This is a genomic window from Butyrivibrio sp. AC2005 (assembly GCF_000424145.1).
In the GTDB taxonomy this organism is placed as follows: Bacteria; Bacillota; Clostridia; order Lachnospirales; family Lachnospiraceae; genus Butyrivibrio.
In genome coordinates, this window is record NZ_KE384138.1 from 84135 (window position 1) to 134113 (window position 49979).

At 40.9% G+C, this 49979-nt stretch carries 49 protein-coding genes (1 of these 49 only partly in view); 10 read left to right on the top strand and 39 right to left on the bottom strand.

Translation table 11 applies throughout. The annotated features are described in order from the left end of the window. The 5 genes from G602_RS0120410 to G602_RS0120430 all read right to left on the bottom strand — a co-directional run. On the bottom strand, positions 1-272 hold the 5' portion of the coding sequence (locus G602_RS0120410) for a polysaccharide deacetylase family protein (protein WP_026660674.1). Its footprint begins 424 nt before the window's first position; only the first 272 of its 696 coding nucleotides appear in the window; the start codon lies at positions 270-272; its stop codon lies off the left edge, out of view. A gap of 8 nt (positions 273-280) precedes the next feature. Then, positions 281-730 (bottom strand): GNAT family N-acetyltransferase, encoded by a 450-nt coding sequence (locus G602_RS27735; protein ID WP_044933030.1) that lies wholly within the window; start codon positions 728-730, stop codon positions 281-283. A 23-nt stretch (positions 731-753) separates the two neighbouring features. Then, entirely contained in the window at positions 754-1557 is an 804-nt protein-coding gene (locus tag G602_RS0120420) for a hypothetical protein (protein ID WP_026660675.1), read from the bottom strand. A 703-nt stretch (positions 1558-2260) separates the two neighbouring features. Beyond that, positions 2261-3577 carry a 23S rRNA (uracil(1939)-C(5))-methyltransferase RlmD gene (rlmD, locus tag G602_RS27740; protein WP_081676102.1) on the bottom strand — a complete coding sequence of 439 codons (1317 nt, stop codon included), beginning with the start codon at positions 3575-3577 and terminating at the stop codon, positions 2261-2263. A gap of 241 nt (positions 3578-3818) precedes the next feature. Next, positions 3819-4139 carry a hypothetical protein gene (locus G602_RS0120430; protein ID WP_026660676.1) on the bottom strand — a complete coding sequence of 107 codons (321 nt, stop codon included), beginning with the start codon at positions 4137-4139 and terminating at the stop codon, positions 3819-3821. A 245-nt stretch (positions 4140-4384) separates the two neighbouring features. On the opposite strand from G602_RS0120430, the gene G602_RS0120435 reads away from it, so the two are divergent. Beyond that, positions 4385-5182, top strand: a complete 798-nt coding sequence (locus G602_RS0120435) for a hypothetical protein (RefSeq protein WP_155830007.1) — start codon at positions 4385-4387, stop codon at positions 5180-5182. Between the two features lie 96 nt (positions 5183-5278). Here G602_RS0120435 and G602_RS27745 read toward each other — a convergent pair whose 3' ends face one another. Together G602_RS27745 and glyA are read right to left on the bottom strand one after the other, a co-directional pair. Then, positions 5279-6571, bottom strand: coding sequence for a glycoside hydrolase family 3 N-terminal domain-containing protein (locus G602_RS27745; protein ID WP_049945371.1), 1293 nt, complete (start codon positions 6569-6571; stop codon positions 5279-5281). A 775-nt stretch (positions 6572-7346) separates the two neighbouring features. Beyond that, positions 7347-8585 (bottom strand): serine hydroxymethyltransferase, encoded by a 1239-nt coding sequence (gene glyA / locus G602_RS0120445; protein WP_026660679.1) that lies wholly within the window; start codon positions 8583-8585, stop codon positions 7347-7349. A gap of 170 nt (positions 8586-8755) precedes the next feature. Here glyA and G602_RS0120450 point away from each other — a divergent pair, with 170 nt between their 5' ends. Both G602_RS0120450 and G602_RS0120455 read left to right on the top strand, forming a co-directional pair. Then, complete coding sequence (locus G602_RS0120450; protein ID WP_026660680.1) at positions 8756-9736, top strand: diacylglycerol/lipid kinase family protein; 981 nt, start codon at positions 8756-8758, stop codon at positions 9734-9736. A 129-nt stretch (positions 9737-9865) separates the two neighbouring features. Then, positions 9866-10582, top strand: a complete 717-nt coding sequence (locus tag G602_RS0120455) for a phosphatase PAP2 family protein (RefSeq protein ID WP_026660681.1) — start codon at positions 9866-9868, stop codon at positions 10580-10582. 77 nt (positions 10583-10659) lie between these two features. Here G602_RS0120455 and G602_RS0120460 read toward each other — a convergent pair whose 3' ends face one another. From G602_RS0120460 to holA, 3 genes are all read right to left on the bottom strand, one after another. Beyond that, the gene (locus G602_RS0120460; RefSeq protein WP_026660682.1) at positions 10660-11685 is read right to left on the bottom strand and encodes a glycosyltransferase family 2 protein; all 1026 of its coding nucleotides are present in this window, start codon (positions 11683-11685) and stop codon (positions 10660-10662) included. 26 nt (positions 11686-11711) lie between these two features. Next, positions 11712-12455, bottom strand: coding sequence for a DUF1653 domain-containing protein (locus G602_RS29415; RefSeq protein WP_049945372.1), 744 nt, complete (start codon positions 12453-12455; stop codon positions 11712-11714). Positions 12456-12522: 67 nt separating this feature from the next. Next, positions 12523-13542, bottom strand: a complete 1020-nt coding sequence (holA, locus tag G602_RS0120470) for a DNA polymerase III subunit delta (protein WP_044933032.1) — start codon at positions 13540-13542, stop codon at positions 12523-12525. A 76-nt stretch (positions 13543-13618) separates the two neighbouring features. Between holA and G602_RS0120475 the strand changes: the two genes are divergently transcribed. After that, positions 13619-14023, top strand: coding sequence for an amino acid-binding protein (locus tag G602_RS0120475; protein WP_026660684.1), 405 nt, complete (start codon positions 13619-13621; stop codon positions 14021-14023). A gap of 94 nt (positions 14024-14117) precedes the next feature. Here G602_RS0120475 and G602_RS0120480 read toward each other — a convergent pair whose 3' ends face one another. From G602_RS0120480 to argC, 12 genes are all read right to left on the bottom strand, one after another. Next, entirely contained in the window at positions 14118-14408 is a 291-nt protein-coding gene (locus G602_RS0120480) for a hypothetical protein (RefSeq protein ID WP_026660686.1), read from the bottom strand. Between the two features lie 147 nt (positions 14409-14555). Then, complete coding sequence (locus G602_RS0120485; protein WP_026660687.1) at positions 14556-16766, bottom strand: DNA internalization-related competence protein ComEC/Rec2; 2211 nt, start codon at positions 16764-16766, stop codon at positions 14556-14558. A gap of 35 nt (positions 16767-16801) precedes the next feature. Next, on the bottom strand, positions 16802-17740 hold the full coding sequence (locus tag G602_RS0120490; RefSeq protein ID WP_026660688.1) for a GerMN domain-containing protein: 939 nt from the start codon (positions 17738-17740) through the stop codon (positions 16802-16804). Between the two features lie 31 nt (positions 17741-17771). After that, positions 17772-19244: a sensor histidine kinase gene (locus G602_RS0120495; protein ID WP_026660689.1), complete on the bottom strand. Its 1473-nt coding sequence runs from the start codon at positions 19242-19244 to the stop codon at positions 17772-17774. Positions 19245-19259: 15 nt separating this feature from the next. Continuing rightward, complete coding sequence (locus G602_RS0120500) at positions 19260-19940, bottom strand: response regulator transcription factor (protein ID WP_026660690.1); 681 nt, start codon at positions 19938-19940, stop codon at positions 19260-19262. 19 nt (positions 19941-19959) lie between these two features. Further along, positions 19960-20733: a helix-hairpin-helix domain-containing protein gene (locus tag G602_RS29420; protein ID WP_049945373.1), complete on the bottom strand. Its 774-nt coding sequence runs from the start codon at positions 20731-20733 to the stop codon at positions 19960-19962. A gap of 154 nt (positions 20734-20887) precedes the next feature. Then, positions 20888-22420 (bottom strand): sugar ABC transporter substrate-binding protein, encoded by a 1533-nt coding sequence (locus G602_RS27760; protein WP_044933035.1) that lies wholly within the window; start codon positions 22418-22420, stop codon positions 20888-20890. Positions 22421-22437: 17 nt separating this feature from the next. Next, entirely contained in the window at positions 22438-23622 is a 1185-nt protein-coding gene (locus G602_RS0120515) for an aspartate aminotransferase family protein (RefSeq protein WP_044933159.1), read from the bottom strand. Between the two features lie 67 nt (positions 23623-23689). Beyond that, positions 23690-24580, bottom strand: a complete 891-nt coding sequence (gene argB / locus G602_RS0120520) for an acetylglutamate kinase (protein ID WP_026660693.1) — start codon at positions 24578-24580, stop codon at positions 23690-23692. Positions 24581-24620: 40 nt separating this feature from the next. After that, positions 24621-25844, bottom strand: coding sequence for a bifunctional ornithine acetyltransferase/N-acetylglutamate synthase (gene argJ / locus G602_RS0120525; RefSeq protein WP_026660694.1), 1224 nt, complete (start codon positions 25842-25844; stop codon positions 24621-24623). A 21-nt stretch (positions 25845-25865) separates the two neighbouring features. Next, on the bottom strand, positions 25866-26315 hold the full coding sequence (locus G602_RS0120530; protein WP_026660695.1) for a GNAT family N-acetyltransferase: 450 nt from the start codon (positions 26313-26315) through the stop codon (positions 25866-25868). A 60-nt stretch (positions 26316-26375) separates the two neighbouring features. Continuing rightward, the gene (gene argC / locus G602_RS0120535; RefSeq protein ID WP_026660696.1) at positions 26376-27431 is read right to left on the bottom strand and encodes an N-acetyl-gamma-glutamyl-phosphate reductase; all 1056 of its coding nucleotides are present in this window, start codon (positions 27429-27431) and stop codon (positions 26376-26378) included. Between the two features lie 299 nt (positions 27432-27730). On the opposite strand from argC, the gene G602_RS0120540 reads away from it, so the two are divergent. Together G602_RS0120540 and G602_RS27765 are read left to right on the top strand one after the other, a co-directional pair. Continuing rightward, the gene (locus G602_RS0120540) at positions 27731-28954 is read left to right on the top strand and encodes an argininosuccinate synthase (RefSeq protein ID WP_026660697.1); all 1224 of its coding nucleotides are present in this window, start codon (positions 27731-27733) and stop codon (positions 28952-28954) included. Between the two features lie 1121 nt (positions 28955-30075). Then, complete coding sequence (locus tag G602_RS27765; protein ID WP_049945374.1) at positions 30076-30888, top strand: Rpn family recombination-promoting nuclease/putative transposase; 813 nt, start codon at positions 30076-30078, stop codon at positions 30886-30888. 96 nt (positions 30889-30984) lie between these two features. Here G602_RS27765 and G602_RS0120550 read toward each other — a convergent pair whose 3' ends face one another. From G602_RS0120550 to G602_RS0120565, 4 genes are all read right to left on the bottom strand, one after another. Next, positions 30985-31743 (bottom strand): hypothetical protein, encoded by a 759-nt coding sequence (locus G602_RS0120550; RefSeq protein ID WP_026660698.1) that lies wholly within the window; start codon positions 31741-31743, stop codon positions 30985-30987. 40 nt (positions 31744-31783) lie between these two features. Next, positions 31784-32077 (bottom strand): DUF1294 domain-containing protein, encoded by a 294-nt coding sequence (locus G602_RS0120555; RefSeq protein ID WP_026660699.1) that lies wholly within the window; start codon positions 32075-32077, stop codon positions 31784-31786. 65 nt (positions 32078-32142) lie between these two features. Next, complete coding sequence (locus tag G602_RS0120560; protein ID WP_049945375.1) at positions 32143-33249, bottom strand: S66 family peptidase; 1107 nt, start codon at positions 33247-33249, stop codon at positions 32143-32145. Positions 33250-33315: 66 nt separating this feature from the next. After that, complete coding sequence (locus G602_RS0120565) at positions 33316-33798, bottom strand: DUF5721 family protein (RefSeq protein WP_026660702.1); 483 nt, start codon at positions 33796-33798, stop codon at positions 33316-33318. A 228-nt stretch (positions 33799-34026) separates the two neighbouring features. Between G602_RS0120565 and G602_RS0120570 the strand changes: the two genes are divergently transcribed. Continuing rightward, positions 34027-34863: a DegV family protein gene (locus G602_RS0120570; RefSeq protein WP_026660703.1), complete on the top strand. Its 837-nt coding sequence runs from the start codon at positions 34027-34029 to the stop codon at positions 34861-34863. 215 nt (positions 34864-35078) lie between these two features. Here G602_RS0120570 and G602_RS27770 read toward each other — a convergent pair whose 3' ends face one another. The 13 genes from G602_RS27770 to G602_RS0120640 all read right to left on the bottom strand — a co-directional run bounded on the left by G602_RS27770 (position 35079) and on the right by G602_RS0120640 (position 45686). Next, positions 35079-36269 carry a lysozyme inhibitor LprI family protein gene (locus G602_RS27770; RefSeq protein WP_049945376.1) on the bottom strand — a complete coding sequence of 397 codons (1191 nt, stop codon included), beginning with the start codon at positions 36267-36269 and terminating at the stop codon, positions 35079-35081. Between the two features lie 151 nt (positions 36270-36420). Continuing rightward, positions 36421-36777 (bottom strand): Hpt domain-containing protein, encoded by a 357-nt coding sequence (locus tag G602_RS0120580; protein WP_049945377.1) that lies wholly within the window; start codon positions 36775-36777, stop codon positions 36421-36423. 179 nt (positions 36778-36956) lie between these two features. Then, positions 36957-38027, bottom strand: coding sequence for a peptide chain release factor 1 (gene prfA, locus G602_RS0120590; protein ID WP_026660705.1), 1071 nt, complete (start codon positions 38025-38027; stop codon positions 36957-36959). A gap of 146 nt (positions 38028-38173) precedes the next feature. Beyond that, complete coding sequence (gene prmC, locus G602_RS0120595) at positions 38174-39052, bottom strand: peptide chain release factor N(5)-glutamine methyltransferase (protein WP_026660706.1); 879 nt, start codon at positions 39050-39052, stop codon at positions 38174-38176. Between the two features lie 96 nt (positions 39053-39148). Continuing rightward, on the bottom strand, positions 39149-40111 hold the full coding sequence (locus G602_RS0120600; RefSeq protein WP_026660707.1) for a DUF1385 domain-containing protein: 963 nt from the start codon (positions 40109-40111) through the stop codon (positions 39149-39151). Between the two features lie 84 nt (positions 40112-40195). Then, entirely contained in the window at positions 40196-40405 is a 210-nt protein-coding gene (gene rpmE / locus G602_RS0120605) for a 50S ribosomal protein L31 (RefSeq protein WP_026510726.1), read from the bottom strand. A 125-nt stretch (positions 40406-40530) separates the two neighbouring features. Next, positions 40531-41151 carry an RNA polymerase sporulation sigma factor SigH gene (sigH, locus tag G602_RS0120610; RefSeq protein ID WP_026660708.1) on the bottom strand — a complete coding sequence of 207 codons (621 nt, stop codon included), beginning with the start codon at positions 41149-41151 and terminating at the stop codon, positions 40531-40533. A gap of 244 nt (positions 41152-41395) precedes the next feature. Next, positions 41396-42235, bottom strand: a complete 840-nt coding sequence (rlmB, locus tag G602_RS0120615; protein ID WP_081676104.1) for a 23S rRNA (guanosine(2251)-2'-O)-methyltransferase RlmB — start codon at positions 42233-42235, stop codon at positions 41396-41398. A gap of 91 nt (positions 42236-42326) precedes the next feature. Next, on the bottom strand, positions 42327-42797 hold the full coding sequence (locus tag G602_RS0120620) for a Mini-ribonuclease 3 (protein ID WP_081676105.1): 471 nt from the start codon (positions 42795-42797) through the stop codon (positions 42327-42329). 26 nt (positions 42798-42823) lie between these two features. Beyond that, positions 42824-43387 carry a 2-C-methyl-D-erythritol 2,4-cyclodiphosphate synthase gene (gene ispF / locus G602_RS0120625; RefSeq protein ID WP_026660712.1) on the bottom strand — a complete coding sequence of 188 codons (564 nt, stop codon included), beginning with the start codon at positions 43385-43387 and terminating at the stop codon, positions 42824-42826. A gap of 36 nt (positions 43388-43423) precedes the next feature. Beyond that, positions 43424-43729, bottom strand: coding sequence for an AzlD domain-containing protein (locus G602_RS0120630; protein WP_026660714.1), 306 nt, complete (start codon positions 43727-43729; stop codon positions 43424-43426). Continuing rightward, complete coding sequence (locus G602_RS0120635) at positions 43722-44441, bottom strand: AzlC family ABC transporter permease (RefSeq protein ID WP_442855925.1); 720 nt, start codon at positions 44439-44441, stop codon at positions 43722-43724. Before G602_RS0120635 ends, G602_RS0120630 begins: the two co-directional genes overlap by 8 nt. 6 nt (positions 44442-44447) lie before the next feature. Then, a complete protein-coding gene (locus tag G602_RS0120640) occupies positions 44448-45686 on the bottom strand; it encodes an alanyl-tRNA editing protein (RefSeq protein WP_044933037.1) in 1239 nt (412 codons plus the stop codon). A gap of 142 nt (positions 45687-45828) precedes the next feature. Here G602_RS0120640 and G602_RS0120645 point away from each other — a divergent pair, with 142 nt between their 5' ends. From G602_RS0120645 to G602_RS0120655, 3 genes are all read left to right on the top strand, one after another. Further along, positions 45829-47229, top strand: coding sequence for a TrkH family potassium uptake protein (locus G602_RS0120645; protein ID WP_044933039.1), 1401 nt, complete (start codon positions 45829-45831; stop codon positions 47227-47229). 12 nt (positions 47230-47241) lie between these two features. Continuing rightward, complete coding sequence (locus G602_RS0120650; protein ID WP_026660720.1) at positions 47242-47895, top strand: potassium channel family protein; 654 nt, start codon at positions 47242-47244, stop codon at positions 47893-47895. A gap of 140 nt (positions 47896-48035) precedes the next feature. Further along, on the top strand, positions 48036-49757 hold the full coding sequence (locus tag G602_RS0120655) for a methyl-accepting chemotaxis protein (RefSeq protein WP_026660721.1): 1722 nt from the start codon (positions 48036-48038) through the stop codon (positions 49755-49757). Positions 49758-49979 lie beyond the last annotated feature (222 nt).

The following is a 49979-nucleotide window of genomic DNA, read 5'->3' on the forward strand; positions in this document are numbered from 1 at the left end:
TCTTTATACAATTCATGAAGCACGCTCTCACACTTTTCAATTTCTTTAACACCTTCATCAAAGGTAAGCTCTGAAAAGCTTGGGTGCGTATAACTGTGATTACCGATAATAATTCCCTTTTTCACTGCATATAATGCCTCATCATGGTACTGCTCGATATTCTGTCCCCATGCGAACATGATAATCGGTATATTCTTTTCTTCCAGATAATCAACTATTGCAGGCGTATTCCTGGTTGAAAAATCGTCCATTGTAAGTAATGCTCTTATCATCTTGTAAACTAACTCCTTTGTATTCTATAGAATATGAATCCATCCTCTTCCTTCAAAAACTTAAAGCCAAGCTTTTCAAGAATGTGCTGACTTCGCTTATTCTCTATTATCGTATCTGCATTAACAGCATTCATTCCAAGTATTGAAAATGCATACTCTATAGCCAGTTTTTCTGCAGTAGTTCCGTAACCTTTCCCTTTGTATGAATCATTCTGCATGTGGATGCTTAGTGTACATTCCTTTTTATCAAAATCAATCTGCTTGAGCTGGATTTCTCCGATAGGCTTATCCTCGAGCATAATAGCCAGCATTTTACGATCAGGCTTTTGCTTACTGTCAAAGTACTTATCTGCGTATTCTTTTGTATATATAAATGGCTTGAATAATGACATATCCGAATAGATGTTATGATCATTCTCCCATTCCCTGAAAAGTAACTGGCACAGTTCCCTGGTCATGGGTTTTAATTCAATTTTTGTATTTATAATAAAGTAGCACGTATAAGATCTTTAACTGTTTTATCCTTCAAAGCAAAATTTAATGTTTCATAAGTCACTATTAGTCTGTCTCCGGGGATTATTCCATTAGCAATATATGAATCTATTTTCCTGATGGCTTTATCAGCATAATTAGGATCATCCATTCTCCCATCATGTTCCCAGTATACTTCCTTCTCTATCCTTTTACTAAGCAAAGTAAAATCCGGATATACAGTACCATATCCTTTCAACAGCAGTGGGCACTCATATTTATATTCAATTCCCATATCATAAAATATATCTGCCAAAATTTTCTCTGATTTTGACCTTACTCTTTCGCCTTTCTTTGTAAGTATCAGCGGCGTCCCTTCAGCAAATTCCTTCCCCTGATAAGGAATTGCCTTCCACTTCTGCACTCTCCGTTCAAACGGAATTTCAACAGGTTCTACCATGTTTTTTCTTATGTCGCTCAGCGAACTATATATCATAAGTAGTTCATCATCTTTATATTCTTTGCATATTGTCTCCAGTTGCTTAAGCCTTCTATCAACAAGTCTTTTTATTTTCTTGTCATAAGCTTTCTGTGCAAGTGGCTTTACTATATTGCTGTTTTCTCGCCTTATATACTCGCCCTGCCTTTTACACTTCATATTCTTATCCGTACAAAGCATGTATTGCGGTCTCTTTCCACAATTGGTAATTCTGAGAGTACCTTCCGGCGCAATACTGAGCCTGTCATCCACACACTCCTTTATATGTAATAATCTTTTCTGTTCATCTTTTAATAATTTTTCTAATCCTTGCATATAAATAATATAGTATTCCTTTCTTTATCTCATTTTTCTGCCGTATCTTGCTACTCAATAATTTGCGACATTATGTTTTTTATATGAATTTGCAGCCAATTTTGTGTCCACATGTTGGATTTGCTAATTAAAATACTGCCCAAATATGCTTTCCACTGTGTCCACTTCTTGGGGACCATTTTAAGCCATGCTCTTCTACCGCAAGATGCTTTTTTTGAGTTTGCGGCATTTTATTTAACGCTTACTTCTCTGCCACAATATGCTGCTTTTGATTTTGCGGCATTTCATTTTACACTTACTTCTCTACCGCAGCCTGCGTTTTATTATATTGCAGCAGTTTAATTTAAATTTTTTTGACTACTGCATTTCCTCATATTTATCTTTGCAGCAGAAAAACTTTTAATTTTCTAACTGCTGCATATTTCATTTTTCCGATTAACAGCAGTCAGACACGACTGAAAGCTTCACAAAAATACCTTCAACCGCCATAAATAACCATAAAATCTAAATTATTCAATTGTAAAAATGGAGTTCTGCAGTGTCCCAGATACGCTTTCCACTGCTTTTTCAGAATGAAGCAGATTATAACAGCAAGTTCCAAAAAGTGCAACTAAAACATTTCCACTTGAAACATTCTCGCATTCTCGCAAGGCATCAAAAAAGACATCCCGATATCGAAATGTCTTTTGCCAATACTATATTATTACTTCGGGCTTGCTTTCGTCAAAAGGACTACTGTCTCACAGCTTCTTGTAAACGGGAACATATCAACAGGTATGATGCGCTCTGCCTTGTAGCCGTTCTTGGTAATATATTCCAGATCCCTTGCAAGAGAATCCGGGCTGCAGGAAATGTATACAACTCTGTCCGGATTAAGCTTGAACATGGAATCCATAAAAATCTCAGTAGATCCGGAACGTGGCGGATCCATGAAAACAACATCAGCATGATCACCTGCTTCTGCCATCTGGACCATAAACCGGCTGGCATCATTTTCATAGATGTCTATATTCTTAATTTCGTTCATTTTTGCATTGATTCTCGCATCACGTACAGCATCCTTGTTGAGTTCAACGCCGATGACTTCTGCCGCATGCGGACTTGCAATAATTCCGATGGTTCCAACACCACAATAGCAGTCAAGAACAGTCTCTTTTCCGGCAAGGCCTGCAAGTTCAACAGCCTTGGAATAGAGCTTCTCGGTCTGAACAGGATTGACCTGATAAAAAGACTTTGGAGAAATCTTGAACTTCATTCCACAAACAGTATCATAAATAAATCCTGGGCCGTATATTGCCTTCTCCTTATCCCCGAGAATCATGCTCGTATGCTTATCGTTAACGTTAATGACAATTGTAGTAATTTCGGGATGTTCCTTCAGAAGCGCCTTAACAAAATTATTCTTGGAAGGAAGAATAGGCGATGTAAGAACAAGTACCACCATGATCTCTCCGGTGTTATGACCTACTCTTATAAGGACGTGTCTGAAAAGTCCATATCCATTATCCTCGTCATATGTCTTAATCTTGAAGGACTTCAGCATTCCGCGAATGGTTGCGATAATGGCATCTGCCTTCTCGTTCTCAAGATAGCATGCATCAACAGGCACCACATCATGAGTACCTTCTTTATATATTCCCGATACCGGATTCCCTTTTCTGTCGTGGGTAAATACCGCATGAACCTTGCATCTGTAGTGTTCAGGATGCTCCATCTCCATGAATGGTTCAACCTTGCCAAACTTGCCAACAAGCTCTTCTACACGTTTGTGCTTTCTTTTAATCTGCTCCTTGTAAGGGACATCAATCATCTGGCAACCGCCGCACTTCTTGGATACAGGACACTTACTATCGGTCTTCTTAGTAAAAGTTTTTTTACTATCCACTGACTTTTTGGTATTCCCCATGCCATTTTTTGAAGCAGCTGTCTTTTTTACACCTGCCTTTGACTGGCTTATCGTTCTTGTTGTCTTTGCAGGTTTTGATGCATTGTTCTTATTGACTTTATTTTCATTTCTCATTTATTAGCCCTCATCCGTCAGCTTCGCTGACACCTTCTCCCAGAGGGAGAAGGCATAAAAAAACTCATCCTTATCAGGTAATACAAAAATATACTGTCATCCCTATCAGGAGGTAATATCAATATACGCTCTCATCTCTATCAGATAATATAAAAAATACTCTCATCCTTATCAGGAATAAAATCTGCCTCATTAGGCTCAAAGACCTCCGGCAGCTACCGGAGGTCATAATCAGACGTAATTATTTTTTCTTTGGTTTATTATTCTTAGAGCTCTTATTCCTCTTGTCACCAAAATCTCTGATCTTAATATCCTCAAGACCGGAAACAAGCTCTCTTGCACGCTCAACATCCGCTTTGTTTATACGAATGGTACATACAATCTTGTCTTTATCAGAGCCAAAAATTCTCTGTAAAAAGCTCTTATCCTGCCAGTCAATATAATAAGAGATGCGGTTCTGAAGGAAACGCTCCTCTAAAATTCTCTTAGTCTCCTTGCTATATACCCTACAAAAGGAAACTTCATTATTAAAAACCTGATCAGTTTGTATTATTGATGACATAAATCCGTTCAAAGCCTCTCATTCTATCTGAAATCCACTATATTTTACACTAGGCTCCTTATGTTTGTAAATAGTAAAGAAAATCGCAAAAACGCTCAATTTTACACATTCTTTATACTGTTAATTATCTTTTCATTTGAATATTTGCAAAATAGGATGTAAAAATTAATTAGAGGTATTATAGGTACAGCATGGATGCTGTTTTCCAGGGAAATACGTTCCCGAAGATCAAAGGAGTGATTTGTATGGGAATAAATGTAAATATGGACTATTCAACATTGTTTGGTAGTTTGCCTGGAGCAAACTCTTCGAATAACATTATGTCGGGATTATCCGGCATGTTATCCGATTATTCTTCTATCAGAAACGGAAGCTACGGTAAGCTGGTATCAGCATATTATAAAAAAATAGAAAACGAAAATTCTGATTCCACCGACAAGACGGATAAAAGTTCAAAAAACAGAACTGAAACCACAACCGAAAAGTCAAAGGCAGCAGAGAAAAAACAATATTCCGCCATTTCTTCAAATGCCAAGGGTGTTGCTTCTGATGTTGATAAGCTCACAAAAACCGGTGATGATTCAGTTTATTCCAAGTCATGGCAGAATGTAACCGATGAGGACGGCACGGAATCAAAGGTCTATGACTACAACATGGGCAAAATCACAAATGCTGTGTCCGGTTTTGTAAAAGACTATAACAGCCTTGTAGGTTCAGCTTCAGATGTATCGGACGTAACCACAAGCGCCAGAGCTGAATATCTGTCAAAGATTACCAGTTCCTATGAAAATGAACTATCCTCAATAGGAATAAGCGTAAATGATGACGGAAAGCTCTCTTTGAACAAGGATAAGCTTAAAGAAGCAGGTGCGGAAGCAATACAAAATGTATTCACTCAAAAAGCAGGCTATGGCTACAAAATATCCCAGGCAGCAACAAGCCTTGAAACCTCTGCTTCAAGAGCCGCTTCCTCCACATCTACATATTCAAAAACAGGACTTACTAACACAGACTTTTCATCAATAATGGATTCCTTTATTTGATGAAGAGTGAACGTTCGCCGCAAGGCGTACTTAAAAATAGCCGCCGTATTCAGTTTAATTACTGATACGGCGGCATTTGATTTACCATAAGTTATATTAGTTCTCTCCGGTTATCTCATCAACACGGTTAGCATATTTTACTCTGAAAATTCTCTTAAGTGATTCATTGATTCTATCTTCGCTTATTGTTCCATTCTGTACAGCTGCGAGAACTCCGTTATAGCTCTCCATAAAATCAGCAGGAAGGAAAAGCATATCTGCTCCTGCCTGAATAGCTGCTACAGCTGAATCTGCAGGTGAATATCTGTCAGCAAGATCCGATAATGAATCGGTTATTATTATTCCATCATAACCGAGCTGTCCTCTTAAAACATCCTGAATTACTGTAGAACTCAGGCAAGACGGAGTATCATCTCCCGTGATTCCCATTGAAGGTGCAGTACATACCATGATCATGCTGGCTCCTGCATCTATTCCTGCCCTAAACGGTGCAAGTACATCTTCAAGTCCCTCGACATTATTACCGCTGTTTATAGTCTCCGGAAAATACTGAAGACATGCGGATACTCCAAATGACTGTAATCCTTCAACAGTTTTTGAAACCATCTTAGAAACTGTATCTGAATTTGTTCCGAATGAGTTGCCGCCATCTGCAAGGTTAGCATTAACTCCGAGATTCATATTGAATCCGTAGCTGTTTAAATAATTAGCAACTCTTGAAGCGGTATTATAAGCTTCATCAGCATTACCGGAAGCACCGAGCTCTGAAGGTGATGCGACAGCCTCAAGTGAAAGGGCACTGGCAACTACGCTCTTCTCTCCACCCACTTCAGTAGTGGACATAAACATAGGATATTTGCTCATTGAAGATGTAGAGCTGATCAAATCCTTAACCTGACCCTCATCCTTAATATTCTTGGATACGTAGAACAATCCGCCTACTGCATATGTAGACAGTGCATCCTGAGTTGTGGCACCTGCCTTTATAACAGCGTCAGCCCCTGTGAGCTGTTCCGGAGAAATCATGAAAAGTCCGGCAACCTTATCCTCAATAGGCATCTCTGAAATACAGGTATCCACTATATGATCCAGCATAGCATCTGTACTCATAACCTCGGATTCTGTCACATTCTCATCGGGTGAAGCAACTGCAGCCGGCTCAATATCAACCTCCCTGGCCTCAGCAACAGCCTCTTCCACCTGCGCATTATATGCTTTTACAGCATGTACAATCTTACCAACCGTAAAAAATGCGCCGGATATAACTGATACTCCTAAAACGCCTGTAATGGCATATGCGGTGATCTGTGCTTTAATCCTGCGCTGTCTCCTAAGTTCTCTTCGAGTATTTCTCTCAGAGCCAACATTATTATTCATTTTATCTTCCATACATCCTCCCCATGGAAAATCCCCTAAAAAACTTGTATTCATTATAACATACTAATTACACAAGTTCTACTAAAAAGAGAAGATGAAAACACAATATTTTGTGTTTAAAAAAATAATCAAAAAAGCACAGCTCCGCGAGCTGCGCATCCAAAACACTATACAGACAAAGCATAAGGGCGAGTGTTCTTCATCTACTACACTCGCCCTTACGCATGTTCAAATTGTTCGTTGTCCAATGGACTTACCTCCAATTTCTCAACTCTGCCCTTTCCATTAACCTTTGCACTCGTATGCTGTGACGGCTAGTACGACCGCTAGACCTGCGCCACTATGTCATGTACTTAAGCTCGTTGTGTTGGAAATTCACTATTGTTTGTGGTTTTAACTAAATAGTTCGGCGGACTATACCTTCCTTTCCGAAAAAAGTTAATTACTAAGATTTAGAGTAAAAACTTAAGTTCCCTTTGGACCGTACCTCCATTTCTTTCAGCCTGTTCTGCTGAAGTCTTTGAAAGAAGTTCTCTCTTTCTCTTATCTTTAATCGCATTATACACACGTATTTTTTAATTGTCAATACATTTTTTTAATTTTATTTTTGATATTAGATTATTCCGTGTATAAATATTGGTTATCTGATAAAATGTCTAGAAATGCTGTAATATTCACACAATTCAAAATACCGATTTCTATACTCGAAATAAAGTATAAAAAGTATAAAAAAAGCTGACCTAAATTATAAAAAATTAGAGGTCAGCTCTGTCATTATATAAATTTTTTAAATTAGAGGATATTTTGCAGTTAATTCCTTGATAATTGCTCTTGCTTCGTCGTTATTCTCGCCCTTACCCTTGATGACAATTGAAATTGCTTCTGCGATTTTATCCATGTCATCTTCCTTCATTCCGCGGGTTGTAACAGCAGGAGTACCAAGTCTGATTCCGCTTGTAACAAAAGGTGACTGCTTTTCATTGGGTATTGTATTCTTGTTAGCTGTAATATGCGCATCATCAAGCCATGCTTCAACATCTTTTCCTGTAAGATCAAAGTTGGTAAGATCGATCAGCATAAGGTGATTGTCGGTTCCGCCTGAAACGATCTGAACTCCTCTCTTCATAAGGCCTTCACTTAATGCCTTCGCATTCTTGACGATCTGCTCCTGATAAGTCTTGAACTCAGGACTGAGTGCTTCCTTAAAGCATACTGCCTTGGCAGCAACCACATGCTCAAGAGGACCACCCTGGATTCCCGGGAATACTGCCTTATTGAACTTATATTTATCCTGAGCTTCCTGATTCCAGAGAATAAGACCTCCTCTGGGTCCGCGAAGAGTCTTGTGAGTTGTTGTTGTAACTACATCGGCATAAGGGAACGGACTGGGATGAACGCCTGCAGCAACAAGTCCTGCAATATGAGCGATATCAGCCATAAGTACAGCGCCGCAAAGGTCTGCTGCCTCACGGAACTTAGCGAAATCAATTGTTCTGCAGTATGCAGATGCACCTGCGATTATAAGCTTGGGCTGGTGCTCTTTTGCAAGTCTCTTAACCTCTTCATAATCAATGAAACCATTCTCATCAACACCATAAGCTACTACATTATAGTAAGTACCTGAAATGTTGGCCGGGCTTCCGTGTGAAAGATGTCCACCCTGACTGAGATTCATACCGAGGATGGTATCGCCGGGCTTAAGCAGTGCGAACTGAACAGCAAGATTTGCCTGTGCACCTGAGTGAGGCTGAACATTTGCATAGTCACAATGGAAAAGCTCCTTAGCTCTGTCCCTTGCAATATTCTCAACCTTATCTACAACCTGGCATCCGCCGTAATAGCGCTTTCCGGGAAGACCTTCCGCATACTTATTTGTCAGGGGGCTACCCATAGCAGCCATAACAGCCTTACTAACCCAGTTCTCAGATGCGATCAGCTCAATATGATCGTTCTGGCGCTCCATTTCCTCCACGATAAGGTCAGCGATATCGGGATCAACTTTTTTTACTTCATCCAATGAATACATACCGGCAATTCCTCCACTTCCGTAGTTTGACGTTTTAATGTACTAAAGCATTTGCGAAGTATAATAGCATATAATGATATAGGTGTCAAAAGCTACTTAAGTCCTAATCGATTTGTAATAACATTACTATGTTATAATAATAAAAAAGTTTTGTTGGGAGTCTTTTTAATATGTTTTATTGCATAGTTAACCCTTCAGCCAGATCAGGCCACGGGAAAAATATCTACAATATGTTCGAGGAAAAATGCAAACTTCTTGGCATTCCTTATAAAGTGATCTTTACCAAAGGTCCCGGGCACGCCATGAGCGTTGTAAACCGTCTTACAGATACTTCCGCTTTCGAAAAAAACGATTCTTCAGAACCTATTAATATTATTGTCATGGGTGGCGACGGAACCCTTAATGAAGTTGTTTCGGGAATACAGGATTTCGATAAGGTAAGACTTGGCGTCGTTCCACTCGGTTCAGGTAATGATTTTGTAAGAGACCTGGATTTTCCAAAAAAATCCTCCGAGCTTATTGATCAGATTTTAAAAGGGGAAGTTGTAAGAAAACTAGATGTAGGTAATGTCCACTATGATCATATGACCAAAACTCTCTCAAGGCTCCATGATGAACGCATTGCTGAAGACAGACGCTTTGATGTTAGTGCAGGTATCGGTTTTGATGCCGCTGTTTGTGAAGAAGCTCTTTCCTCAAAGACCAAGAACAAACTAAACAAATTCGGTCTGGGAAAAGCAACCTATGGAGTTATTGCCGTCAAACAGATTCTTCATGCCGATCAGCCTTCCTGCGACATAGAAACCGATGACGGACAGCACATTCACATAGATCATCTTATTTTTGCCGCAGCCATGATCCATCACTATGAGGGTGGCGGCTTTAAGTTTGCCCCTGATGCAGATCTTCAGGACGGTTATTTTGACCTTATAGCAGGCGGGGATATATCCACAAAACAGATTTTCAAAGTACTGCCTATGTCGTTCTTCGGTAAGCACTATGGGCAAGACGGAATCCATCACATAAGAGCACGGGAAATCCGCATAAAGACCTCTATCCCTTTATGGGTACACACAGATGGAGAAGTTCTTTTGAAATCAGATCAGATTACACTGAAATGTCTAAAGAAAAAATTAAATCTTTTATCGTGAAAAACGCACAGAAATTTATAGTTTTTTTATAATTTTTGTACAGTTTTTCATTTGAATATCTTTTTGCCTTGCGATATAGTTAATTATCGATACACAAACACTGTTTAGCGAAATAAGGTGAAAAGTTATATGAAAAAAAGATCATCAAAATGGTTTGACAAGCCTTGGACCAAGGAACGACTTGAAGATACCATCAGATGCCTTATACCGGTAATCATTTATGGTTTTGTTTATCTAACATGGTTTTTCCACTTGGAAGGTACCAAGGAATTGCATTATACGGTTATTCATTCCGCTCTGGATGATAAGATTCCGTTTGTAGAGATCTTTATCATTCCATATTTAGGATGGTTTGCATATTGTGCATTCTTCTTTTTCCTGTTCCTTCTCATGTATGACATGGAGGACTTCTTTAAGAATGCGGCATTTTTCTTTACCGGAATGACACTGTTTCTGATAATCTCGTCTATATGGCCTAATATACAATATTTAAGACCTGTAGTTATGCCGAGAGACAATGTTTTTACACATATGATTGCGCATCTGTATCAGACAGATACTCCCACTAACCTGTGGCCCAGCATCCATGTGTATAACGCAATCGGAACTCATCTTGCAGTTTATAATTCCAAGAGATTCAGTAAGCTGCTCAAGAATTGTTCGCTTGTCTTCTGCATATCAGTAATTCTTTCGACGATGTTTATCAAACAGCACTCCGTAATAGATGTGCTTGGCGGTATCATCTTCGCAGTGGCTACTAACCTTGTTGTATACAAGAGTGAGCTCGTTGTGAATGCTTACCATCGCCATAATGAAAGAATAAAAACCGGAAAGGTATTGCAGTAAGGTATAAAACAAAAAAATAAAGCATGACATCTCGCAAGCGGTGTCATGCTTCTTTTTTTGTTTTGCACTGCAACAGGTTAATTAAAGTTGTATAACTTCTGAGCAATCTTATATCCGGTAAGTGTAATCTTTCTTCCGCCCTTTCCGGGAAGGTATACGAATACGCCCTCTATTCTATAGCGGAGCTTGCAGTAGAGTAAGAAGCTTCTGTTCTTAATATACTTCATAAGCTCTTTACGTTTTTCAAGATTCTCTTTTGTTCCTGATGCTATCATCAGTATTGTGGAGATAGCGGTTATTATCTCAAGATAATTGAACATGTAGTGGTAACGCTTCTTATTGGATCTGATCATGCCGATATTTTCAACGTAATAATCCACCATAAGCTTGTTAACACGAACCTGCTGATCAAGTCTTGATATCATGATCTCCTGATTAACTGACTGATCTGATCTTCCGATGTAATAATAGTAAAAATTCACATCAAGATAATACATGGTCTTAACGAAAGGCAGCGGATTAAATACATATATATTGTCCACATAGAAGGTATGCTCAGGAAGCTTAAGTCCGCAATCACGAAGAAGCTTTGTCCTGAAAATAACGGAATGCATAAGAAGATAATGTCCTATTGTAATCTTCTTTACATCATCCCAGGTAAAGAGTTCCTCTATGGGGAACATTCTGTTATAGCGCATAACCTTATGGCGCTGCTCACCTTCCTTGTTGTATACAAAGTTGCTGATAAGAAGGTCCAGTCTTTCACTTCCACCGGCGAACTCCTCCAGTGTAGTAAGGATTTTCCTGTAAGCAATTTCCTTTACCCAGTCGTCACTGTCAACAACCTTAAAGAAAAGTCCGGTTGCATTCTCCAGTCCTGCGTTAACCGCGGAACCATGTCCGCCGTTCTTTTTGTGTATAGCCTTACAAATAGTAGGATATTTTTCAGCATACGCATCAGCTATTGCTGCTGTGTTATCCTTTGAACCATCATCCACTATAAGAATCTCAACGTCTTCCCCGCCTACCAGGAGTGAATCTATACATTTTTTCATGTAATCCTGGGAATTATAGCAAGGTACTGCTATGCTAAGTAGCTTCATCTTTTTTCATATCTCCTTATTAAATGTCACATTCCACGTCTGGTAACTTCAAACTTCTGCTTTGTCAGAAGGAACTCCCTGAGTTCACTGCATCTGACGTCGGGCTCGTTACCCGGAATCTCGGTGTCCATAGCCATTGCCATGATATCAATCATATCATTTGTAACAACAGGCCTTATCTGGCTTAAAACCTCTATTCTCTCCGCTGTACTGTTTGCATCAAGGAATTTAACCACAAGCGGATTCATGCCAAAGCTCTCGGCCTCCTCTTCAATCGTACGATTCATATAATTATCGTTGATTTCAGGCTTATCCTCATCCTCAAAAAGGCTTTCCTTCTTAGGAGCCTCTTTTTCCTCTTTCTTAAACAATGACTCTGTAACAGACTTCACCTGAGGCTTGATCTCCGGCTTTATTTCAGGCTTTAATACAGATTTGCTCTCTGATTTTATTTCAGCCTTTATCGCATCAAGCTTCTCAGTCGAAAATTTGCGAGGCTGTTCAGAGTGTCTTCTGTCTTCCTCAAGGCTCTTATCCTCGTCAGGAGTAAACAGCTCAAATCTCATTCTCTGATCAGGATTGGGATATCTCTCCCTGTCAACCTCAGACGTAAAATCCTTAAGAGATCTGCAGTATATGGTATAGTCACCGTAGAGTGCCTGATATACAACCTGCTCCTCTCCTGTATCAGCATCTCTTGCGATTGTAATTATCTGATACTTTCCGCCTTTAAAATGTCTGTATAGTTCCTGCGGTTTTGGTCTGTTCAAAGTAGTATCCTCCTAAATCAGATGTAGCGCCGGGTCCTTAAAACCCACAACCGATTATATCATAAATTCACTTCCTGGACGATGCTTTTACTATTATCATCTCAACACTTATTATTCTGTCGAGGCGTCCTGTCTTAACAGCCTCATCGCTCTCAAGGCACATATTAAGTGAATCCTTTAAATCCTTCATCGAATAGCTTCTGGTCCACCCCATTATTTTATCAGCAACAAAAGGCGGTACCCCAAGCTTAGATGCTGCAACGCTTTTGTTCACTCCCAGCTCTGCCATTTCCTTTGCACTAAGAAGCTGGTTAAACTGTCTCATTATAAGAGCAAGTATCTGCTCCGGAGCAGTTTTTAATGCAAGCAGCTCGTAATATATATTCATGGCCTTTGCCTGATTTTTCATAACTATGGCATCCGTCATCTCAAAAATCCTGCTTGTCAGCCAGTTTGCACAGATTTCATCCACATCCTTCTCGGTAACTTCCGTCCTTCCGTAGCAATAGCTTACGAGTTTTTCCATCTCGTGAACCATATTGGACATATCCGTTCCTACACGGTTTATAAAATAGGCAATTGTCCTTGTGGATATTAAAAAGCCTTCATTTTTCATCTTCATCGCAACCCACTTATATAGCTGCTGTTCATCGGGTGTCTCGCAGTTAATATCAAGTCCCAGTTTGCTTACAGCCTTATACATGTCCTTGCGCTTATCAACAGCGGATTCGACAAATAAAAAGGCTGTTGTCTCCGACTGGTGCTTCAGATAGTCTGCCAGTTCCGGACATCCGCTTTTAAAAAATCCGCTATCCTCAATTACTATAACGCGACGCTCGGCAAAAAAAGGAAGAGTTTCCGCCATGTCTATAACCTCAAGAGGATTGATTCCTGCCCCTTCGTAGTGCTGAAGATTCATGGCATCTCCGCTTCCAAGAAGTGCTTTTTTCAGCTTATCCCTGTTCTGTTTTCTTAAATAGGCTTCATCTCCGTATACAAGATATGCGGGTCTGAAATTCCCCGTCTGAATGTCCTGATTTATCTTTTCAGCTTTGACCTTATAGTCTGATGTTTTACTTGCTGCCATATTCTTCCCTTGCCCCATAATCACAATATGTTGTATATTATATCATAATATAGAAAAGTTTATGGGAGGAGTAATAATGTTAAAACAGGTATCTATTTACGCTGAAAATAAAAAGGGCTGTTTTCAGAACATCACCGGTATTCTCAGAAAAAATGACATCAATATCCTCGGATCAGTCACTAATGATTCCGCAGAATATGGAATAATCAGAATGGTGGTTTCAGATCCCGAGAGATGTATAGAAGTTCTCGGTGCAGCCGGTTATATATGCAAAACAACTCATGTTCTCGGAATTGAGTGTCCCGATGCTGTCGGTGCTCTTGATAACATCCTTAAATCTTTATATGAGAGCAACATAAACGTAAATTATATTTATCTGTCATTCAACCGTGAATCCGGTCTTCCCATCATGGTAATGCACACAGATGATGTTTATGCAGTAGAGAATATACTTGTAAACAAAGGCTACAAGTCGATCTAAAAAGACAATTTTTAAAACTTTGATATGTTTTGATAAGAAAAGACGCGGACTCCCCTGTCCGCGTCTTTTAATATATAAGAATTTCATACCCTGCTTATTTTATTTCAGCCCCGTGACTTGCTGCAATAAGCCCAACAGCAAAGGTCAGTGAGATCGCGATCTCTATACCGATAATAAAACGATCAGTCTGAGTTCTCTTCTCTCCCAGAACCTCAGCATCTTCAGGGGTTTCTGTCCCCTCTCCATCTGCTGTATCGGATTCCAGGGCCAACTCATAAGAAGTTGCTGAATTATCAGCTGACGAAGCATATACCATTTTGGTAGAACTCAAAGTCTCGAGCAGAATCACGAATATAAGAATCGTGCCCGCGATTATTTTTTTCATTCCTCACCTCTGTCCTTTTCTTCTCAAGTAACATTATATAGTAAGGGCGCAGAATCGTGTTTACAAGATATGAATGGTTTTATTCATAACTCGTACTTGACAAACGGAATTTTTTTCGAACACACGCTAAGCATCGAGCATCCCGTACTAATCTATGTATGTTTTTACTTTCATCTTTTGATGATCAAAAGATGCAGTAACAGCACCGCTTTGAGCGGTTATGTATGTCTTAGTCCCAGTGTTTTCAAGCCTTTCGAGCACTTCCTTGTGCGGATGGTTATATTTATTATTAATTCCGCAGCTTATCAGGGAAACCCTTGGTTTTAATAAATTTAAAAATTCTTCATCTGTTGTATACCTGCTTCCATGGTGTGCAACCTTTAGCAGCGTCAGATTGCTAAACTCATCCCTGTTTTTCCGAATATAATCTCTTAACAGTTCCTGTCCTTCTCCGTCTACATCCCCTGTAAAAAGAGCCTTAAAATTATCCTTTTTTATATAAAGGACAGTTGAATAAGCATTGGGTTCATCCGTGTACATTTTTTTCACAGGACCCAGGCACCTGATTTCTATTGATGCATTGTTGATACAGTCATCACGTCCTATATACGAAACCTTTATCCCTCGTGACAATGCTTTATTCTCAAGAGCTTTGTAATTCTCACCCTTTGCATCCTCACTGATATCCGGCAAAATCAGATTTTCTATTCTTATACTTCCCACATTCTCTGTATTATCAATAAACTCACCAATTCCACTAATATGATCCTCATCCTCATGGGTTACTATAATTGCATCAAGCTTTCCTATACCTCTGTAGGATAAAAAAGGAATCAATTGGTATTTGGCAAGATTCTTTTTGGATGTACTTCCGCCGTCAATCAGATAATTAGCGGTTTTGGTCTCAATAACAATTCCGTCCCCCTGCCCCACATCAAGCGCCGTAATACGAAGCTGCGGCTTTATTCTGATACATAAAACCGTTAATCCGGTGAAAAGAAGTGCGTACCTTACCCTGTCCAATGCCTTTTTCCTACGTTCCTTATCCTTGCCCTTGCACACGTATGTCACGGCAGTTCTTCCTCCAAGAAAAACAAATATCCCAAGAATAATCTGATAAACCGTGACTTGCCATATTTTGGCATGTCCTGTGTACCAGGTGTTTGAAGGAAGAGAGCTTCCTACATTGCAGCAAAGGAGGAACCATTTAATAATAAAATGGCATCCCTTGCCGGATATAACTCCCAGTGGAATAACAAAGGCTCCCAAGGCAATGCTCAAAATGCCAAGTAGCATCAGCACAGACATAAGTGGCAGTATAAAAATATTAAGTACTATGGAATATACCGGATATGTGTAATAAAAACTCATGTTTATAGGGAGTGTAACCAGCATTATTGAAAGGCTGGCTGAAATAATCTTTAGCTTTCCGCTTTTTATCACTTCCGGCATTACAGGAAGCACATAGCCTATCGCAAGCACTGCTCCAAAGGACATCAAAAAACCGCTATGCTTAATGTATAGCGGATTCGCCAAAAGTATCATTATTCCTGATAATGCCATAGCAGACAACATGTCATAGCTTCTGCCAATAATGTCAGCTCCCAGTTTTACTCCGAACATAACTATTGCTCTAAAGGCAGAGGTACTCATACCACACATACCTCCGTACATATACATAACTGTTGTTGCCACTACCGCCGCAAGAGGTATTCCGGCTCCCAGCTTTCTAAGAAGCTTGTACAGAGTCATTCCTATAATGGAAATGTGCAGTCCCGAAACAGCCATGATATGTATGATTCCGTTTCTCTTGAAATCTTCCTTAATTCCCTCATCAAGGCAATTCCTGTCACCAAGAAGAACCGCTTTCATAACTCCTGCATCGGTCTCAGAGAGCACACTGTCCAGCACATGTTCAAAGTAAATTCTGGCATTATAAAGCTTTTCAGCCAACAGGTCTTCATGACCGCCTATGCCCAATACTTCCACATCTGTAAGACTATATTCAGTTTTCAAAATGCGATAATACTCCCGACTGTCAAACTCGCCGGGATTACGGCTCTCAGAAAAGTTCTTCACATTCCCTCTGACCTTCAGCACACACCCGATAGGTAATTTGTACATCATGTCATCAAGATATATCAAGACTATCCTGCCACTATCCATCCTAAGATAGAGAACAAGCTGCTTTTTTCCTGTAAAAGAGCTCGTTTTCTCCTCTTTGCCGTTTATAATTCCTGTAACTGTAATACTTTCCCGATCCCTGGGAACTGAGTATTCCTCTGCAGGTAGAAATTGCAGAAGAAAAAAGACAGCAATAGCAAAAAAGGCCCCAACAAAACATAATGGTCTTTTCATCTTAGTTATTTCCACGTTGTAATAACTGTGATAACTTACTGTCTGACTATATCAAGGTTCCTTTCAAATACTGTACTAAGAGCTATTTTCTCCATAAAATAGCCCTCGGAGGAACCTCCGACTGATATCTGCACCTTGTTAACATCAGCAGTTTCACAGATAGTGTTAACAAGAGAATACAGCGCTATTTTGGGGTCAACATTCCCCACTCTCGCAAGAATTCCGTTGTCAAAATCCACATAGCATACACCATCTCTGACGGATACGGAATTAATCTTGGCCTGAGAGTTCAATGAAGCACATGCAAGATCAGTATTTGGTCCTGCAAGCAGTTGTTCAATTACCAGCCTCTGCATGAGAATATTACTATTGTATACTACACTTCTGTAGACAGGAATAAGCTCCTGCCCGTCCTCAGATGCAAAATAGAGAACAAGCTCTGCTTTTTCATAAGCATTTATCTCATTACCTGCGTTATATACAAAATCATCGGCAGACATATTACCGACAATATTCCCACTATCATCAAGAAGAGGAGCATTCTCCACGGTAAAGGTTACGTACTCGACACCGTTAATCTGCGTAAGTGTCCTTACCATAGCCGCCCTGTCGAGAATTTCAGTAGTCTTCTCCGTTCCAAGGTAAGTGCTGGCAAAATCAAGCTTGAGGACGCCACCGTTAAGTGAATATGAAAGAAGATTTACCGGACCGTATATAGGAGCTTCGTACTCCAGCTTTTCGGGCATGGTCTTCATCTGTTCAAGAAGCTCTTCTATAACCGCATCTGTATCATTCAGATCAGCCTTTATTTCATAATCCTGAAAGATTATTCCGGTTTCCTTTGTATTAAGATAATACACCTTAACAAGCTTTTCATTATCAACCGCATTTTTCCCTGTGCATCCAACCATACAGAAGGGAATAAGCATCAGACACAATATTAAATTTACTATTCTTTTAAATGTGTTATTCATATACTATGTTATTCCTGAAACTGTACGATCATTACTCCAAAGACTGCATGTAAATCAGAGGAATGCGAACCGTAAAGGTGGTTCCCACATTTTCCTCACTCTTAACCTCTATGGTACCTCTGTGCATAAGTATCGCATTATGAGTTATAGAAAGGCCCAGTCCTGTTCCTCCGATTTCTCTGGATCTTGACTTATCAACCCTGTAGAACCTCTCATATATCCTGTCAATGCTCTCTTCAGGAATACCAATTCCCGAATCGCTTACTTCGCAGGTAAAATACTGATGATCTGCATCGAGCTTTACTTTGACAAAACCGTCGTCTTTATTGTATTTCACTGCATTCTCCACGAGATTCATAAGTGCCAGTGAAAGTTTAACTTCATCAATTTCAGCTGTGATTTCTCTTGTAGTTTCCAGTGTCAGTTCTATGTTACGCTTATCCGCAATGGGCTTCATTCTCTTCATTATGACTTCCATCATTTGAACAACGTCAACAGAAGTGATATTCAGCGGTGTAGCCTTTTTATCCATTCGTACAAGTTCCAGAAGGTCATTTATTATCTTGTTTTCCCTGTCTACCTCAGCAGCAATATCCTCCATGAAATCCCTATACACCTCATTAGGCACATCCTCCTGCATGATTAGTGAATCTGCAAGGACCTTCATTGATGTAATAGGTGTTTTAAGTTCATGTGAGACATTGGAAACAAATTCCTGTCTTGAGGCATCAAGTGCATTCATGCGAACCAGAAGCTGATTAAAGGCATTGATTATGTGTTCCGTTTCATAGTAATCGGAACCTGCAATAGGCTCATTTGTAAAGCCGGCCTTAACATCATTGATGGCAGAGGTGATTCTGTCAAAGGGTTTAAGCAATCTTCCTGACATAAAAATCGCCACGACAAGTATAAGAATTACAGCGATTACCTCTATGGTAACAGCTCTTCTTGTGAGAATATCCATAGTCTGAGCGATATAGTCAGTGGAAACACTGATAAGAAGCACGCCTCTTACAACATCCTGCGTCTCACTCTCAGCGGCAACATCCCCACTCTCATAGGTTCTTGTCTCAATTATAGGCGCTGTCATCTCAATGTATCTGTTATTCCTGTCATATACTATAGAAGAACCCGTAGCACCATTCTTAAGGCAGCCGACTACCTCCTCGGAAATAATCGTCTTGCCCTCACTGATGCCATAGGTATCCTTACGGATATTCAGATCGCTGTCTATAACCATAACACGACCATCATATAGATTGGCCAGAAGATCCAGCTCAGCATTAATAACATCTGAGGTGGTATCCGAAAAATAACTGTAATTGATCAGGTGATTTGCAAGAATCTTCAGCTGTGTGGACACCTCTGACTCTCTTACATTGACTGCACGATCTTCGTAGCTTTCAAGAATCGCAGAATGAATCACGAGGCATGAAATCAGCCCCGTGAAAAAAACAAGTGAAAATATTCTGAATCTAAGACTTTTAAATGGGTTATATATCATCTCAGCAACCTTTAATTACGCTTGAAAATAATAGCCTGAACCCCACTTCGTTCTAACATACCTTGGCTCGCTCGGATTAACCTCGAGCTTCTCCCTGAGTCTTCTTACATGAACGTCAACCGTTCTCTCATCTCCCGGGAAGTCCTCTCCCCAAATAGCATGCAGAAGCTCACTTCTGCTATAGATCTTACCGGGTGTAGCAACCAGAAACTCAAGCACATCGAACTCTCTGCTCGTTATGTTAATCTCTCTGTCGCCCACATAAACTCTTCTATATTCTTCATTTACAGTAAGATCTCCGAATGTAAGAACTCTTGCAGGTTCCTCCGGCTTGCTTGTTCTTCTGATAATAGCCTTAATTCTGGCCTTAACCTCAAGAATATTAAATGGCTTTGTGATGTAGTCGTCAGCACCGTATTCAAGGCCAAGGATCTTATCCATATCATCGCCCTTAGCTGTAAGCATTACAATCGGAACATTTGAAAACTCTCTGATCTGCTGACATACTTCAAATCCATCCATCTTGGGAAGCATAACATCGAGTAGAATGATGTCATAAGAATAGGTACGAGCCATCTCCAAAGCCTCTTCACCATCAAAAGCTGTGTCAACATGCATTCCGTCCTGTTCAAGGCTATAACGAATTCCTTTTACAATTGTCTTCTCATCGTCTACGACTAATACCTTTTTTGCCATCTCTTCTACTCCATTAAATTTATACTGTTATATGATCCTTAATTTTTGAAAAGAACTTATCCTTGATACCGCTTACTTTTTTGATATCTTCGATAGTTCCGAATTTCCCTTTTTCTTCTCTGTAAGAGATTATGTTCTTAGCCCTGCCGGGGCCGATTCCGGGTATTGTGCAAAGCTCTGACTCCGTTGCGGTATTTATGTTAACCTTCCCACCATTTTCGGATGATGAGCTCTCATCTGTGGTACTCATTCCGGTAATGCCTGCTGTATCACTTCCAGGATTCATCTCATCAGATACACCGGCTGTTCCTGCTGTAAGAGTCTCCTCAGTCGTTGGAATCTTAATCTTGACTCCATCCTCAAGGATTAGTGCCTGATTGACAAATTCGCTGTCGGCATCCTGCATAAATCCACCTGCTGCCTTGATAGCATCAACAACCCTGCTGCCGGCAGGAAGTTCATAAACTCCCTCACACAGCACTGCTCCGCACACATGGACCATTATGGTCTCAGGGCGGGTCGGTTCTTCAACCTTAGCTGCTACTGATATTTCGGATGCGGCATTACCGTTATCTGTGATATTTGCACCTGTTGCAGCATCTGTCACAACAGACTCTTCAGATTTTGTTGCATCATCATTACCTTCAGATTTTGAAGAATCAGCATTCTCTGCCGCCTCTTCCTCCATAACAGGGTCAGTCAGTACAATATCCGTACTCTTTTTGGCGCATCCCGTAAGCAATACGCCCATCAGTAATAATGTTATAAATTTTTTCGTAATATGTTTTTGCATGTTTCCTCCAAAAATATGGAGGCCCCACCACGCAATGACTTAAGATCGTCCATCAATCATAATATCGAAAAAAATTGATGAACGCAAGATATCTGTAATATTTTCGTAACAATTCCAAAAAAAGTGTTCGTTTAGATAATTCTTTTGTATATTTTTATTCGCTCTGTCCCTCTGTGATAATAACGGTAGCATCAGGAAGCCTCTCCTCCTCTACAGCTGTACCGTTAATCTGGAGCTTCACGCTCTCAGAGAGAGTTTTTAACGTATCATTAACATCTGCCCCATCCCATATATTTGCAAATGCAATTTCAAGCTGAACCCAGAAATTACTTGTCGCCATAAGCTTAGGCATAGGAACAGAATTACCGTAAACACTGACAAAGGATGCAAGGGAATCATTACCGTAAGGAATTCCCTCATGTGCAATAAGCTTACCACTCATGGTGTAGCATGCATCCGTGTTCTCGCTGCACAGAAACTGTGCAAATTCATTGGCCATATCCTGATGATCAGAAAAACCGTTTATAGCAAGACAATCTGTTACAGACATTGTTCTTGTCTTGTAATTATCGTTAAGAGCAGGCATAGTTGTCACACCATAATTAAAGCTGCAGTTTCCCTCAGCCTTTGCTGCCTCAATTTTGGCAACGGCATCTGAGGTTGCAACTGTAAATACAGTTTTACCATCAATAAAATCCTGTAATACCTTGTCATAATTAACCGCGCTCTCATCAATAGCAAAGAACTGGTTAAGCTGCTGATAGAAGCTCATGCAGTTGATGGTATCCTCATTGTAGACATCTATGGTTCCGATATCATCACCTGACGCTCCGCCGAGATTCATGTAATTACCGACAAAGAAAAAGTTATAAAAAATATCTGTCACATCCCACTGAAATACGGATTCTACTGTATCCGGTGCATTATAGTTATCCGCAAAAAGAAGAATATCCTCGATAGTTGTGGGAAGCATATCGCGAACTCCCTGGTCAACTTCCTCCTGACTTACGGTTACCTCTTCCGGACTCTCAGCCTCTGCTCCGTCTCCGCTCTCATTAGCCTCACCGGAACCATCCCCCTGAGTAATGTCTTCACCGACAATCTCACCTGCATCTGCAGCAGCCTGGGCAGCTTCGCCCTCTGCAGCATCTATTTCTGCCTGTTTGCGTGCTCTTACTTCATCCTCAAGATATGTTCTGTTGTAGAGAAGTGAGCTTGTCTCAAAATAGTATGGATATGCTATTCTCTTACCGTTATAGGTAACTGCATTTCTGGCAGCATCACTAAATCCCAGGGCTTCATCGTCAAGAAACTCCGGGTTCTTTATCTCTCCTGCAAGACCTGCAAGGTATGCCTTTTCAAGTCCGTCATGAGTCATTATGAAAACATCTGGATAATGCTCACCATTTACGGAAGCCTTACCGATTTCCTCAAGATACTCAAGTCCTGATACGCATTCTATCTCCACTCTGGTCTTTTTGTTCTTCTGGTTATATTCAACAACCTTGGCAGTGAGATAGTCTGTAAGTGCATCATCCGTATACCACAATCTTATTGTAGTCTTATCATTTGCACCAAAAATAGGGCGCTCCTCATGAAGTCCCACACCGGATTTAGAATAATAGAAAGCTGCCAAAAGCAGCGCTATAATAAGAACTGCTCCCAGCAGCCTGAATTTTATCTTCATAATAACCTCTCTGATGATTATTTCGGAAGATTTGGCTCCAATATGCTGATCATGTCATCGACATCCTTTTTCGTGATAACAAGCGGAGGAATAAAGCGAATTATATTTGCTCCTGCATTTATCAGGATAAGTCCGTTTTCAAGAGCTTTATTAATTATCTCTCCAACAGGACGGTCAAATTCCAGTCCCTGCAAAAGACCACTTCCTCTGCGGTCTACGATGCAGTCATAACGTGATTTTAATTCTTCAAGCTTCTCCTCCAGATAAGCTGAAACCTCTCTCACGTTATCTATTATATGGTTAGTATCGAATAAATCAAGGACTTTGTTTATTGCTGCACATGCCAGAGGATTTCCGCCGTAGGTTGTGCCGTGATCCCCTGCTACAAGCGAATTCTGTCCCACTTTTTCAGTCATAAGAAAAGCTCCTACAGGTACTCCGCAGCCAAGTGCCTTCGCTGTTGTCATGATGTCAGGTTTTACGCCGAATTTCTGCCATGCATACATATATCCTGTTCTTCCCATTCCACACTGAATCTCGTCAAGAATAAGAAGAATGTCCTTTTCATCACAAAGCGCTCTTACATTCTTTAAAAACTCTTCAGTTGCAGGATATATTCCACCCTCACCCTGTACTGTTTCCATTATTATTGCAACCGTCTTGTCAGTTACCTGCTTTTTTACGCTCTCAAAATCGTTGTAGGTGGCAAAACGGATATGGCCGATCATGGGCTGAAATGCTTCTCTGTAATGCGCATTACCTGTAACGGATAACGCACCGAAGGTTCTGCCGTGGAAAGAATGATTCATGGCGATTATCTCATGATCCGTTCTTCCATCCTTTAAAAAGCCGTATTTGCGGGCAGCCTTAAGAGCACCCTCAACAGCTTCAGCTCCGCTGTTTGTAAAAAATACTCTGTCCATGCCTGAGATTTCTTTCAGCTTGCGGGCAGCTTCAATAGCAGGAACATTATAATAATAATTTGAAGTATGTATCACCTTATCAATCTGATTTTTCAGGGCATCATTGTATTCCTTGTTGCCATAGCCAAGGGCAAATACACCTATTCCGGATACAAAGTCGAGATAACTTTTGCCATCCAGATCGTAGAGATGAACTCCCTCTCCCTTATCAAGCACTACCTGATACCTGTTGTATGTATGCAGAAGATCGCGTTCTGCCTCATCTATATATTCTTTCATTGTGCTCATCTTTTCATCCACCTTTTCGCTTTTTAATTATAGAAAGGAATTGCTCATTCAATACAGATCATTCCTGGTTTTCATCATCATCTGCAACAAACATGGTTCCGACACCCTTGTTGGTAAAGAACTCCAGCAGCAGGCAGTGCGGAATTCGTCCGTCAAGAATATGGACTCTGTGAACGCCCTCTTTTACTGCACTTGTACAGTTTGCAAGCTTGGGAAGCATTCCACCTCCGATATTACCGCTTGCAATAAGCTCGTCCACTTCAGAGCAAGTGAGTCTTGAGATAAAGGTTGAGGGATCGTTGATATCCCTGTATACACCCTCAATATCAGTCAGGAAGGCAAGCTTCTCTGCTCCTACAGCCTTGGCGATTGCACATGCCGCATCATCAGCATTTATATTAAAGGTTTCAAAATTTTCATTCATTCCGACAGGTGCAACTATAGGAAGGTAGTCGTTATCCATAAGGTCATAAAGGATCTTGGGATCCACCTCTTCAACATCACCTACAAAGCCTATGTCCTGACCGCCCGAAAGCTTCTTCTTTGCACGAAGAAGTCCTGAATCCTTGCCGCTTATTCCGATTGCCTTAACGCCAAGCTCCTGAACCATTCTGACAAGACATTTGTTCACTTTGTTGAGGACCATCTCAGCTATCTCCATGGTCTCCTCATCGGTCACGCGAAGTCCGTTTACAAACTCTGCTTCTTTTCCGACCTTTCCAACCCATTTGCTGATAGCCTTTCCGCCGCCGTGAACAATTATGGGTTTGAAGCCTACGAGTTTAAGAAGAGTAACATCTTTTATGACGTTCTTCTGGAACTCCTCGCTCTCCATAGCACTTCCGCCATACTTAACCACAATAATCTTGCGATTGTACTTCTGAATATAGGGCAGCGCCTCAATAAGCACCTCCGCCTTCTTTAAAACTTCCTGCATATCGTTGTCCATGGTCTTTTCCTCCTTCGATCTAAGGGTTTCAACTGCCCTGTTATGAGCGGTAGTCAGCATTTATTTTTACATAGTCATAGGTGAGGTCACATCCCCAGGCTGTTGCTTCCTCTGAGCCTGTATTCATATCCACAACAGCAATGACTTCTTCCTCTGAAAGCACTTTTGTAGCATATTCTTCATCAAAATTCTGAGGCTCTCCTTTTTCGAACAGGAGCACACTTCCTGCCTTGCTCTCAATGGAAAGTGTTATCTTTTCGGGATCAAAAATGACTCCAGAATAACCAAGAGCACACAGGATACGGCCAAAGTTGGCATCATGTCCGTAGATCATGGCCTTTGTAAGAGATGAACATATAACTGATTTTGCAAGTGTTCTCGCATTATCCTTGGTATCCGCATTTTTGACATATGCAGTGAAAAGTGCTGTAGCACCCTCTCCATCACCGGCAAGCATTCTTGCCATTTCCTTACATATAGTGAAAAGTACTTCAACAAATGTGTTATAGTCATCATTCATCTCAGTGATTTCTTCGTTGCCCGCATCACCGTTAGCAAGGATCATAAGTGAATCATTTGTGGACATATCTCCGTCGACAGAGATCATATTATAGGTGTCAACGACAACAGTCTTTAATGCCTTTTGCAGCAGATCATGAGAGATTGCGACATCAGTTGTTACAAAAGAAAGCATTGTGCACATATTGGGATGAATCATTCCAGAGCCCTTGGCAAGTGCTCCGATTTTACAGGTTTTCCCGTCAATCTCAAACTCATAAGCCATCTGCTTAGAATGAGTATCCGTTGTCATTATTGCCTCAGCGGCACCGGTACCTGCTTCTTCAGAATCAGATAACTGCGGAACCATCTTGGCAATTCCGTTTTTTATAGCCTCCATGTTCATCTGCATTCCGATAACTCCGGTAGATGCTACAAGAACAGAATTTTCAGGAAGTGACAAAAGATTTTCAACCTCTGCTGCAGTATCGGCACATATCTTTTTTCCCTCCTCGCCTGTACAGGCGTTGGCAATTCCTGAATTTCCCACAATAGCATGAACAGGACCTATTCCGCTGCAGATTTCCTTATCCCACATTACAGGAGCTGCTTTTACTACGTTACTTGTAAAAACACCTGCTGCTGTACAGGGTGATTCACTATAGATCAGCATCATGTCCTTTCGTCCCTGATACTTTATATTCGCTTCAGTACTTGCAGCCTTGAAACCTTTTGCCGCTGTAACACCACCATTTATACGTTTCATAGCTTATCTCCTTTTACTCTGTCAGTCCTTTTTAACAAACTCCGTAAGGTTATTCTCATTTAATGTAAAATCGTAGTAGTTCATGTCTGAACGAAGTGTCCAGTTCATCCTCTGCCAGAAAGCATTCCCGACTTTATTAGTCACAAATGCATTGAGACAGACCTTGTTGATTTTTTCTTCCTTAAGGCGCTCTATACAGAACTCCACCATTCTTTTGCCAATTCCATGACGTCTGTAGTCCTTATTAACACATACATGGTAAAAGCAGGCTCTTCTTCCGTCATGTCCGCACAGGATAGCTCCAACTATTTTGTTGTCCTCTATATCAACGGCACATGTGTTTGGATTTCGTTTTATAAACATCGATATTCCGTCATATGAATCATCCAATGTTCTTATTCCGAATCCCTCAATTGAATTCCACAGTGCAAAAACTTCTTCATAATCTTCTATAGTCATTGTACGTACCATGACCTACGCCTCCGAAAATGTTTAATAATTCAGGTCGTAAAGAACCTCGCAGGATCCTCATCACGGGAATGCAGGAACAAAATCAAGTCCCATAGCCTCATCGAGTCCAAACATAATATTCATATTCTGAACTGCCTGACCTGCTGCACCCTTTACAAGATTATCGATGGCACCCATCATGATTATGCGGCCTGTACGCTCATCGATTTTAAATCCGATATCAACATAATTACTGGTCTCAACCCATCTGGTCTCAGGGTAAACTCCATCGGGAAGAAGTCTGATAAACTTCTCATCCTTATAATACTTTTCATAAGCAGCTCTGATGTCACCGGCATCAGGAAAACTTCCGTCCGCATTTTTCACAAGAGATGCATATTCAGTAGCAAGTATTCCGCGATTCATTGGAATGAGGTGAGGTGTAAAATTGATGGTGATATCCTCATCAGCTGCGTATCCAAGCTGCTCCTCAATCTCAGGAGTATGTCTGTGGTTTGCAACTCCGTAGGGCTTAACACTCTCATTTACTTCGCAGAAAAGGTTAGCTGTTTTCGCTCCTCTTCCTGCTCCGGAGGTTCCGCTCAGTGCATCCACAATTAGTGTATTAGGATCAATCAGTCCTTCCTTTACAAGTGGATATGCAGTAAGGATTGAGCAGGTTGTATAGCAGCCCGGATTGGCAATAAGCCTTGCCTTCTTTATATCATCCCTGTTTATCTCACAGAGTCCGTATACCGCTTCATTAATATATTGAGGTGACTTATGCTCTATTCCGTACCACTTCTCATAGATTTTCACATCCTTTAATCTGAAGTCAGCCGAAAGGTCGATTATCTTTACTTTATTTAAAATCTCATCATTAACAAGTCCTGCGCAAAGTCCCTGGGGTGTTGCAGTGAAAATGACATCCACCTGCTCTGCAAGCTCTTCCATATTATCATCGAGACATTTTGCATCTACTATATTAAAGAAGTTTCCGTATACAGAACTGAATCTCTCATCTATATAGCTTCTGGATCCGTACCATACTATTTCTGCCTGGGGATGAGAATATATCAGTCTTGCTATCTCAGCTCCCGCATATCCTGTTGCACCAATAATTCCTACCTTGATCATTACCATGCCTTCCTTCTTTGTATATTTAGGAAAAGTTTCTGCATCTTATTTATTTAATTATGCATGCAGAAGAATAATTTTATTCAACGTTTCCCTGCAAAAAATATTATATGCTTTGCAACTCAGTATAATCAACAAAACATTTTTATGCAAGCATTATTTATATTTATGCATAAAATGTTTATTTTTTAAATTTTTATGCATAAAACTATTGCAATTACAAAATTGATGTTGTATATTCCTTTTAAATCAAAAAAATCAATCAAACAACAAAGCGTAACGCATTAAAGGAGGAAGACATGGCTAAGGATAAGGTTATACTTGCATACTCGGGAGGACTTGATACAACAGCAATCATCCCGTGGCTTAAGGAGAATTTTGATTACGAAGTAGTTTGTGTATGTATAGACTGCGGACAGGAAGAAGAGCTTGACGGACTTGAAGAGAGAGCAACAAGCTGTGGCGCTTCCAAGCTTTACATATTAGATGTTATCGATGAGTTCTGTGATGAATATGTAGTTCCCTGTGTTCAGGCTCATGCCGTATATGAGAACAAGTATCTGCTTGGAACTTCCATGGCTCGTCCTCTCATCGCCAAGAAGCTGGTTGAGATTGCAAGAAAAGAAGGTGCTGTTGCTATCTGCCACGGCGCTACAGGAAAAGGAAACGACCAGATCCGCTTCGAACTTGGTATCAAGGCTCTTGCTCCCGATATCAAGATCATCGCAGCATGGAGAAATGACAAGTGGACAATGGATTCCCGTGAATCAGAGATTGAATACTGCAAGCAGCACGGAATCAATCTTCCCTTCTCTGCTGACAGCAGCTACAGCCGTGACCGCAACCTCTGGCATATCTCCCACGAGGGACTTGAGCTCGAGGATCCCGGACAGGAACCTAACTTCAAGCATCTCCTTGTTCTTGGCTGCACTCCCGAGGATGCCCCCGATAAGATGACAGAAGTTACAATGACCTTTGAGGCCGGTGTTCCCAAGTCAGTTAACGGAAAAGAGATGAAGGTTTCAGATATCATCCGCACTCTGAACAAGCTCGGCGGTGAAAACGGAATCGGTATCGTAGATATTGTAGAAAACCGTGTTGTAGGTATGAAGTCCCGTGGAGTATACGAGACTCCCGGTGGAACTATTCTTTACGAGGCACATCAGCAGCTCGAGGAGCTTATCCTTGACCGCGATACATATACAATGAAGAAGGATATGGGCAACAAGTTTGCAGATCTCGTATATGAAGGAAAATGGTTCACTCCTCTTCGCGAGGCTGAGCAGGCATTCATCGAGTCAACTCAGAAGTATGTAACAGGCGAAGTAAAGTTCAAGCTTTATAAGGGCAACATCATAAAGGCAGGTACTACTTCACCCTACTCACTCTACAATGAGTCAATTGCATCCTTTAAGACAGGTGACCTCTATGACCACCACGATGCAGAGGGCTTCATCAACCTCTTCGGACTTGCATGCAAGGTTCGTGCAATGAAGATGCAGGAAGTTGAGAAAAATAAATAATATAGAATAATAAACACCATGCCCCGCATATACTGTGTAAGTCCTCGTTCTCGTTGCAAAAGACGCAGAATCGAACGAGGACTTACACAGTATATGTGGGGCATTCCTTTATTATAGACTACTATCCAATGCTTAATAATTTATCTCATTCTTTTTTAGTTTATCTCATTCATTTAGCTTGTACTGGTTGATGGCATAGATTTGCTGCTTTTTCCTCAGAAGAACAGGAATCATATTAAGCCAGGTTCTCGCTTGAGCACTGTATGTCCTACCAACTGACGTATCCTTGCGTGGATTTCCGCTTTTCGCGTAAGAAGTCATGTTTTAGAAGAAACTTTGTTACGTCAAAAAAAGCTTTTCCGAGAGAATTGATTTACCTCTAAAAATGGGTGTTATGCCAAACTGCTGATATGCTCGCGAATAGACGTAACTTTTTGAGGCAGTACATTCCCGCGAGCCAGGGGAATTCAGTCAATGAAGGCTCAAAAGCAGGTATTGGTCTACCGTGAAATTAGAGCAATATACCAATGAGATACTATCAGTATTAATAGACGTAAAATACATAGAATAAATAATTTTCCATCTCTAGGCATTTACGTCAACAGGAATCAAAATTCAAATGTTGATTTACCGGTCAAATTTTTGCTTACGTCTATATTCAAAATTGTTCGCGAGCAGACTTAACACCAGCAGGAACTATAATCCCGCAAGCCAAAACACATCAGTCTAAAAGTGCAATAATGAATTTGTTGGTCTACCATTAAAATATCGATTACGTCACTACAACCAGAATATAAAATATTGATTGAGTTGCGGGACATTGTCCGAAGAAGAAAAGTATAGTCGCAAACAAGCTTAGAAATAATAAAAATCTATATTTCTCCAATACTTACATTCATAAATTCAAAGTAACCTCGAATATATCTTTAAGTTCCTTAAGAAAATCTTAAGTTGTCATCTAACTTTCCAAATGTTATCATAACTTTCGCATATTACATGCATCTTGTTTATCTTACGCAGATACTTCTTCTGCAGGATTTCAAAACGCAAAATTTTATTAAAACAAGTCGAAATCCGTGGTCTTATGCACTCTTTTCGGCTACAATGAAAGGAGAAAAAAATTGAACGAAACAGAAACAAATTATGAGGAGCTTACGATAACCAACAACTTTATTTTTTGTAAGGTTATGCAAAGCAATCCTAATCTATGCAAGCAGCTCGTAGAGCTCATCACCGGCAGAAAAATATGCCACATGGTAGGTCTTAATGGTGAACAGACCATAGAAATAACACCGGACGGTAAAGGGATTCGCCTGGATGTTTATTTTGAAGATGATAGTTCCGTCATGTATGATATTGAAATGCAAGTGGAATCTAACAAGAATTTAGCCCGAAGGTCTCGTTTCTATCAAAACATGATGGATTCACAGGCGTTGGATAAAAATGCTGATTACCTACAGTTGATGGATAGTTATGTTATATTTATTTGTCCATTCAACATTATTCCGGAAGCCGGTTATCATCTGTATCACTTCAGACCAAGAGCTGATGAGGATGCATCTATGGTTTTAGAAGATGGAACTTCAAGAATCTTCGTCTGTGCCAAAGGAACAAAAGATGACGTTTCAGATGAAATGAAGGACTTTTTAAATTACCTTAGTGGCAAGCTTGCAAACAGTCCGTTAACCAGTCAGCTTGATGATGCAGTTAAACTCGCTCGCATGAATAAGAAATGGAGGGTTGAATATATGTTATCCAAAATTGATATTGATGTTTTGAAGGGTGAATATGAGCGTACTATTGCTGAAAAAGATAATGAATTAGCTGAAAAGAATACTGAATTAGCTGAAAAGAATACCGAATTAGCTGAAAAGGATGCTCGAATAGCAGAACTCGAAGCGCTTTTGGCGAATCTTACCCAAAAAGATAATTAGTCACAAATTTCAAGTTGAAAAGGGACGATTCTATCTGACTGATGTCAAACAGAATCGTCCCTTATACTTTTCCATAAACAGGTAGAAACTATGTAATTATCCTTCCGTATTTTTCTTCACAGCAAGGCGTCTTCTGATTTCCTTAATATTGCCTCTGTATGCAAAGGCAACCTTTATTTTCTTTTCATTACTCATGAGCACCCAGCCAAACCCCTCATCCTTGATGTAGTTGACGTTTATAAGTGCATTCTGGGATATGGGGCATACGGAATCAAAAATCAGACACTGCTCATAGAGATTAAACATATCACCGATTACATCCAGCTGTCTGTCCTCTGTGAAGTATACGGTAAACTGGTGCTCTCCTATCATTTCAGCGCAGATAATGTCCTCCTGCTTTGCATAAAAGGTCTCGGTCTCACCGCGAAGCTCGAGCGTGGGAACAGGGTCGCCAATGCGGTTTTCACATTCAGTTAGGATATCTTCCAGTTCCTTGACCTTGATGGGCTTATCCAAAAATAAAAGCCTGTCATAGAGTCCTGCCTCCTTGGCAAGCTTTCTGTAATCATGCTTTCCCGAGCACATTACCACATTTTTTATTCCGCCTACTTCAAAAAGAAGCTTTGTCACATCCATTCCATTCTTAAAATGACTGTTCTCAGATTCAGGCTCTGTCATATCAACAAAAATAATGTCATAGCGCTGTGGAAATCTCATGAGTGCTTCTATATTGCCATACAGATCAGTGTAAAAATGCTCTTTTCCTTCCTTCTGATATCTGTCAGACTGCCTTTTTAAAAGCCGCTCTGTCTGCTTTCTGTCTGCTATATTGTCATCAAAAACCGCTATATGCATTTTTCTTATAACCCCAAAAATCAAAAATTAGTATCAGACATCACCTAAACAAAACTTCCACCGGAGACATTTTTATAGCCACAACAATGCCCACCTGTATAAGTAATATCACAGGCATTCCTACTACAAAGTACCAATGTCTGGTCTTATGTCTGAAAATATACATTCCAAGAATGCTACCGATGCTTCCTCCCATCAAAGCCAAAATAAAAAGAATGGATTCCGGTGTCCTAAATGCATTCCTTTTGGCCTTTCTCTTGTCACTCCCCATGGCAAGAAAACTTATAACATTTATTATTCCAAGATAAGTTAAAATTAATTCTAATGAGTTCATAAAAAGTATTCTAACTGATAAAAACCTGCCGCGCAATAAAGCATGACAGGTTTTTAATATAAACCTTAATCAACATATACGAGCTTAAGGTCGTTGCCTTTTGCAGTAACCCTTGCTCTGGCCCCCATAACTACAGGAAGCATAGGATCGATATGTCCGATATCGGCATCCATTATTATCGGTACTCCAAGCTCTCCCACCACATCTGTAACTGCGTTGAAATGATCAGCTCCCATCATCTCCTTATTAAATGCAGTGAGCGGTCTGCCAATAACAAAGCCTCTTGCATTCTCAAACCAGCCTGCCTCTCTGAAATTCCACATAGCTCTTCGATAGCTCATGGGAGTAAGGTCACAGGCCTCAAGAACCCAAATAATATCTTTATATTTCTTATTAAATTCCTTCATGTTGTCAAAGCGTGTTCCTACCATATTCGCAAGAACATCTACGCAGCCGCCAAGGATAATACCCTGCATGGAAATTTCATCGTCAGCTCCTGCCTTAACTGCTTTTTTGCCATCACATATATAACTGGTCAGTACTTTTTCGGAATTGTAATTATATGGGATATCAAAATTAAAAGTGGTGTAATCAATTTCCACACCATCCCCGCCATTTCTGTCAGCAGTTTCAGACTCAGCTTTTTCCTTTTCAGGATCCACAAACTGCCCATATCCTGAGAACTCCTTCTTAATTCCCTCTAAAAGAGCCATAGCATCAAATTCCGGCTCCTCCCACTTTTTGGAAAAACCTGAGATGCAGGGACCATAAATCCCCTGAACTTCAGCTATGGTTACCAATGGAAATATAAAGTTTGTGTTATCGGAGTAGCCCATATACCACTTAGGCTTTTCATCCTTAAGTGCTTCAAAGTCCACGTGGGTTATTGTCTCATTCATCAGCTCCCCACCACCTGCAGAGACAATTGCATCTATATCGCTTCTCTTATAAAAATCCACAAGCTCGGCAGCAGCCACCTTAGGATCAGTGTTTATGCCTATTCCGTCATTTTTAAAAAGTGTATCGCCCTCGATAATCTTATAGCCACGATTCTCAAAATTCTTCTTTGAAAAAAAGTACATCGAGTGATATGGCTCACTTGAGGGTCCAAAGGAAGGTGCTGTAATTCCAATGCTGCATCCGGGTTTAATGTAATCAGGTCTTTTAATCATACGCTTACTACTCCTCCTATATATTTTTTTGCCATTAGTACCATGATTCTTTAAACGACCAACTCCTCAAAGTTCTTCGTATTCAAGTCCGACTGTACTAAGGAATCTCTTTACATACTCATCCCAGTTTTTTTCATAAGACTTATCCAATGTAAATCCCGACAAAGCCGCTCCGGTGGTGATGGTGATATGTCCTTCCGAAAATCTGATAATAAATACCAATGACGATACAACCGCTGAAAGCTCTGCCTCCAAAAGCTCGTCCTTTTTTTCAGGGGTAAGACATAATATAAATTTGAAGGAAACCGGCGTATGCTTTCCCTTTATCAGTTCATAGCATACAGGTCTGAGGTTTTTCCAAAAAGAGAGTTCATATTCCTGTCTGTCAGCGTCCTCCTCACCATAGAATTCTTTATTCACATGGCCGTCTATAGTGAAAGTATTGGCCGTACGGAGCTCTGCACTTTCGATCAAAAATGTATCGAATAATTCCGATGTCAAAAGCGCAGCCATAAATTGTCTGGTATTAGATATTTTCAGTGCAATCATTTACAAAATTCCTTTTAGGTACTAAATCATATTAGTCCATTATACAATAACAGCCGTTGATTAAGTGCGTTTTTTTACTAAGAGAGGATAATTTCTGACCGCTCGTTTATTTACCCATATTGCTTTTCATGCTAGAATATGTCGTATATAAAACTACATGTTTCGGCTGCTTTTTCGGACCAGTGTCAAAAAACGTCGAAGCGGTCAAACCGGAGGATTTTTCAGAATATGAGTTATAAAATTGTTGTCGATAGTTGTACTGATTTGCCGGCAGAATACCATACAGACAAACGTTTTGAAATCATTCCGCTGATTCTTCAGATAGGCGATTATACAGTTCTTGATGATGAGAATTTTGATCAGCTTGATTATATCAGAAGAGTCGCTGAATGCGAGACCTGCGCTAAGTCAGCATGTCCTTCACCGGACAGATACAAGAGAGCCTATGAGTGTGACGCAGATGATATCTATGTGGTAACTCTTTCATCAAAGCTGAGCGGCAGCTACAACAGTGCCATTCTTGCAAGAGATATTTACCACGAGGACATTGGAGAAAAGAACATACACGTTTTTGATTCCTTATCAGCATGCTGTGGTCAGGCAAACATTGCTTTCAAAATAATGGAATGTGCTGAGGCGGGACTTCCCTTTGAAGAAGTTGTGGAAAAGGTTGAAGCTTACCGTGACGGTATGGACACCTACTTCGTTCTCGATTCACTTGATACTCTAAGGAAAAACGGAAGACTTACCGGAATGAAGGCCATTGTAGCTTCCACGCTCAATATCAAGCCTGTCTGCTACGCCATAGAAGGTGAAATCGCTCAGTGGGGACAAGGTGTGGGAATGCGAAAAGCGCTTATAAAAATGACTGATCTCGTTGCAAAGCGCACTGTAAATCCCGAAGAAAAAAGACTTATGATCACTCATATAAATTGTTATGAGCGAGCTGAAGTTGTAAAGAATCTTATTCTTTCAAAGATAAGTTTCAAGGATGTCATTATTGTTGACGGCGCCGGTGTTGCAACCACTTACGCCGGTGATGGCGGTATCGTAGTAACCTGCTAATTTATTGTATAAGTACGCCCCGTATGTATATATTCATCTCCAACCTCATTGTAAAGAACACAAGAATCGGTTGGATCTGAATATATACATACGGGGCTCATTTTATTCCATGAATTTACTTTTTCATCTCTAACTTCTGCTTCATTGCAGAGATTCAAGGAGCCGTTGGATATTAACAAACATATCCAGGACACATTAAAAGTAAAACAAAATTTTTAGAATACGAATTTGAATTCGTATACTTCACCCTTTTCCAGGAGTCCACCATTTGACTCAGTAATTTCAAGAGAAGCGCCGCCCCATCCATAGCGGATTATTCCCTTGGTTTTTTCATCATAGCTTGTGAAAACAAGGTCATCTCCGCTCTTTTCAACAGTGCCTTCCACGTTTCCAAGTCTGAAAATAGAAATGATTCCTTCATATCCGGATTCAAAGCTTTCCTTAATTATGAGTGAACTGTATACATCATTTGTTCCCTGATTATCCACATATTCGCCGCAAATACCGCGTTTGGGAAGTGTAATTTCATCACCCTTCGCTTTTGCAAGTACTGATGCGAGATAATAGGATCTTGTTCTTGTCATATCTCTGGTGAGTTCGTTCACAAGCATAGGATAGATGCTTCCACCATCTTCGCTTCGGCCCAGAGTTTCAAGGATCACCTCTTCCTTCATGGCTATCCATTGTCTCTGTTCCTTTAGGAGATTATCCTTCTCAGCTCCTTTAAGAGTCTCGCTTATTCTGCTCCAAAGGCTGTTAATCTCCATATCCCATACAGCGTAGGACCAATATGAGGTCTGAGTCATCTCAGCCTGTGTTTCCGCAGCTGTACGTAAGCCCTCAAATCTATAATCTATCGCTTCAATACCGTTTAATTCCTCCTGAAGATTTTCCGAAGAGGATACAATTTGCTCAACGGCATCCTTTAATACAGGCTCATAATCATCAAAAACATCACCTGAAAGATCTAAGCTGTCAGCAATCGGATTGCTTGGAGCTTCAGTTGCATATCTGGAATCACCTGTATCCTCGGTAGAAGATTCTCCTGCGTCTGCTTCTGCATTCTGCTCATTATCAGAAGCATTTTCATCCGAAACATTCTCTTCCGTGATATCTTCATCTGCGCTTTTTTCACCTGTAGTTTTTTCATCTGTAGTTTCTTCATCTGTAGTTTCTTCATTTGCAGCAGCATTTGAATCATCAGCTTCCTGTGTTGTATCCGTGTTGTCTGCTGCCTCAGCTGTATCATCACCCTGTGATGTTCCGGGCTCTTCTATCACTTCTGCCTCAACCTCTGCGACTTCAGACTGATTTACTGCATCTGCCCTTTCCGAATCCTTTGTGGGAGTACAACCGCAAAGTCCTATCATAGCCACAACAAGGGCCATATAAACTCTTTTTTTCATACATTTATACCTCCATATAATTCAAAGAAACATTATACACGTAAAAAAGCTGACAGAAAAGCTTTTCCTCTTCCGTCAGCTATACTATCCATATTTTTATTCAAACTATATTTTAGCCTATAGCTTCCCTTTTTCTGAGAAAAGCGGAAAGCTATGTATACTTTTTCAAAATGCCTGTCAAATTTTCATAGGATACCTTGATTTTCTGGTAAAGCTCATCAGCGCCATCAAGAGACCCTTTTCTCAGAATCTCCGTGAGTTCAAGTACATCGTCCCGCATTCCGTTAAGAGCCAGATTACCTGTGACTCCCTTTAGCGAATGACAACCGGCAAAGGCTTCTTTTGCATCCTTTTTCTGCATGCCATATGTCAGATCCGAAAAACTCTTATCCTTTAAAAACTTAAACATAAAGGTCTCTATCAAGTCCTCATTTCCCATGAACCGGTCACTAACATCCTTCCAATCCACTCCCCAACCAATAAGTTCCTGCTTCATTTGTTCATTCATGCCAGCCTCCTATAAAAGGCAATCCTATTACACATAGTCCTCTTGTATCAATATGACCAACATTAACTGCTAACATAATTTTATCAACAACCATACCTCTATAAAAATTATATTTTACTAAAATATTTCTAAAATACAAAAGCGCTTAGCTTTTACACTAAACGCTTTACAAAAAAATCTTATTCACTCATGCCTGCAAGCTTCTCAGCCTGACTTGCAGTAGTCAATGCATCGATCAGTTCCTCAAGGTCACCGTCCATAATGGAGTCAATCTTATATAGTGTAAGATTGATTCGGTGGTCAGTAACTCTGCCCTGATGGAAGTTGTAGGTTCTTATTTTCTCTGATCTGTCACCTGTTCCTACCTGACTTTTTCTGAGAGAAGCCTCAGCATCATGAGCCTTCTGCATCTCCAGGTCAAACAGCTTCGCGCGAAGTACCTTCAGCGCCTTGGCTTTATTCTTTATCTGGCTCTTTTCATCCTGACAGGAAATAACAATACCTGTGGGGATATGTGTAAGTCTTACTGCAGAATCCGTAGTATTGACGCACTGTCCGCCGTTACCGGAGGCCCTGAAAACATCAAATTTGCAATCATTCATATCGATGTTTACTTCAACATCCTCTACTTCCGGCATAATTGCCACCGTAATTGTTGATGTATGAATTCGTCCACCTGACTCCGTTACGGGAATTCTCTGAACACGGTGTACACCACTCTCAAATTTAAGTCTTGAATATGCACCTGTTCCTGAAAGCATAAAGCTTACTGACTTCATACCACCGATACCCGTATCCTCGACACTCATAGTCTCTATCTTCCAGCCGTGTCTGTCGGCATATCTGGTATATACTCTGTACATATCCGATGCAAAAAGCGCAGCCTCGTCTCCGCCCGCACCGGCACGGATTTCCACAATGACGTTTTTATCATCATTAGGATCCTTGGGAATCATGAGTAGTTTTAGCCTCTGCTCTATCTCAGGCAGCTCGTTCTTTGCCTCTGACAACTCCTCGCGAAGCATCTCCTTCATATCCTCATCGGACTCAGCAGACAAAAGCTCCTCGCTATCCGCAATTGTTTCCTTGCACTTTTTATAATTATTGTATTCTTCAAGTATGGGAAGGAGATCACTCTGCTCCTTCATAAGTGCCCTAAAGCGGTTCTGATCCGATGCCACTCCGGGCTCTCCAAGCTCCATTGTTATGTCCTCATATCTGCGGACCATATCTTCTAATCTATCAAACATAATTTGCTCCTATTTCTTGCCCCTCATCCGTCAGCTTCGCTGCCACCTGTCTTCGCTCCGCTTCGGTCCGCGCTAAACAATCGTCCCCCGGACGATTAGCGCCCCCAAAGGGGGAAGGCTTTATGTTTATAAATCAATATTCACAGCTAATAGAAGCAACCACTGACCACTCTGTCATTGCCGCCAAGGTCCTTGATTACCTGAACATCCTTGTAACCATTCTGCTCCATAAGTTCCTTCACTGCAGGCCCCTGGTCATATCCGATCTCAAGCAACAAGTATCCGCTCTTATACAAGAGTTCCTTAGCCCCGGGAATAATTCTTCTGTAAAAAAGAAGTCCATCCTCACTTCCATCAAGGGCCATATACGGCTCATAGGTCTTAACCTCCGGCTCCAGGGTCTCAATCACAGCCGTGGGTATATACGGAGGATTAGATACGATAATATCAAATTTTATATCTGAGGTATTATCTTCGCTTTCAAATATTTTCGATAATTCTTCTTTATCAGGAAAAATATCTGCCTTAACAGCCTTGAATCTTTCACTCATTCCGAGCCTGGCAGCATTTTTCTCAGCAATAAGAAGAGCTTTCTCTGATAAATCCGTTCCAACCGCCCTGGTATCATTGGTATATTTTAAAATACTAAGAGCAATACATCCTGAACCCGTGCACAGATCAAGCATATTCATACCGTCATGGATATAACGAAGTGCCTCCTCTGAAAGCGTCTCCGTATCCTGATTCGGAATAAGGACATCACTCGTCACATCAAAATCGATGCCCATAAACTCACAGCTTCCAATGATGTAGGCAACAGGAATTCTCTCCATCCTCTTCCCAATCATCTCTCTGTAAGCAGAAACCTTACCATCCTCCACATCCATATCGCCATGGGACAGCAATGTATTATGATCGGTTCCACATACATGTTCCAAAAGAAGTCTCGCATCCAAAGAGGCTTCCGAAATGCCTGCGTTATTAAGTTTTTCCTCTCCCTCTTTAAAAAGTAATGCGTACTCCATCTCTTAATTCCTTAGCCTTCTACCTAAAGTAAACCTCTAGTGTAGTTGTTTTTATATTTCTCGACTATATTACTTAGATAAAAATCATATCTACTATCACTGAGCAAGATCTTCTTCATCCTCAAACTTGTAGCCAAAGGAGTCGGATAAAAATTCCTTCCAGTCAAAAACTGCCTCAACGGACTTCATCCCAACCTCTATCATCTCATCATCGGGTTCCTTGGTTGTAAGCATCTGAAGCAGTAATCCGGGTGCTGACAAAATTCTGAGAATGATGTTATTGCTTCGTCCGGCAAGTCTGATAATCTCATAGGAAATGCCTGCTATAACAGGAATAAGCGCTATCCTTATAAGTATTCTGAGTGGTATTGACTGAACTCTGATAAAGAAAAACAGAATAATACTCACAAACATTACAAACAAAAGGAAACTGCTTCCGCATCTCTTATGTAATCTGGTACTCTCCCTTACATTTTCAAGTGTAAGAGGCTTACCTCTCTCAAGGCAGTTTATGCACTTGTGTTCCGCTCCATGATATCTGAAAAGTCTCCTGATATCCTTCATACATGAAATAAGGAGTACATATACTATAAAAATCGCAATTCTGAGAAGTCCTTCAAGAAGTACCATAGCTGAATTATTCCTTATGTAACCGGAAAACAGCGAGCTTAAATAGTACGGAAGAACCATGAAAATTCCTATTGCCAGAGCAAAAGCTATTACCGTTGTAATGGCAGAAGCAATCTTCTCCTTACTCTCTGCAGCTATCGGATCCTTCGCCTTGGATATATCTTCCTCTCCAAAAAGAGAAGCTGAAAAATTAAGCGCCTTCATTCCAAGAACAAGCGAATCCCAAAATACAAACACACCACGTATGAAAGGAATATGTGACAAACCAAGACTCTCTGCTTTGCCAAGGTAGTGATCCACTTCAACAGCGATATCGCCGTCTTCCTTCCTTACAGCTACGGCATAAATATCCTTATTGCGCATCATAACGCCTTCAAGAACTGCCTGTCCGCCGATTCCGGAATAATGATTAATCTTTTTCTTCGCCATCTCAATTCTCCTGTTTTTTAGGCAATCATATGTGTTAAAAAAGAGGTTGAGGCAGCAGCCTCAACCTCTTAGCATTTCCAGTAATTAGTTGTTAGAAGTCATACCATACTTACGGTTGAACTTATCAATACGTCCGCGAGCAGCAGTAGCCTTCTGTGTTCCTGTGTAGAAAGGATGGCACTTAGAACAAATTTCTACGTGGATTTCCTTCTTTGTTGAACCTACTGTAAATGTGTTACCGCAGTTGCAGGTAACTGTTGCCTGATAATATTCGGGCTGGATATCCTGTCTCATCTTCTCACCTCTTTTATATCAATGATTCTTAATATTTTTCAATATTATACTTTAGTTACTAATACTGTTTTATCACAACAGCTCGTTTATTGTAGCATAATATATGCTTAATCGCAAGAACATTTTTAAATGTTGTTTACGTATTTTCTTATTTTATTCTTAAGACGTTGCAAAGCATTGTCTGTGGACTTCTCATCTCTTCCCAGTACTTTCGCGATCTGAGCATACCCCATTCCTGTCATGTGAAGCTCCAAAACGGATTTTTCAAAATCACTAAGTCCGTTTTCTATAAACTCCTCTATATCTCTGGTATTTTCTTTATCTATCATCATCGCTTCGGGATTTTTGTCATTTATATCCTCCAGCATCTGATCCAGAGAAAATTCCTTGTCCTCATCATGACCATCCATCTTGGCATAAAGGGAAATATAGCTGTTTAAAGGAGCGTGCTTTTTCCTGTTAGAGGCCTGAATAGCCGTGTACATCTGTCTTGATACACACAAATCCGCAAAGGTCCTGAAGCTGGCATCACGCCCTGCATCATAATCACGAACCGCCTTAAAAAGCCCAATCATGCCCTCCTGGATCAGATCATCCTTGTCTGCCCCAAGAATGTACATGGACGCAGCCTTGGTTCTTACCATGTCCTTGTACTTATTCATTATGTAGTCTGTCACATCTGACTCACCTTCGCGGAGCCTTGTTATAAGCTCCTCATCGGATTCATCTATGGATATTTTGGCCATGTATCCCCTCATCCGTCTGCTTCGCTGACACCTGTCTCCGTTCCACTTCGGTCTGCGCAAAGCCATCGTCCCCCGGACGATGTGCGCCCCCCAAGGGGAAGGCTTTTTTATATTATTGTCAGTCTCACTGACAAATTCCCTCACAGGTGTGTGAATGCTCTATATTATTTGTCAGTCTCACTGACAAATTCCCTCACAGGTGTGTGAATGCTCTATATTATTTATCTGCTTCGCTGACACCATTTTACTTTGTATAGCCACGCTGTCTTACAATTTCAAAACCGAGTACGCCAGCTGCCACAGATGCATTAAGTGAATTGATTTCACCCTTCATGGGAATGGCAGCGATCATGTCGCATTTTTCACGGACAAGCTTGCTGACACCGGAGCCCTCGTTTCCGATTACAAGGCCTATGGCACCCTTCAGGTCAAGATCATACATTGTTGTGCCATCCATGTCGGCACACACAAACCACATTCCGCGGTCCTTTAACTCCTCTATGGTTCTGGCCATATTGGTCACCTTTACAACAGGTGTGTAGTTAAGCGCTCCCGCACTGGTCTTAGCGACAGTTGCAGTAAGTCCTGCGGCGCGGTTTTTCGGGATTATCACACCATGAGCACCTGCAATATTGGCAGTTCTTATTATCGCTCCAAGATTATGAGGGTCCTCAATATTATCAAGCAGGAAAATAAAAGGCGCCTCACCTTTTTCCTCTGCAAGGTTAAAAATATCCTCAAGCTCTGAGTAGTCATAAGCAGCAGCATATGCAATAACGCCCTGATGCGCGCCTGTCGTGGATATCTGATCAAGCCTGTCCCTGTTAACAAACTTCATCATTATGCCGGCCTTCTTAGCTTCTTTTCTTATGGTAGCTATGGGGCCGTCCTGACAGCCATCAAGAATGAAAAGCTTATCGATTGTTCTGCCGCTTCTAAGCGCCTCTATCACAGCGTTTCTGCCCTCGATTGTCAGGGAATCAGCGGTTTCATTATCAAAATCTCTTTCAGATGATACTTCACCACGAGTCTTTTCTTTGAAGTGGTCTCTGTCTCTCTTATTTTTCTTATAATTTTCTTTCATTTATTGGTTCCTTTTTATAGATTATTGTTTTCTTGATGAAAATAAGAATGTAAGTATAATACCTTATTTCCGCTCGTATCGTTACATTTCCTTACAGCTCAATAATGGAAACGCCATCTTTTAATAATTCCAGAAGTCTTCCCATCTCACCCTTAAGATACAGATATCCGCATAAAGCTTCAAGTCCTGTAGCCTTTCGGTAGTCTGTAACACTCTGGTTCTTGGCGCTTGTATAGGATTTGGCATTTCTGCCTCTCTTGTATACTTCGCTCTCTTCCTCGGTGAGCTTTGGTTCAAGATATTCTATAATCTTAGCCTGTGCAGCAGCATTAACGTATTTTATTTTCATCTTGTTAAGCTGTGCTGCCGGTCTGTTGGCCTCCTGAACAACCATGCTTCTTATGATAATCTCATATACGCTATCCCCCATAAATGCCAGTGCAAGCGGACTGTAGCGATTCATAGGCTCGCCGGGAACATCAAAATTGTCCCTTATTATGCCTGCAAGATCAGGGCAGACACATTCACCGTCTGGTGCTATATTAACTTCATTTTCTTCCATATAATTCTCCGAACTAAGTAGTTGTTTTAGGATTGCTTAGCGCAGCCGGGGCAGGTCTCACAATTCCCCTGCGGAGCTTCTCCTGTCTGATAGGTCACATTTTTTGTGTAATACGCAATAGGACTTTCAATAAGACAAACTGCCTGCGCAGCAATTCCCTCTCCTGCACCTGTAAAACCAAGCCCCTCTTCAGTCGTAGCCTTAACACTTACCTGCTCCACATTTATTCCCAGTGCATCAGCAATATTCTGACGCATGGTGTCTATGTATGGTCTGAGCTTTGGCGCCTGACACAGAATGGTAGAATCTATATTTTCTATTAAAAAGCTGTTATCCTCGAGAAGTTTCCCTACCTCTGAAAGGAGCTTTAATGAATCCGCACCCTTATATTTTGGATCGGAATCAGGGAAGTGCTTTCCTATATCTCCAAGAGCTGCTGCCCCGAGGAGCGCATCACTTATGGCATGAAGAAGAACATCTGCATCTGAATGGCCGAGTAATCCCTTTTCATAAGGAATATCCACTCCACCAAGAATGAGTTTCCTTCCCTCCACCAACCTATGTACGTCATAACCTGTTCCAATATGCATAATAATTCCTTTCCGGACGTCGCCACTTTTTAGATATCAAATCAAAAACCATTCAACTGCAAAGACTACGGCGCAGGCACAGACAGCAACGGTGAGGAGGCTCTTTTTTCTAAATGAAAGAATGAGCGCTACCGCAAAGCCTGCAATTGATGCCCTCATATCATCTGAAGCATGTAATATTGCAGGAAAGGTCATTGCTGCAAGTGTAGCGTAAGGCACGTAGTACAAAAACGACTTCACAAAGCGTGAGTTTATGTCTTTCCTTATCAAAGTCAGCGGAAGCATTCTTATGAGATAAGTCACCACCGCCATTACTATTATATATCCATAAACGTTATGCATCCGCTGTTTCCTCCTCTTCCTTGGGAGCAAGAGCAGCTGCTGCACCTGCGATTATGATTGTAACTATGATAATTCTAAAACCTGATGATATATTTTTCAAAACAGGAGCGTATGTAAACAGGGTGCTCATAGCCATGGCTCCTACCACAACAAAAAGTACTGCCATTTTCTCCCTGGCCTCAGGAATTATAATTGCAAGGAACATACCATAAATAGCAAGTCCCAGGGCACTTATAAGTCTCTGCGGCATTATCTGTCCTGCAAAGGCTCCAAGAAATGTTCCCATAACCCAGCCAAATACCGAGACAACTATAAGACCGTAAGAGTATGCAGGATTTAATCTTCCTTTTCTCACAACGCTGAGAGCAAATATTTCATCAGTCACGCCATAGGCAATAAGGCATCTCCTAAGTGTATTAACCTTTGAAGACAGCTTCTGGGAAAGTGCTGTGCTCATAAGCATGTATCTGAGATTCACCACAAGCTGCAACAGTGCCATCTCTGCGTACGCCGCATTCGAATGAATAAGTTCAAGAGATGAAAACTGTCCTGCACTTGTTACATTTGTAAGAGACATAAGCGATGCCTGAAAAACCGACAGTCCCGCTTCTGAAGCCTGGATTCCAAAGGCAAAGGAAACCGCCAGATATCCAAGACAGATTGGGACGCCATTTATTAGACCCTGTCTGAACTCCCTAAAATTTTCCATAATCTACTCCTAAAAAACACTCGAAATATCCTGCGCGGATGCGCCTTCGATACTCCCCTGTACCATGGCAGGCTTGCCACCGCCGCGAACTTCATAATTTTTTCTTAGTTCTGCAAGAACAGCATTACTGTTCAGGCCCGCACCCGAACCAATTATAAACCTATATCCGTCCTTGTCACTACCAAAGAATATACCGCAGTAGCCGCCCCTCTTCTCAACAAGGCTGTTGACTACCCGCCGTATTACGTTCGGATCTATGTCCCCATCTGTAAAGAGGCAGGCATTTTGGGAATTTTCCGGCAAAGACTCCGCTTCCTTAAGAAGAAGCTTTTCACAGGATTCCGACAGCTTTCTTTTGAGCTCACTCATCTCCTCCTGCTGCTTCTTAAACTGCGCAGGGACATTCTCAATTCCTGTTGACATTTCGCCCGCAAGTTTTTGTATCATTGCATGCTCATTATAAAAATACTCAAGTGCCCTAAATCCGCACAGAATGCTGACTCTGGTTCCACCCTTGTAATTCTGTGAGTTTATAACTTTAAGGATTCCTATTTCGCCTGTTCTTTTCACATGAGGTGCACAGCAGGCACATACATCATATCCGTCAACTTCAACTATTCTAACCGCTCCGGACAACTCTTTCTTACTGCGGTAGTTTATTTCGGAAAGCTCGTTCTCAGCAGGGTACCATGCACGAATTTCGCGATTTTCATAGATAGCGCGGTTGACTGATTTCTCAATATTCTTAAGCTCCTCCTCAGTAAGCTGCCCGCTGTAATCCATGGTCACAACCGAATCACTCAAATGAAAACCAACATTGTCATATCCGAATCTTGAATTAACTATTCCTGAAAAAACATGCTCACCTGAGTGCTGTTGCATATTTGAGAAACGATGCTCCCAGTCAATTTTTCCATAAATTGTCGAACCTTCGGGAAGTTCCTCTTCAAGATAGTGGCAGATGCTGTCATTTTTTATCTGAACATCAAGAACCTCTATCTTTCGGGCATCATTAATAAATAAGTTGTCTGCCTCTCCCTTCAGTTTTTCAAGGTCGTCCTCGTTTAATAAAATAAGCACGCCTCTGTCAGGTGTCTGTCCACCCTCTTCCGGAAAGAAAAGTGTCCTGTCCAATGTGACGGCATAGAGATTCTCTCTGCTATCTGCCTTTTCACAATGCAGTACCTTAGCTGTAAACTCTGTTCCGTATGCATTTTCATCATATAATTTTATTGTCTGTGAATTCATAATGCACATTCTAACATATTAAGTAGTGTTATAGAATACCCGGCCCAATCATCATGCACGCTCTTTTTACTGGTTACTTTCTATAAAAAGTGCTATGATTTTGACGTATTTCAAAACTGCAAAGCATAGGATCGGGTAATAAATGGATAAACCTCAGGATTTATATAATTTATTTTATCGAAACAAATTAAAACTGACGCCGGAGCAGATAATTCCGCTAAGTTTTTTTATAACAATAATGGTCGGAGCACTTCTGCTAATGCTCCCTTTTTCATCTGCTACAGGGAACTCCACAAGCTTTCTGACAGCTCTTTTTACAGCAACTACATCGGTATGCGTTACCGGACTTGTCGTTGTTGACACCTATGCACACTGGTCATTCTTTGGACAATTGATAATCATGCTGCTCGCACAGATAGGCGGCCTTGGAATGATTACCATAGCCTCAATGCTGATGGTTCTTGCGCATAAAAAGTTCTCCATGTCGGACAGGCTTTTGCTTCAGGATTCCTTCAACCTTAATACCAGTACAAAGCTGCTTTTATTTTTATCAAGAGTACTTAAAGGAACCTTTATCGTTGAAGGTGTTGGTGCTCTTCTTTACTCCTTTGTTTTTATTCCTGAATTTGGTTTTGTACGCGGGCTGTGGATTTCTGTTTTTAATTCAGTCTCCGCTTTTTGTAATGCAGGAATGGATGTTATCGGACCAAACAGCCTGACGGATTACCGTAATAATCCGCTAGTGATGGCTGTGACCATGTTTCTGATCATATCCGGAGGCATCGGTTTTGTTGTCTGGTTTGATATTGCACATGTAATAAGAGAAGGTTTCCGGAAAAGCTTTTCACCTTTAACCATCATCAAAAGGCTCTCTGAACACAGTAAGCTTGTACTGAGTTTTACTTCCGTACTGATTTTTGGCGGAATGCTTGTTTTTCTTTTTACAGAATATAATAACCCTGAAACTATCGGGGATCTTAGCTTTGGAGGTAAGCTCGCTAATTGCCTTTTTGAATCCGTAACCCTAAGAACAGCCGGTTTCGCCACAATCCCACAGGAAGGTCTGACGACGCCCTCCTGCCTTATCTCTTATCTATGGATGTTTATCGGCGGTTCACCTATAGGAACTGCGGGCGGAATAAAAACAGTCACCATGTTTCTTCTTATCATGAATGTCCGTTCCTATGTAATGAATTCAGATTCCAAGGTAATATTTAAGCGACAGGTTGCAGAGGAATCAATGAGAAAAGCTTCCGCTGTTGCTCTTGTCGAAGCAGGCGCCATTTTAATCCTTACATTTATATTATGTATTGTTAACCCTGTTCCTCTTGAGGATGCACTTTTTGAAATCACCAGTGCATGCGGAACCGTAGGACTTTCACGAGGCTTAACCCCCTCTCTTGGAACGCTGGGTCGTATAACCGTAGTTATAGCCATGTATTTGGGAAGAATAGGTCCCATATCACTGGTTGCATTTCTTTCAAGAAGTAACTCTGAAAATGATAAGATCAGTTATGCCAGAGGCATTTTTTACGTCGGATAAAAAGGAGACATTATGAAAAAATCAATAGCTGTTTTAGGTCTTGGACAATATGGTTATGCCCTTGCAGAGAGTTTATATGCTCTTGGTCAGGATGTACTTGTGGCAGACCACAATGAAAAAGCCGTGCGCGATATCGCCCCCAAAGTAACTACTGCTGTCTGTGCGGATTTGGAAAATGAAGATGACCTTATTTCTCTTGGACTTCAGAATATGGATGTTGTCATCACCTGTATGGGTGCAAACCTTGCCGCAAGCATACTGGCCATATCCATCGCCAAGGAAGAAGGTGTACCTGTGGTCATCGCCAAGGCCTCGTCTCCCCGTATGAAAAGTATACTTAAAAGAGCCGGTGCCGATAAAATCATAGACCCTGAGCAGGAAAGCGGTATACGTTCCGCAAGAATACTTGCATCTCAGTTCATACATGATTACTTTGAGCTTGATGAAAATCTTTGCATGGTTGAGCTAAAGCCGAAAAAGTCATGGGTTGGCAAGAACCTTATTGAGCTTAATCTCAGAAAAAGATACAACATGAATGTAGCCGCCATAAAGACAGATGGGGAGTACTGGGGATCCGTCAATCCGTCAAAGGAGCTTAAGGATAATAATCTTCTCATGGTTATCATTGAGAAAAAGGATGTAAACAGAATTCAAAAATTTGAATAAATGTCTTATTTATAAAAGAATTATATATTTATTAAAAATTGATAACTTTTGCTCGTATTATAAGCAAAGCAACAAAAGAGGGTGTAAAATGAAATAAGGAATTTACATCCTTTTTTTATGTAATTTACGGAGGCTTAGTTATGGAGGCAAAGGTTAGAAAAGGTAAGCTTATTCAAAATCTGATACTCATTTCAATTGCAGCCATCATCGGTATGGCTATTATTCTCACCGCCATCAGTTCTTACGAAATAACAAGCACTTATAACTCTATGATTCAGGAAGAGCTGAAGGTAGGTGCAGAACATCTAAAGAGCGAATGTGATAATGTCTGGGATGGTGACTGGTCCTATGTGGACGGTCAGCTCTATAAGGGCGAAGAAAATGTAATGGAAGAATACCAGAGCATCATGGATGAACTCCACGCAGAGACAGGAATTGAATATACCCTGTTTTATATGGATACCCGTGTCATTACAACTCTTACAGAAAATGGCAAGCGCCTTACAGGATATAAGTGTTCCCAGGAAACATCAGAGCATGTGCTGAATGCAAAAACCGAATACTATTCCCCCAAAGCTAATATTCAGGGTACTTCCGAAAGATATTATATTTACTACGCTCCGATGTTGCAGTCTGATGGAACAATAGCAGGTATGGTATTTGCAGGAAGAGCTGTTCATGATGTTGAGACAAGAATTAACAGTATTCTTTATACAATGATCGGCATATCCGCTGCTCTTGTGATTATTCTTTCAATAATCGGTTATATTGTATCAAGCAAGATTTCAGTTAAAATGCGTGCCATTGCAGATGAACTTGATCATCTTTCTCAGGGCACATTGCAGCTTAATATTGATGAAACCTCAGTAGCAAGAAACGATGAAATAGGTCTCCTGGCAGATGGTGCAAAAACCCTGAGCAATAAGCTTGGTGAAGTAATCAGGACAACCATGAATATGTCAAATGAGCTGAAGAAATCAGGTTCCGAGCTATCTGACTCCGCAAACCAGGCTTCTCAGGCATCAAGCCAGGTAAGTGAAGCAATCGATGAAATTTCAAAGGGTGCCGTGTCCCAGGCTGAAAGCGTAGAAACCGCTGCCGGTAACACTCAGGAAATCGGAAATAATATTGAAGTCGTTACAGATAATGTTGATCAACTGCAGAATTATGCAAAGGAAATGAAGGAATCCTGTATAGCAGCGATGGATGCACTTAACAGACTGATATCTCAGAGTAATGAAGTACAGGCTTCCGTACGTGAGATTGGGCAGACCATTGATTCTACCAATGAGTCAGCAAAGGAGATTTCAAAATTCTCAGAGGCCATCACAAATATTGCTTCCCAGACTAATCTCCTCTCACTCAATGCTTCCATAGAGGCAGCCCGTGCAGGCGATGCCGGAAAGGGCTTCGCAGTTGTTGCTACCGAGATCGGTCAGCTTGCTGTTCAGAGTAGCGAAAGCGCTGATGAAATCAAGAAGATCGTTGAAAAGCTTGTTGCGGATTCTGAGGCTTCCGTAGAAGTTATGCAGAAGCTCAATGCAAACTTCGAAGTTCAGGAAACACAGCTTGATGATACCAAGAGTAACATGCAGAGCATGGCAGACAATGTTGATAATGTATCCGAGAGTACAGAGAATATCTCCTCTCGTATAGAAGAGCTCAATTCCGCAAAGGATCATCTTGTGAACATTATCTCTGATCTGTCAGCTATTTCTGAAGAGAATGCTGCTTCCGCTGAGGAAACCAATGCTTCCATGCAGGAGCTTAACGCTACCTTCACAATCATTACTGAAGCTGCCGGTAGTCTTCAGGATCTTGCAGCCAACATGACGGATGTAATAAGCTACTTCAAGCCGTAATAGAGTAATACGCCCCCGGCATATATGTTCATTTCCAGTCTCGTTACGCTACGCGTATAATCGGCTGGATCTGAACATATATGCCGGGGGTTTTTTATGGTATTGCTTCTAATGGCATTGCGGTTCAGGCTACCCTGATTGCAACAATTCTTACTGTTTTCAGGGTAGTTGTTGTAGGAGCTTACCCTGAGTACAACAATTCTTGGCATTTTCAGGGCAGTT

Coding starts and splice junctions, on each gene's coding strand:
- G602_RS27770 (WP_049945376.1), bottom strand. CDS start 36,269: ATGAAAAAAAGAGTTTATATGGCCCTTGTTGTGGCTATGATAGGACTT.
- G602_RS0120555 (WP_026660699.1), bottom strand. CDS start 32,077: ATGAACTCATTAGAATTAATTTTAACTTATCTTGGAATAATAAATGTT.
- G602_RS0120455 (WP_026660681.1), top strand. CDS start 9,866: ATGAAAAAAAGATCATCAAAATGGTTTGACAAGCCTTGGACCAAGGAA.
- G602_RS0120495 (WP_026660689.1), bottom strand. CDS start 19,244: ATGATATATAACCCATTTAAAAGTCTTAGATTCAGAATATTTTCACTT.
- G602_RS0120485 (WP_026660687.1), bottom strand. CDS start 16,766: ATGAAAAGACCATTATGTTTTGTTGGGGCCTTTTTTGCTATTGCTGTC.
- G602_RS0120640 (WP_044933037.1), bottom strand. CDS start 45,686: ATGAATTCACAGACAATAAAATTATATGATGAAAATGCATACGGAACA.
- G602_RS0120480 (WP_026660686.1), bottom strand. CDS start 14,408: ATGAAAAAAATAATCGCGGGCACGATTCTTATATTCGTGATTCTGCTC.
- G602_RS0120560 (WP_049945375.1), bottom strand. CDS start 33,249: ATGATTAAAAGACCTGATTACATTAAACCCGGATGCAGCATTGGAATT.
- glyA (WP_026660679.1), bottom strand. CDS start 8,585: ATGTATTCATTGGATGAAGTAAAAAAAGTTGATCCCGATATCGCTGAC.
- G602_RS0120475 (WP_026660684.1), top strand. CDS start 13,619: ATGTTAAAACAGGTATCTATTTACGCTGAAAATAAAAAGGGCTGTTTT.
- G602_RS0120540 (WP_026660697.1), top strand. CDS start 27,731: ATGGCTAAGGATAAGGTTATACTTGCATACTCGGGAGGACTTGATACA.
- argB (WP_026660693.1), bottom strand. CDS start 24,580: ATGGACAACGATATGCAGGAAGTTTTAAAGAAGGCGGAGGTGCTTATT.
- G602_RS0120530 (WP_026660695.1), bottom strand. CDS start 26,315: ATGGTACGTACAATGACTATAGAAGATTATGAAGAAGTTTTTGCACTG.
- G602_RS0120435 (WP_155830007.1), top strand. CDS start 4,385: ATGGGAATAAATGTAAATATGGACTATTCAACATTGTTTGGTAGTTTG.
- argJ (WP_026660694.1), bottom strand. CDS start 25,844: ATGAAACGTATAAATGGTGGTGTTACAGCGGCAAAAGGTTTCAAGGCT.
- G602_RS0120645 (WP_044933039.1), top strand. CDS start 45,829: ATGGATAAACCTCAGGATTTATATAATTTATTTTATCGAAACAAATTA.
- G602_RS0120630 (WP_026660714.1), bottom strand. CDS start 43,729: ATGCATAACGTTTATGGATATATAATAGTAATGGCGGTGGTGACTTAT.
- G602_RS0120450 (WP_026660680.1), top strand. CDS start 8,756: ATGTTTTATTGCATAGTTAACCCTTCAGCCAGATCAGGCCACGGGAAA.
- G602_RS0120460 (WP_026660682.1), bottom strand. CDS start 11,685: ATGAAGCTACTTAGCATAGCAGTACCTTGCTATAATTCCCAGGATTAC.
- prfA (WP_026660705.1), bottom strand. CDS start 38,027: ATGTTTGATAGATTAGAAGATATGGTCCGCAGATATGAGGACATAACA.
- G602_RS0120490 (WP_026660688.1), bottom strand. CDS start 17,740: ATGAATAACACATTTAAAAGAATAGTAAATTTAATATTGTGTCTGATG.
- G602_RS0120580 (WP_049945377.1), bottom strand. CDS start 36,777: ATGAATGAACAAATGAAGCAGGAACTTATTGGTTGGGGAGTGGATTGG.
- G602_RS0120420 (WP_026660675.1), bottom strand. CDS start 1,557: ATGCAAGGATTAGAAAAATTATTAAAAGATGAACAGAAAAGATTATTA.
- G602_RS0120620 (WP_081676105.1), bottom strand. CDS start 42,797: ATGGAAGAAAATGAAGTTAATATAGCACCAGACGGTGAATGTGTCTGC.
- rlmB (WP_081676104.1), bottom strand. CDS start 42,235: ATGAAAGAAAATTATAAGAAAAATAAGAGAGACAGAGACCACTTCAAA.
- G602_RS0120600 (WP_026660707.1), bottom strand. CDS start 40,111: ATGGCGAAGAAAAAGATTAATCATTATTCCGGAATCGGCGGACAGGCA.
- G602_RS27760 (WP_044933035.1), bottom strand. CDS start 22,420: ATGAAGATAAAATTCAGGCTGCTGGGAGCAGTTCTTATTATAGCGCTG.
- sigH (WP_026660708.1), bottom strand. CDS start 41,151: ATGGCCAAAATATCCATAGATGAATCCGATGAGGAGCTTATAACAAGG.
- argC (WP_026660696.1), bottom strand. CDS start 27,431: ATGATCAAGGTAGGAATTATTGGTGCAACAGGATATGCGGGAGCTGAG.
- G602_RS0120515 (WP_044933159.1), bottom strand. CDS start 23,622: ATGAAAGAATATATAGATGAGGCAGAACGCGATCTTCTGCATACATAC.
- G602_RS0120570 (WP_026660703.1), top strand. CDS start 34,027: ATGAGTTATAAAATTGTTGTCGATAGTTGTACTGATTTGCCGGCAGAA.
- ispF (WP_026660712.1), bottom strand. CDS start 43,387: ATGCATATTGGAACAGGTTATGACGTACATAGGTTGGTGGAGGGAAGG.
- G602_RS29420 (WP_049945373.1), bottom strand. CDS start 20,733: ATGCAAAAACATATTACGAAAAAATTTATAACATTATTACTGATGGGC.
- prmC (WP_026660706.1), bottom strand. CDS start 39,052: ATGGAGTACGCATTACTTTTTAAAGAGGGAGAGGAAAAACTTAATAAC.
- G602_RS0120550 (WP_026660698.1), bottom strand. CDS start 31,743: ATGCATATAGCGGTTTTTGATGACAATATAGCAGACAGAAAGCAGACA.
- holA (WP_044933032.1), bottom strand. CDS start 13,542: ATGGCAGCAAGTAAAACATCAGACTATAAGGTCAAAGCTGAAAAGATA.
- G602_RS0120430 (WP_026660676.1), bottom strand. CDS start 4,139: ATGTCATCAATAATACAAACTGATCAGGTTTTTAATAATGAAGTTTCC.
- rlmD (WP_081676102.1), bottom strand. CDS start 3,577: ATGAGAAATGAAAATAAAGTCAATAAGAACAATGCATCAAAACCTGCA.
- G602_RS27745 (WP_049945371.1), bottom strand. CDS start 6,571: ATGGAAGATAAAATGAATAATAATGTTGGCTCTGAGAGAAATACTCGA.
- rpmE (WP_026510726.1), bottom strand. CDS start 40,405: ATGAGACAGGATATCCAGCCCGAATATTATCAGGCAACAGTTACCTGC.
- G602_RS0120565 (WP_026660702.1), bottom strand. CDS start 33,798: ATGATTGCACTGAAAATATCTAATACCAGACAATTTATGGCTGCGCTT.
- G602_RS0120500 (WP_026660690.1), bottom strand. CDS start 19,940: ATGGCAAAAAAGGTATTAGTCGTAGACGATGAGAAGACAATTGTAAAA.
- G602_RS0120655 (WP_026660721.1), top strand. CDS start 48,036: ATGGAGGCAAAGGTTAGAAAAGGTAAGCTTATTCAAAATCTGATACTC.
- G602_RS27735 (WP_044933030.1), bottom strand. CDS start 730: ATGACCAGGGAACTGTGCCAGTTACTTTTCAGGGAATGGGAGAATGAT.
- G602_RS0120650 (WP_026660720.1), top strand. CDS start 47,242: ATGAAAAAATCAATAGCTGTTTTAGGTCTTGGACAATATGGTTATGCC.